The 43943-nt window shown below is 67.7% G+C and carries 41 protein-coding genes (1 of these 41 only partly in view); 16 read left to right on the top strand and 25 right to left on the bottom strand.

Annotated elements, in window-relative coordinates:
* Positions 1–739: the 3' end of a DNA topoisomerase IV subunit A gene (gene parC / locus DIE16_RS22560; RefSeq protein ID WP_044846423.1), read on the top strand. 1583 nt of this gene lie to the left of the window's left edge; the window shows 739 of its 2322 coding nt (coding positions 1584–2322); the start codon falls outside the window, past its left edge; its stop codon occupies positions 737–739.
* Between the two features lie 246 nt (positions 740–985).
* Positions 986–1444, top strand: coding sequence for a CopD family protein (locus DIE16_RS22565; RefSeq protein WP_044846424.1), 459 nt, complete (start codon positions 986–988; stop codon positions 1442–1444).
* A 67-nt stretch (positions 1445–1511) separates the two neighbouring features.
* Here DIE16_RS22565 and DIE16_RS22570 read toward each other — a convergent pair whose 3' ends face one another.
* Positions 1512–2396: a LysR family transcriptional regulator gene (locus DIE16_RS22570; protein WP_124893451.1), complete on the bottom strand. Its 885-nt coding sequence runs from the start codon at positions 2394–2396 to the stop codon at positions 1512–1514.
* A 113-nt stretch (positions 2397–2509) separates the two neighbouring features.
* On the opposite strand from DIE16_RS22570, the gene DIE16_RS22575 reads away from it, so the two are divergent.
* A complete protein-coding gene (locus DIE16_RS22575; RefSeq protein ID WP_124521589.1) occupies positions 2510–2956 on the top strand; it encodes a multidrug/biocide efflux PACE transporter in 447 nt (148 codons plus the stop codon).
* A 43-nt stretch (positions 2957–2999) separates the two neighbouring features.
* Here DIE16_RS22575 and DIE16_RS22580 read toward each other — a convergent pair whose 3' ends face one another.
* The 7 genes from DIE16_RS22580 to DIE16_RS22610 form a co-directional block, all read right to left on the bottom strand.
* Positions 3000–4208 carry a chromate transporter gene (locus tag DIE16_RS22580; protein WP_124487173.1) on the bottom strand — a complete coding sequence of 403 codons (1209 nt, stop codon included), beginning with the start codon at positions 4206–4208 and terminating at the stop codon, positions 3000–3002.
* Positions 4209–4415: 207 nt separating this feature from the next.
* Positions 4416–6755, bottom strand: a complete 2340-nt coding sequence (locus DIE16_RS22585) for an EAL domain-containing protein (protein ID WP_124487174.1) — start codon at positions 6753–6755, stop codon at positions 4416–4418.
* 220 nt (positions 6756–6975) lie between these two features.
* Complete coding sequence (locus tag DIE16_RS22590) at positions 6976–7857, bottom strand: PhzF family phenazine biosynthesis protein (protein ID WP_124893452.1); 882 nt, start codon at positions 7855–7857, stop codon at positions 6976–6978.
* A 13-nt stretch (positions 7858–7870) separates the two neighbouring features.
* Positions 7871–8329 carry a RidA family protein gene (locus DIE16_RS22595; protein ID WP_039319604.1) on the bottom strand — a complete coding sequence of 153 codons (459 nt, stop codon included), beginning with the start codon at positions 8327–8329 and terminating at the stop codon, positions 7871–7873.
* A 50-nt stretch (positions 8330–8379) separates the two neighbouring features.
* Positions 8380–9561 carry a PLP-dependent aminotransferase family protein gene (locus DIE16_RS22600; protein ID WP_124487176.1) on the bottom strand — a complete coding sequence of 394 codons (1182 nt, stop codon included), beginning with the start codon at positions 9559–9561 and terminating at the stop codon, positions 8380–8382.
* Positions 9562–9713: 152 nt separating this feature from the next.
* Positions 9714–10622, bottom strand: coding sequence for a DMT family transporter (locus DIE16_RS22605; protein ID WP_006752871.1), 909 nt, complete (start codon positions 10620–10622; stop codon positions 9714–9716).
* A 55-nt stretch (positions 10623–10677) separates the two neighbouring features.
* Complete coding sequence (locus DIE16_RS22610; RefSeq protein ID WP_124487177.1) at positions 10678–11370, bottom strand: VOC family protein; 693 nt, start codon at positions 11368–11370, stop codon at positions 10678–10680.
* Between the two features lie 230 nt (positions 11371–11600).
* On the opposite strand from DIE16_RS22610, the gene DIE16_RS22615 reads away from it, so the two are divergent.
* The 4 genes from DIE16_RS22615 to DIE16_RS22630 all read left to right on the top strand — a co-directional run bounded on the left by DIE16_RS22615 (position 11601) and on the right by DIE16_RS22630 (position 16202).
* The gene (locus DIE16_RS22615) at positions 11601–13061 is read left to right on the top strand and encodes a PLP-dependent aminotransferase family protein (protein WP_124487178.1); all 1461 of its coding nucleotides are present in this window, start codon (positions 11601–11603) and stop codon (positions 13059–13061) included.
* A 158-nt stretch (positions 13062–13219) separates the two neighbouring features.
* Entirely contained in the window at positions 13220–15118 is a 1899-nt protein-coding gene (gene htpG / locus DIE16_RS22620; RefSeq protein ID WP_124893453.1) for a molecular chaperone HtpG, read from the top strand.
* Between the two features lie 8 nt (positions 15119–15126).
* On the top strand, positions 15127–15726 hold the full coding sequence (locus DIE16_RS22625) for a chorismate lyase (RefSeq protein ID WP_044846453.1): 600 nt from the start codon (positions 15127–15129) through the stop codon (positions 15724–15726).
* On the top strand, positions 15726–16202 hold the full coding sequence (locus DIE16_RS22630; RefSeq protein WP_044846432.1) for a DNA-deoxyinosine glycosylase: 477 nt from the start codon (positions 15726–15728) through the stop codon (positions 16200–16202). The genes DIE16_RS22625 and DIE16_RS22630 overlap by 1 nt, the downstream gene beginning before the upstream one ends.
* A 35-nt stretch (positions 16203–16237) precedes the next feature.
* Here DIE16_RS22630 and DIE16_RS22635 read toward each other — a convergent pair whose 3' ends face one another.
* Positions 16238–17041, bottom strand: coding sequence for a hypothetical protein (locus DIE16_RS22635; protein ID WP_124487181.1), 804 nt, complete (start codon positions 17039–17041; stop codon positions 16238–16240).
* Between the two features lie 75 nt (positions 17042–17116).
* Positions 17117–17812 (bottom strand): mobilization protein, encoded by a 696-nt coding sequence (locus DIE16_RS22640; protein ID WP_039319584.1) that lies wholly within the window; start codon positions 17810–17812, stop codon positions 17117–17119.
* Between DIE16_RS22640 and DIE16_RS22645 the strand changes: the two genes are divergently transcribed.
* The gene (locus tag DIE16_RS22645; RefSeq protein WP_124521597.1) at positions 17811–17999 is read left to right on the top strand and encodes a hypothetical protein; all 189 of its coding nucleotides are present in this window, start codon (positions 17811–17813) and stop codon (positions 17997–17999) included. The genes DIE16_RS22640 and DIE16_RS22645 overlap by 2 nt on opposite strands.
* Positions 18000–18001: 2 nt before the next feature.
* Here DIE16_RS22645 and DIE16_RS22650 read toward each other — a convergent pair whose 3' ends face one another.
* The 4 genes from DIE16_RS22650 to DIE16_RS22665 all read right to left on the bottom strand — a co-directional run bounded on the left by DIE16_RS22650 (position 18002) and on the right by DIE16_RS22665 (position 21177).
* On the bottom strand, positions 18002–19804 hold the full coding sequence (locus tag DIE16_RS22650; RefSeq protein ID WP_124893454.1) for an alkaline phosphatase: 1803 nt from the start codon (positions 19802–19804) through the stop codon (positions 18002–18004).
* Between the two features lie 110 nt (positions 19805–19914).
* On the bottom strand, positions 19915–20238 hold the full coding sequence (locus DIE16_RS22655) for a helix-turn-helix domain-containing protein (protein WP_039319579.1): 324 nt from the start codon (positions 20236–20238) through the stop codon (positions 19915–19917).
* Complete coding sequence (locus DIE16_RS22660) at positions 20235–20597, bottom strand: type II toxin-antitoxin system RelE/ParE family toxin (RefSeq protein WP_044846435.1); 363 nt, start codon at positions 20595–20597, stop codon at positions 20235–20237. The genes DIE16_RS22655 and DIE16_RS22660 overlap by 4 nt, the downstream gene beginning before the upstream one ends.
* Before the next feature lie 325 nt (positions 20598–20922).
* Positions 20923–21177, bottom strand: coding sequence for a hypothetical protein (locus tag DIE16_RS22665; protein WP_044846436.1), 255 nt, complete (start codon positions 21175–21177; stop codon positions 20923–20925).
* A 148-nt stretch (positions 21178–21325) separates the two neighbouring features.
* Here DIE16_RS22665 and DIE16_RS22670 point away from each other — a divergent pair, with 148 nt between their 5' ends.
* From DIE16_RS22670 to mctP, 3 genes are all read left to right on the top strand, one after another.
* A complete protein-coding gene (locus DIE16_RS22670) occupies positions 21326–22243 on the top strand; it encodes a spermidine synthase (protein WP_124487185.1) in 918 nt (305 codons plus the stop codon).
* 198 nt (positions 22244–22441) lie between these two features.
* Complete coding sequence (locus DIE16_RS22675; RefSeq protein ID WP_011657556.1) at positions 22442–22684, top strand: DUF3311 domain-containing protein; 243 nt, start codon at positions 22442–22444, stop codon at positions 22682–22684.
* Positions 22681–24231, top strand: a complete 1551-nt coding sequence (gene mctP / locus DIE16_RS22680) for a monocarboxylate uptake permease MctP (protein WP_044846438.1) — start codon at positions 22681–22683, stop codon at positions 24229–24231. The genes DIE16_RS22675 and mctP overlap by 4 nt, the downstream gene beginning before the upstream one ends.
* Positions 24232–24321: 90 nt before the next feature.
* On the opposite strand, the gene DIE16_RS22685 is transcribed toward mctP, so the two are convergent.
* The 5 genes from DIE16_RS22685 to DIE16_RS22705 all read right to left on the bottom strand — a co-directional run bounded on the left by DIE16_RS22685 (position 24322) and on the right by DIE16_RS22705 (position 29457).
* The gene (locus tag DIE16_RS22685; protein ID WP_124487186.1) at positions 24322–24777 is read right to left on the bottom strand and encodes a VOC family protein; all 456 of its coding nucleotides are present in this window, start codon (positions 24775–24777) and stop codon (positions 24322–24324) included.
* Positions 24778–25027: 250 nt separating this feature from the next.
* Positions 25028–25981 (bottom strand): transaldolase, encoded by a 954-nt coding sequence (gene tal, locus DIE16_RS22690; RefSeq protein WP_044846440.1) that lies wholly within the window; start codon positions 25979–25981, stop codon positions 25028–25030.
* 168 nt (positions 25982–26149) lie between these two features.
* A complete protein-coding gene (locus tag DIE16_RS22695) occupies positions 26150–27361 on the bottom strand; it encodes a benzoate/H(+) symporter BenE family transporter (RefSeq protein ID WP_044846441.1) in 1212 nt (403 codons plus the stop codon).
* Positions 27362–27417: 56 nt separating this feature from the next.
* Positions 27418–28593 (bottom strand): VWA domain-containing protein, encoded by a 1176-nt coding sequence (locus DIE16_RS22700; protein ID WP_124893455.1) that lies wholly within the window; start codon positions 28591–28593, stop codon positions 27418–27420.
* 21 nt (positions 28594–28614) lie between these two features.
* The gene (locus tag DIE16_RS22705) at positions 28615–29457 is read right to left on the bottom strand and encodes a MoxR family ATPase (protein ID WP_124893456.1); all 843 of its coding nucleotides are present in this window, start codon (positions 29455–29457) and stop codon (positions 28615–28617) included.
* Between the two features lie 244 nt (positions 29458–29701).
* On the opposite strand from DIE16_RS22705, the gene DIE16_RS22710 reads away from it, so the two are divergent.
* Together DIE16_RS22710 and DIE16_RS22715 are read left to right on the top strand one after the other, a co-directional pair.
* On the top strand, positions 29702–30061 hold the full coding sequence (locus DIE16_RS22710; RefSeq protein ID WP_011352793.1) for a c-type cytochrome: 360 nt from the start codon (positions 29702–29704) through the stop codon (positions 30059–30061).
* Between the two features lie 40 nt (positions 30062–30101).
* Complete coding sequence (locus tag DIE16_RS22715) at positions 30102–30461, top strand: cytochrome c (RefSeq protein ID WP_044846444.1); 360 nt, start codon at positions 30102–30104, stop codon at positions 30459–30461.
* A gap of 72 nt (positions 30462–30533) precedes the next feature.
* Here DIE16_RS22715 and DIE16_RS22720 read toward each other — a convergent pair whose 3' ends face one another.
* On the bottom strand, positions 30534–31001 hold the full coding sequence (locus DIE16_RS22720; protein ID WP_374692714.1) for a DUF1841 family protein: 468 nt from the start codon (positions 30999–31001) through the stop codon (positions 30534–30536).
* 303 nt (positions 31002–31304) lie between these two features.
* On the opposite strand from DIE16_RS22720, the gene DIE16_RS22725 reads away from it, so the two are divergent.
* Entirely contained in the window at positions 31305–32234 is a 930-nt protein-coding gene (locus DIE16_RS22725) for a DMT family transporter (protein WP_124893457.1), read from the top strand.
* 131 nt (positions 32235–32365) lie between these two features.
* On the opposite strand, the gene nth is transcribed toward DIE16_RS22725, so the two are convergent.
* Both nth and rsxB read right to left on the bottom strand, forming a co-directional pair.
* Positions 32366–33010: an endonuclease III gene (gene nth / locus DIE16_RS22730; RefSeq protein ID WP_124487190.1), complete on the bottom strand. Its 645-nt coding sequence runs from the start codon at positions 33008–33010 to the stop codon at positions 32366–32368.
* A complete protein-coding gene (rsxB, locus tag DIE16_RS22735; protein WP_124893458.1) occupies positions 33007–34020 on the bottom strand; it encodes an electron transport complex subunit RsxB in 1014 nt (337 codons plus the stop codon). The genes nth and rsxB overlap by 4 nt, the downstream gene beginning before the upstream one ends.
* Before the next feature lie 162 nt (positions 34021–34182).
* Between rsxB and DIE16_RS22740 the strand changes: the two genes are divergently transcribed.
* The gene (locus DIE16_RS22740; protein ID WP_044849194.1) at positions 34183–34815 is read left to right on the top strand and encodes a TetR family transcriptional regulator; all 633 of its coding nucleotides are present in this window, start codon (positions 34183–34185) and stop codon (positions 34813–34815) included.
* Positions 34816–34953: 138 nt separating this feature from the next.
* On the opposite strand, the gene DIE16_RS22745 is transcribed toward DIE16_RS22740, so the two are convergent.
* Both DIE16_RS22745 and DIE16_RS22755 read right to left on the bottom strand, forming a co-directional pair.
* Positions 34954–36441 carry a polyhydroxyalkanoate depolymerase gene (locus tag DIE16_RS22745; RefSeq protein ID WP_124487192.1) on the bottom strand — a complete coding sequence of 496 codons (1488 nt, stop codon included), beginning with the start codon at positions 36439–36441 and terminating at the stop codon, positions 34954–34956.
* A gap of 208 nt (positions 36442–36649) precedes the next feature.
* A complete protein-coding gene (locus DIE16_RS22755; protein WP_044849192.1) occupies positions 36650–38479 on the bottom strand; it encodes a glycoside hydrolase family 15 protein in 1830 nt (609 codons plus the stop codon).
* 166 nt (positions 38480–38645) lie between these two features.
* Here DIE16_RS22755 and DIE16_RS22765 point away from each other — a divergent pair, with 166 nt between their 5' ends.
* Entirely contained in the window at positions 38646–39893 is a 1248-nt protein-coding gene (locus tag DIE16_RS22765) for a lactonase family protein (RefSeq protein WP_124487193.1), read from the top strand.
* A gap of 110 nt (positions 39894–40003) precedes the next feature.
* On the opposite strand, the gene DIE16_RS37210 is transcribed toward DIE16_RS22765, so the two are convergent.
* On the bottom strand, positions 40004–43943 hold a 3940-nt coding region (locus DIE16_RS37210; RefSeq protein ID WP_124893459.1), incomplete at its 5' end, for a DNA translocase FtsK.

The following is a 43943-nucleotide window of genomic DNA, read 5'->3' on the forward strand; positions in this document are numbered from 1 at the left end:
CGAGCCGGTGACGGTCGTCGTGTCGCAGAAGGGCTGGGTGCGTGCGCTGAAGGGCCACGGGCTCGACCCGGCCGGCTTCACGTTCAAGGCCGGCGATCACCTGTACGCGGCGTTCCAGTGCCGCACGCCCGATCGCCTGATCGCATGGGGCAGCAGCGGCCGCGTGTACTCGGTCGACGTGTCGGTGCTGCCGGGCGGGCGCGGCGACGGCGTGCCGGTCACGTCGCTGATCGAGCTCGAATCGGGCTCGCATCTGATGCACTACTACGCGGCGCCGGCCGATCAGCAACTGCTGCTCGCGTCGAGCAACGGCTTCGGCTTCCTCGCGAAGGTCGGCGACATGGTGAGTCGCGTGAAGGCCGGCAAGTCGTTCATGACGATCGATGCAGGCGCGGTGCCGCTCGCGCCGATGCCGGTACTGCCGAACGCGACGCAGGTCGCGTGTCTGTCGAGCGGCGGCCGTCTGCTGGTGTTCGGGATGGACGAGATGAAGACGCTGTCGGGCGGCGGCCGCGGCGTGATCCTGATGGCGCTCGACGACAAGGAAACGCTCGTGCAGGCGCTCGCGATCGACCCGGCTGGTGTCGTGCTGATCGGCACCGGGCGCGGCGGCAAGGCGCAGGACGAAACGCTGTCGTACGCGGGGCTGGCGCCGCACGTCGGCAAGCGCGCACGCAAGGGCCGCGCGCCGGAAACGAAGCTCAAGGTCGTCAACGAGCTGCGTCCGCTGCTCGGCTGACGTCGCATCCGGTCGCCGGCTCGACCGGCATCGAAGGCCGCACCTCCGCTTCGGCGGGCGTGCGGCCTGTTTGTTTTGGGGCGACGCATGCAGGAAAGCGAGCGTGGCGCCGTCACGCGGAACTTGCAAATATTGTGAAATACCGCCGGGGGTCTGAACCGACCGGCGGTCCGCCGGTCGAACGTCGCTCGAGACCGCGCGTGACGCGGCTGTTCGTTGCACTCAACTCATAACAGGATTGCCGCCATGTCCCACGCTGTTGCCGTCGCGCTGTTTCTTCATCTGCTGGCCGTCGCCGTGTGGGTGGGCGGGATGGTCTTCGCGCACTTCTGCCTGCGCCCGGCGCTGTCCGACCTGACGCCACAGCTGCGGCTGCCGCTGATCGAGGGCGTGTTCGGCCGCTTCTTCAACTGGGTGTCGGGCTCGGTGATCGTGATCCTGCTGTCCGGCGGTTTCCTGCTCACGGCCTTCGGCGGCGCGCACGCGACGTGGACGCTGCATGCGATGGCGGGGCTCGGCGTCGTGATGATGCTGATCTTCGGCCATATCCGCTTCGCGCTGTTCCCGCGCATCCGCCGCGCGGTGCAGGCGCAGAACTGGCCGGACGGTGCGCGCGCGGTGAACACGGTGCGCCTGCTGGTCGTCGTCAACCTCGTGCTCGGCGTCGTGACGATCGGCGCGGCCGTGCTGTCGCGCGGCTTCTGATCGCCTCGCCGGCGTCTGATTTAGCGGCGCCGTTCGGCACCCGCCGCCGGCGCGGTGCCGCGCGCCGCTACGCGGCCAGCATCGCGTCGAGCAGCCACGCGCCGGCCGGGCCGAGCGGCCGGTTGCGCGACCACACGGCATCGACCCGCACGCGGCGCGGCCAGCCGCGCGAGTGCAGTTCGCACAGCCGATCGCGCGCGAAGTGCTCGACCATCCAGCGCGGCAGCTCGGCCCAGCCGAACCCCAGCACCGCCATCTCCAGGAGCATCAGGTAGCTCGGCGCGAGCCAGCGCTGCGTGCCGACGACGATCCGGTCGGCAGCGCCGCGATCCTCCGGTTTCACATACGTATTGAGGCGCAGCTCGCGCGCGTCGCGCAGCGCCGCATGCGGCACGTCGGCGTCGCCATAGGCCGCCAGCGCGTGCGTGCGCCCGACGAACAGGCCGATCTCCGACTCTTCCGCCACCGTCGCCGCGCCGATATCCGGCGGATAGACCGCGCGCGCGGCCATCAGCCCGAGCTGTGCGCGACCCTGCTGGATCAGGTCGAGTACGTCCTCGTGCTCGGCAATCTGGCATTCGAGCTCGAGCGCCGGAAAGCGCCGCTCGAGCGCCATCAAGGTTTCCTCGTAACGCTTCGACTGGTACGTGTCGGACACGACGAGCGTCAGCCGCGCTTCCTCGCCCTGCGCGAGCCGCGCGGCGGTGCGGTCGATTGCCGCGCCGGCCTCCAGCGCGCGCTGCACCTGCGGGAGCAGCGCGCGGCCGGCATCGGTCAGCGTCGGCGCGCGCGTCGAGCGGTCGAACAGTTGCACGCCGAGATCGATCTCGAGGTTCGCGATCGCTTCGGACACGGTCGACTGGCGCTTGCCGAGCTTGCGGGCGGCGGCCGTGAACGAGCCGAGCAGCGCGGCTTCGGCGAAGGCGAGCAGGGCTTCGGGGGCGTGGCGCATGCGGCGAACCTCAGGGTTTTATATCGGTAAAACCGATGATATCAAACTGGATTCACGCGGTTTTGCCGATCAAAATGGCCGGCATGGATTGTACGAACGCATCGGAGGGAACCATGAAACAGATCAACAAAACGGTGACGGAACGTCTCGTTCATGCGCTGACGTTCGAGCTGGTGGCGATCGCGCTGTGCGCGCCGATCGGTGCGTGGCTGCTCGACATGCCGGTGTCGCACGTCGGCGTGCTGACGGTGATGGTGTCGCTGATCGCGATGGCCTGGAACATGACGTTCAACACGCTGTTCGACCGCTTCGAGCGGCGGGCGGGCCTCACGCGCACGCTCGGCATGCGGATCGCGCATGCGGTCCTGTTCGAGCTCGGCCTCGTCGCGATGGTGGTGCCGGTCGCCGCGTGGTGGCTGAACGTGAGCCTCGTCGAGGCGCTGCTGCTCGACCTCGGCATCGTGCTGTTCTTCCTGCCCTACACGTTCTGCTTCAACCTCGCGTACGACGCGCTGCGCGCACGCTGGGCCGCACGCCGCGTCGCGGTACCGGCGGGCTGAGCGGCAAGCGTCCGGCGGCGGGGGCGGCGACCGGGGCCGGCCGTCAGTGGGCGACGGCCCACAGCCACACGCCGCATGCGATCGCGACCGCACCGTAGACGGCATACACGGGCACCTTGAAGCGCGTGAAGCACAGCGTCGCGAAGGCGCCCGTGAGCCAATAGACGGGATCGGCCGGTTCGCGATGCAGGATCTTCACGACGGCGACGACGAGAAAGCCCGTCGTCGCCGCGCGCAGCAGGCGCATCCCGTGCTCGAAGCGCGAATGGCGCTTGAGCCGGAACAGATGGTTCTGCGCGAACACGACGAGACATCCCGACGGAATGAACAGCGCGGCGGTCGCGAGCAGCGCACCGCTCCAGCCGTCGGTCAGGTAGCCGAGAAACGGCACGACGTTCAGCAGCGGGCCGGGCGCCACCGGCGACAGCGCGAACGCGAGCGTGAAGTCGCGATCGGAGATGCCGGTGGCCGGCGACACGAACAGCGTCTTGAGCACGGGCAGCGCGGAGAAGCCGCCGCCGAACAGCGTCATGCCGGCGCCGGCGAGCCGCGGCCACAGCAGCGTCTCCTGGTAGTCGCCGGGCAGCGGCAGTGCGAATACCGCGACGAGTACGGCCAGCAGCACGAGCAGGTTGCGGTCGCGTTTCGACAGCGTGACGTCGACCGTGGCGTGTTGCGGCGGCCCGGTGAGCCAGCCAGCTGCAAACGCCGCGAAAAGAATCCCGACGAAAGCGGCCGGACTATGCGCGAAAGCGAGCAGAATCGTCGACAGCGCGGCGATCACCTGTTCGAGCCGCGTGCGCGCGAGCGCGCGCCACTGCTTGACCCACGTGACGCCGATCAGCGCGGCAAGCACCATCCCGAAGTGATTGATCAGCACCGGCGCGGCCAGCGAGCGCACGACCGGCGTGCGGTAGAAGATCGCAAACAGCGTCATCAGCACGGAGAACGGAAGGACGCTCGCGATGCCGGCGACCCAGGCGCCTGCGCGGCCGTGCAGCGTCTGGCCGACCTGCACGGCGACATTACAGCCGACGGGGCCTGGCACAAGCCATGCAAGGGCGACGAAATCGGCGAATACGTGCGGCTCGATGCGCTGCCACCGCTCGACGTAGTGGCGTTCGAGCTGCGCCATCATCGAAAGCCCGCCCCACGACAGCGCGGAAATGCCGGCGACGACCTTGAACAAGGCCCACAGGGATGCCTGTGCCTGTTCGACACGTTCGGCCGCTTCGACTTCGACGGTGGTCATGATGGTGTTGCGGTTGGCGCCGGGCCTGGTCTCGCGCATAGGGACGTGCCGGCGGCCCGCCGACACGATGGCCCTCCCGATTGTCCGCCGCGAGTCATGACACTGCCATGCGCGAAAACGCTAGTAAATGAACTAAACAACCGCATCGGAAGCCGAAATGATCGATGTGCCGCGCAACATGGGCCGTGCGGGTTGCAGGTTGCGGGTTCAGGCGCCGGTGCTGCCGGTCGCGCGGTGCGCGAGGACGTTCGGCCGGTTGCCGCGCACGCCGAAGCGCGCGATCAGCGCGGGGATCGCGTCGGCCGGCACGGGGCGCGAGAACAGGAAGCCCTGCGCCTCGATCTCGCCGAGCGCGGACAGCCATGCGATCTGCTCCTCGGTTTCGGTGCCTTCGACGACGACCGTCAGGCCGAGCGAGCGCGCGAGATGCACGATCGACGACACCATCACGCACACGCTGCGATCGTTCGGGATCGCCTGCACGAACGAGCGGTCGACCTTCAACGTATCGACGGAGAAGCGGTGCAGGTACGACAGCGACGAGTAGCCGGTGCCGAAGTCGTCGAGCGCGATCCGGATGCCGAGCTTCTTCAACGCGACGATCTTCTCGGACACGAGCTCCGGATATTCCATCATCGCGGTCTCGGTGATCTCGAGCTCGAGCCGGTTCGCGTCGATGCCGGTGTCCTGCAGCGCCTGCGAAATCGTCTCGATCAGGTCGCCGCGCCAGAACTGTACCGGCGAGATGTTGACCGCGAGCGTCAGCGTGTCGTGACCGTCGTCGCGCCAGCGCGCGATCTGTTCGCACGCGGTGCGGATCACGAAGTCGCCGATCGGCACGATCAGGCCCGTCGATTCGGCGATCGAAATGAATTCGTTCGCGGAGATGACCCCGTGCTCGGGGTGATCCCAACGCGCGAGCGCCTCGAAGCCGGTGATCGTGCGGTGCGTCAGGTCGATCTTCGGCTGGTACGCGAGGAACAGCTGCCCGTCGGCGAGCGCGACGCGCAGTTGCTGTTCCCAGCGCATCAGGTGATCCGCGCGATGCGACAGGTGCGGCGCGTAGAACTGGTAGCAGTTCTTGCCCGCATCCTTCGCGCTGTACATCGCGAGGTCGGCCTTCTTCAGCAGGTCGATTTCGCTTTCGTTCGCGACGGTGTGCAGCGCGATGCCGATGCTCGCATGCAGCACGAACGAACTGCCGCGCACGTCGAACGGCTCGCCGAACATCCGGATGATCGCTTCCGCGAGCCGCACCGCGCGCCGTTCGACGTCGTCGCCCTTCATCACGACGACGAACTCGTCGCCGCCGATCCGTGCGAGCGAGCCTTCGTCGCCGACGGCATCCGACAGGCGCGACGCGGTCATCTGCAGCACGATGTCGCCGGCGTTGTGGCCGAGCGTGTCGTTGACGGTCTTGAAGTTGTCGAGGTCGATGAACAGCAGGCCGAGCCGCGACAGGCTGGCCGGCATCGACACGTCGTTGCGCAGCCCGCGCAGGGTCGCGTAGCGGTTCGCGAGGCCGGTGAGCAGGTCGTATTCGGCGAGCTGGGTCATCTCGCGCTCGCGGCCGAGCAGCTTGCCGATCAGCCCCGTCGCGACGCCGAAGAACGCGAGCATCGCGAGCGTGATGAAGCTCGTCATCAGCAGGTAGACGTTGCGCGTATGGTAGTAGTCCGCGTATTCCTCGGTCTGCGACAGCCCGACCATCACGGCGAGCGGGTAGCCGTCGAGGTGGCGGTACGACACGATGCGCGTGACGCCGTCGATCGGGTCGATGATCGTGCCCGTGACGCGCTCGGCGATCGGGTAGACGCCCGATGCGGAGAACGCCCCCGGTGCGTTGTTGAGCGAGCCGGTGCGCCGCGCGAGCACGGCACCCGTATCCGACACGACGGAGATCACGCCTTCCTTGCCGATCGCCGCGTTGTTGTAGAAGTCGTTCGTGAAGTAGCTCGGGTCTTCCGACACCACGACGATGCCGGCGAAGCTGCCGTCCGGGTTGTTCAGGCGCCGCGTCATCTGCAGCGTCCAGTGGCTCGACACGCGGCCGAGCACGGGCTTGCTGATGTACAGGCGATCGTCGTTGTGCGCGAGGTGGACCTTGAAGTGCTCGCGGTCGGACAGGTTGATCGGTTTCGGGTGGAGTTCGGCCGTGTTCGCGAACAGGATGCCCTTCGCGTTGACGAGCGAAACCTGGATCAGCGTGTCGCTCGGCACGACGCCTTTTTCGACCGTGCTCGCGAGGTTGAAGCGCGCGGGCGATTTCTCGAATTCGAACTTGACGAAGCGGGTGATCTGGTCGACCTGGTGGATCGCCTTGACCGTGTGCTGTTCGAGCGCGGACGACAGGATCGCCGCGGAAGCCGCCGCTTCCTTGTACGCGCTGTCCTTTTCGACCGACAGCCGCGCGATGATCACGGCCCACAGCAGCGCGAGCGCGAGCATCCCGAGCAGCGGGATCGCGAACAGCGCGCGCCGGCGCGACTTGCGTGGCGCGCGTAGCGGCCGGTTCGGCGGCGGGTGGTTTGACCGGGCGGAGCTCATCGAAGAGGGCGGCGTCCTGCTCGCGTGCGCCATCCCGCGTCGGGATGGCCGGCTATGGTTGGGGTCGCACCGGCGTCTGTTCGTACGCGGGATGCGCAACCATGGACAGACCCGCCGAAGCGACGGATTAGGCCCGATATTACTGGCTGGAACGTTTTTGCGATAGCCGGGGGAATCGTAGGGCGCCGGCCGGGCCGGCGCCATCGCACATCGCGAAATGTTACACGGGGGACCGGAAGGTGCCGTCGACGACCGTGACGACGTGGCCGCCGATCCACGTGGTGCCGTCTTCGGCATAGCTGACGAAGATGCGGCCGTCGCGGCCGATCGCCGTGCCCTGGCGGGCCGTATACGACTGGCTGGGGCGGCGTTCCTGCCGCGTCAGCAGCCCGGCCAGCGCGGCGTTTGCGCTGCCGGTGACCGGGTCCTCGCCGAAGCCGAAGTCGCCGCCCGTCATCAGGCAGCGGATTTCGAAGGTCGCGGGACCGCCTTCGGCATGCGGCGCGTAGACCGCGAGGCCGTCCGTGCCGTAGCGGCGCGTGAGCGCCTCCAGCGCGGCCGGATCGGGCGCCAGGCCGATGCACGCGTCGGCCGACTTCAGCCGCACGACCAGCCACGGCGCGCCGTTGTCGATCGCGCACGGCTCGGCTTCCAGGTCGATCGCGTCGCTGCGCAACGCGGCCACCAGTGCCGGGTAGTCCGAACGGTCGAGCGGCGTGAACCGTGCCGGCGGCGCGGCAAATGCCCAGCCATCGGCCTGTTCGCGCAGTTCGACCAGGCCGACCCCGCATTGCTGGACCAGCCGGCCCGGCGTGCGCGGCCGCGCGCCGCTTTCCAGGAACGCATGCGCGGTGCCGAGCGTCGGGTGGCCGGCGAACGGCAGCTCGCCCGCCGTCGTGAAGATCCGCACGCGGTAGTCGGCGTCCGGATCGGTCGGCGTGCAGACGAACGTGGTTTCCGACAGGTTCGTCCAGCGGGCGATCGCGAGCATGGCGTCGTCGCCGAGCGAGTCGGCGTCGAACACCACGGCGAGCGGGTTGCCCTTGAACAGCACCGACGTGAACACGTCGACCTGCTTGAAGCGGACGAGACGACCGGTCACCTCGATGCCCCCGTTACGCGACTTCGGCGATCAGTTCGATCTCGACGCACGCGCCGAGCGGAATTTGCGCGACGCCGAACGCCGAACGCGCGTGCTTGCCGGCGTCGCCGAACACCTCGGCGATCAGTTCCGACGCACCGTTCGTCACGATGTGCTGTTCGGTGAAGTCGAGCGTCGAGTTGACGAGGCTCATCAGCTTCACGATGCGCGTGACCTTGTTCAGGTCGCCCGTGTGCGCGTGCAGGGTCGCGAGCAGGTCGATCGCGATCGCGCGCGCAGCCGCCTTGCCGTCTTCCGTCTGCAGGTCGGCGCCGAGCTTGCCGGCCCAGACCTTGCCGTCCTTCTTTGCGATGTGGCCCGACAGGTAGACGGTGTTGCCGCTTTGCGCGCTCATCACGTAGGCGGCGGCCGGTGCGCCGGCGGTCGGGAGCTCGATGCCGAGCGACTTCAGCTTGTCGTAGACGTTAGCCATGGATTCGATTCCTCGTGGATCGTAGAGAGTCGTGACAGGGAAAAAGCGGATCAGAGACGCTCGCGCAGCAGCTTGCCGAGGCGCGCGACGCCTTCCTCGATCTTCTCCGGCGGCACCGTCACGAACGACAGGCGCAGCGTGTTCTGCTGCGGGTCGTTCGCGAAGAACGGCGCGCCCGGCACGAAGGCGACGTGGTTGGCGACCGCGGCCTCGAGCAGCTTCATGCTGTCGATCTGCGCGGGCAGGTTCACCCAGATGAACATGCCGCCGTCCGGGCGGTTCCACGTGACGCCTTCCGGCATGTGGCGCGCGAGCGACGCGAGCATCGCCTCGCATTGCGCGCCGTACAGCTGGCGGATCGTCGGGATGTGCTCGTCGAGGAAGCCGTCCTTGATCACTTCGTGCGCGATGCGCTGCGTGAGCGTCGGCGTGTGCAGGTCGGTGGCCTGCTTGGCCTGCACGAGCTTGAAGTGGAGTTCCTCGGGGGCAATGATGTAGCCGATCCGCAGGCCCGGCGCGAGCACCTTCGAGAACGTGCCGAGGTGCACGATATGGTCGGGCGCCATCGACAGCATCGTCGGCAGCGGCTCGCCCTGGTAGTTCAGTGCGCCGTACGGGTCGTCTTCCAGCACCGGGAACGGGCTCGACTGCGCGAACGCGGCGAGCGCGCGGCGGCGCTCGACGGGCAGGCGGCGGCCGGTCGGGTTCTGGAAGTTCGGCTGCGCGTACAGGAGGCGCGCGCCTTGCGTGAGCGCGGGCGTGAGGCCTTCGGGCAGCAGGCCCTGCTCGTCGGTCGGCACCTGCACGTAGCGCGGCTCGTACAGCGAGAACGACTGCAGCGCGCCGAGGTAGGTCGGAGTTTCGACGAGGATCGGGCTGTCCGGATCGATCAGCGCCTTGCCGAGCAGGTCGAGCGCCTGCTGCGAGCCGGTCGTGATCAGCACCTGCGACACGCGCACGCTGTAGCGCTCGGCGATCCATTCGCGCAGTGGGAGGTAGCCTTCGGTCGCGCTGTACTGGAGTGCGGCCGCGGGCGCATCGCGCAGCACGCGGTCGGCCGCGGCGCGCATGCGCTCGGCCGGGAACGTCGCGGGAGCGGGCAGGCCGCCTGCGAACGAGATGACCTCGGGGCGTTCCGTGACCTTCAGGATCTCGCGGATCGCAGAGCTCGTCAGCTTGCGGGCGCGTTCGGAAAGCTGCCAGTGCGGCGGATGCAGGTCGCTCGGATTCATAGTCTCCTCGTTCGGATATCGTGGTCAGTCAAGAAAGGTCGGTCAGGCAGATTGCGTCGACGCAGCCGGGTGGGCGTGCGGGAGCGCGATCGGGCCGTCGCGGCCGGGTGGGCAAAACCGTTCAGGCAAAACGGACATTATGGCGCACCTCATCAACCGGCGCGAGCGGGACGCGGGGCCGTGGCCACCGCCGAGCGCCGGCCGAGCATCACGGTCGCGATCACGGCGGCCGCGAACAGCCAGGTCGACGGCGTCACCGTTTCGCCGAACAGCAGCGCGGAAAAGGCGATCGTGAAGAAGATCTGCAGTAGTTGCACCTGGCCGACGCGCGCGATGCCGCCCATGGCGAGCCCCGCGTACCACGCGAAAAAGCCGATGAATTGCGAAAAGAGGGTCACGTAGCCGAACGCGAGCCACGTGCGCAGCGCGAGCGGGGCGGGGTGCGCGACGTGCTGCGTCCATGCGAGCCAGCCGACCGGCAGCACGAGGAACGGCGCGGACACGACGAGCGCCCAGCAGATCACCTGCCAGCCACCGATCTGGCGCGCGAGGCGCGCGCCTTCCGCATAGCCGAGCGCGCCGATGCCGACCGCGACGAGCATCAGCGCGTCGCCGGCCTGCACCGTCCCGCCGCCGTCGCGCAGCGCGAACGCGATCACCAGCGCGCTGCCGGCCAGCGCACTGGCCCAGAACGCCTTCGACGGCCGTTCATGCGACAGCCACGCCGCGTACAGCGCGACGAACAGCGGCTGCAGGCCGTTGACGACCGCGCCGTGCGACGCCGGCACGGTCTTCATCGCCCACGCGGAGAACACCGGATACGCGATGATCACGCCGGCCGACACGACCGCGAGGCTTTTCAGTTGCGCGCGGGTCGGCAGCCGTTCGCGGCGCCACCACAGCAGCAGGCCGGCCGGCACCGACGCGGCGAGCGCGCGGCCGAGCCCGTTCAGCAGCGGGTTGAGTTCGGAGACGACGATACGCGTCATCGGCAGCGTGAGGCTGAAGATCATCACGCCGATGAGGCCGAGCAGCATGCCCCGGGTTTCGCGCGAATTCATGGACTGGGTGTCTCCGTATTGCAGGGTTCGGGTAATCGAAAGGGCGCCGGGGCGGTCAGCGCAGCGTGCGTGCGCCCTGCGGCGTGTCGAATTCGGCGACGAGCGCCGGCGGGCCGTCGCCGGTGTCGAGGTCGAGCATATGGCCGGCGCCGAGCCAGTCGAGCTGCTCGCGGACGGCATCCGCACGCGGGTGGACGCCCTTGAGCGCCTGCAGCGCGACGCCGTTGTCCGGCAGCGATTCGGCCGGATGGCGCGGGCTGTCCCACTGGATCAGCGACGGCACGAGGCCGTCGCCGGCGCCGTGCCATGCGGGGAACGCGCCGTCGTCGGGCACCGTGAGGCCCCAGCTCAGGTCGCCGCGCCGCATCGCGACGACCGGCGCGATGCGCGTCGGGTACTGGCTTTGCCACAGCGCGAGCCGGCGCGGGCGGTCGACGCGCGCGACCCAGTGCGCGAGGAACGGGCCCTGCGCGAGCCGCGCGTGCATCGCCGGATCGTCGAGGCCGAACAGCCGCGCGCGCGGCGGCGTGGCGTCGTCGCCTGTCGCGGGCGCGTCGGGATCGATCGCGATCACTTCGAGGTACAGCCCGCCCCACGCGCCGAACAGCGCGTTGTGGGTGCGCATCAGCGGATGGCGGCCGCCGCCGGCCGGTTCGATGCCGAGCGCGTCGGCGACGTGGCGCACGCCTTCGTCGAGCGTACGCGCGGCGATCACGAGATGGTCGAGGGTCAGGGAGCGGGCTGGCATGAACGTCGGTCGGGAAGCGAAAGTGTCATGGTGGGCGGGCGACGCGCGGGACGGTTGGGCGGCCGGCCGGTGCCCGGCCGCGAATGCAGGCCGGACGGGGCTGCGCCGCATACGGCAGGGCCGGAACGGCGGCCGCACGATCGCCATTCCGGTCAACTGTAATCGTCGGCACCGGCACAGTAACGGTACAATCGGCGCGATAGCCTTCGGTACAGTTGGAGCCGCCGCCCATGTCCACCGTCCCACTCGCCCAGATTCCCGCGCCGCACGATACGGCCACGCTCACGCTCGTCGACCAGCTCGTCCAGTGGGCGCGGCGCCGCATTGACGAACGCGTGTTCCGGCCCGGCATGCGGATGCCGTCGATCCGCAAGCTCGCGCTCGACAAGAGCGTGTCGCGCTTCACCGTGGTGGAAGCGTACGAACGGCTCGTCGCGCAGGGCTACCTCGACTCGCGGCGCGGCTCGGGCTTTTACGTGCGCGAGCGCACGGCCACCGGCCCGCTGCCGGCCGACAACGTGGTGCGCGTGGCCGAGGCCGCGCCGGTGCACAACACGATCGACGTGGTCTGGCTGCTGCGCAACATGCTGCATACCGCCAGCCCGGAAAAAGGGCCGGGTCTCGGCTACCTGCCGGGCCGCTGGCTCGACGGCGAGCTGATCACCGGTGCGCTGCGCGCGCTCGGGCGCCAGTCCGGCGCGCAGATGCTCGGTTTCGGCACCGCGCAGGGTTTCCTGCCGCTGCGCCAGCAGCTGCAGACGCGGCTCGCGGAAGTCGAGATCGGCGCGAAGCCCGAGCAGCTCGTGCTGGTGTCGGGCATCACGCAGGCGATCGACCTGATCTCGCGGATCTACGTGCGTCCCGGCGATGCGGTGATCGTCGGCGATCCCGCGTGGTTCCAGATGTTCGGCCGCTTCGCGTCGCAGGGCGCGCAACTGGTCGGGATGCCCTATACGCCCGACGGCCCCGATCTCGACGCGCTGGAAACGCTCGTGCAGATGTGGCGGCCGAAGATGCTCGTGATCAATTCGGTGCTGCAGAACCCGACCGGCACGTCGCTGTCGGCCGCGCAGGCGTTCCGGATCCTGAAGCTCGCGGAGGCGTACGATTTCCTCGTCGTCGAGGACGACGTGTACGGCGACCTGTGCCCCCCGAGCTATTCGGCCACGCGGCTCGCGAGCCTCGACCAGTTGAAGCGCGTGATCTACCTGGGCAGCTATTCGAAGACACTCGCGGCGAATTTGCGGGTCGGCTATGTCGCCTGCGCGCCGGAGATCGCGAAGGCGGTCACCGACCAGAAGATGCTGGTCGGGATGACGACGCCGGAGCTCAACGAGCGCGTGTTGTACAAGATCCTGACCGAAGGGCACTACCGGCGCCACGTCGAGCGGCTGCGCGCGCGGCTCGACGGCGTGCGCGACAAGACCGCGCGGATGCTCGAGCGTACCGGGCTGCGGCTCTTCACGATGCCGGCGGCCGGGATGTTCCTGTGGGCCGACACGGGCGTCGATTCGGATGCGCTCGCGGCCGCCGCGCACGAGGAAGGCTTCCTGCTGACGCCGGGGAGCCTGTTCTCGCCGCAGCAGTCGTCGTCGACATGGACGCGCTTCAATGTCGCGAACTGCGGCGATCCGGCGCTGCCGGGGTTTCTCGCGCGCTATATCGAATCGGCGGCGCGGCGCGCGTCGTGACGCCGGGCGGCACGCCGCCCTTGAAATCCGCTCGCCCGTCCCCAGATACCCGCGCAAACCGCCTGCGCCAGGCGGTCGTCCTTGACGGGCCCGCCGGCATCGCGCGCCGGCGCACCCGCGCTACACCATTCAAGTTCAAGTAAGAGGAAACAGCATCCATGGCACACGAAACGATGAGCTTTCAGGCAGAGGTCAAGCAACTCCTCCACCTGATGATTCATTCGCTCTACAGCAACAAGGAAATCTTCCTGCGCGAACTGGTGTCGAACGCGTCCGACGCGGCCGACAAGCTGCGTTTCGAAGGGCTCGCGGACAACGCGCTGTACGAGAACGATCCGAACCTGCGCATCCGCATCGGCTTCGACAAGGCGGCACGCACGATCACGATCGAGGACAACGGCATCGGCATGAGCCGCGACGAGGCGATCGCGAACCTCGGCACGATCGCGCGTTCGGGCACCAAGGAATTCTTCACGAAGCTGTCCGGCGACCAGCAGAAGGATGCGGCGCTGATCGGCCAGTTCGGCGTCGGCTTCTACTCGGGCTTCATCGTCGCGGACAGGATCACCGTCGAGACGCGCCGCGCCGGCCTGCCGGCGAACGAAGCCGTGCGCTGGGAAAGCGCGGGCGAGGGCGATTTCACGATCGACGCGATCGAGCGCGCGCAGCGCGGCACGAAGATCACGCTGCACCTGCGCGAAGGCGAGGACGAGCTGCTGTCGTCGCACCGCCTGAAGTCGATCATCCAGAAGTATTCCGATCACATCGCGCTGCCGATCCTGATGCAGAAGGAAGAGTGGGATCAGGAAAAGGGCGAGATGGTCCTGAAGGACGAGGACGAGACGGTCAACCAGGCGAGCGCGCTGTGGACGCGTTCGAAGAGCGACGTCACCGACGAGCAGTACACGCAGTTCTACCAGCACATCGCGCACGACCACCAGGATCCGCTCACGTGGACCCACAACCGCGTCGAGGGCCGCAGCGAATACACGCAGCTGCTGTTCGTGCCGGCGCACGCGCCGTTCGACCTGTGGAACCGCGACTACCGCGGCGGCCTGAAGCTGTACGTGAAGCGCGTGTTCATAATGGACGACGCCGAGCAGCTGTTGCCGCAATACCTGCGCTTCGTGAAGGGCGTCGTCGATTCGGCCGACCTGCCGCTCAACGTATCGCGTGAAATCCTGCAGGAAAGCCGTGACGTGAAGGCGATCCGCGAAGGCGTGACCAAGCGCGCGCTGTCGATGCTCGAGGAGCTCGCGAACGCGGAAGAGGATGCCGGCAAGGAGAAGTACAAGACGTTCTGGAGCGCGTTCGGCCAGGTGCTGAAGGAAGGCCTTGGCGAGGATCACGCGAACCGCGAGCGCATCGCGAAGCTGCTGCGCTTCGCGTCGACGCACGGCGACACCGACGCGCAGGACGTGTCGCTCGCCGACTACGTGTCGCGCATGAAGCCCGAGCAGAGCAAGATCTACTACGTGACCGCCGATACGTGGCAGGCCGCGAAGAACAGCCCGCACCTGGAGGTGTTCCGCAAGAAGGGTGTCGAGGTGCTGCTGCTGACCGATCGCGTCGACGAATGGATGCTGTCGTTCCTGCACGAGTTCGACGGCAAGCCGCTCGCGAGCGTGGCGCGCGGCGATCTCGACCTCGGCGAGCTGAACGACGAGGAAAAGAAGGCGCAGGAGCAGGCGGGCGAGGCAATCAAGCCGGTCGTCGAGAAGATGAAGGAAGCGCTCGGCGACAAGGTGAAGGAAGTGCGCGTCACGTTCCGCCTGACCGATTCGCCGTCGTGCCTCGTCGCCGACGACAACGACATGAGCGGCTATCTGCAGCGGATGCTGAAGGCGGCCGGCCAGAACGCGCCGGCGATGCAGCCGATCCTCGAAATCAATCCGGAGCATGCGCTGGTGAAGCAGCTGAACGCCGATAGCGCCAACTTCGGCGACTGGTGCCATCTGCTGTTCGACCAGGCGTTGCTGGCCGAAGGCGGGATGCTCGACGATCCGGCGAGCTTCGTGAAGCGGACCAACGCGCTGCTGCTGTCGCGCACCGCGTGAACACGCGAATGCGATTCGACGGCGCACGGGCGGGCTGGCGCGACACGCCCCGGCCCGGCTGCACGCTCGACCAGCGCGACTGGCTCACGCGCGGCGGTTCGCTGACCGCGCATCTCGCGCGGCTTGGCAGCGTGAGCGTGCGCGTGACGCGCGAGGCCGTCGACTGTCCGTGGTTCGACGAGCCGGACGCGCTCGACAGTGCGCCGCGCGCGCCGATGTGGGTTCGCGAGGTGATCCTGTCGGTCGACGGCACGCCGTACGTCGCCGCGCACAGCATCGCGCCGCTCGCGGCCAGCAAGGGCGTGTGGCAGGCGATGCGGCGGCTGCGCACGCGGCCGCTCGCGGAGCTGCTGTACAGCGATCCGCAGGTCGAGCGCTCCGCGCTCGTCAGCCGGCGCGTGATCGCAGGTCATCCGCTGTATGCGCTCGCGAGCCATGCGCTCGGCGCGGGCGTGCGCGCGCCGCATGCGTTCGCCGCGCGGCGCTCGGTGTTCCAGCGGCGCGGCAAGCCGCTGATGGTCACCGAATGCATGCTGCCCGCGCTGTGGCGCCATCTCGATGCGCACGGCGACGGGCCGCGCTCCGTCGGACCGCGCGGAGCAGCGTGATGCTGCAAGGCTTTCCGCCGGTCGTCGGGCCGCATACGCATACGATGATTCTCGGCAGCTTTCCGGGCGAGGCGTCGCTCGATGCCGCGCAGTACTACGCGCATCCGCGCAACCAGTTCTGGCGGTTGCTCGGTGCGGTGCTCGGCGAACCCGGGCTGCACGAACTCGTGTATGACGCGCGGCTCGAACGCGTGCTTGCGCACGGCATCGGCATCTGGGACGTGCTCGATGCATGCCATCGCAAAGGCAGTCTCGATTCGGCGATCCGGAATGCGAAGCCGAACGACTTTGCTTCGTTGCGCGAGCACGCGCCGTTGCTGAAGAAAGTCTGCTTCAACGGCAAGACGGCAGGGCGGTTTGCCGATGTGATCGGCGCGGCGGGTTATGAAACGCTCGTGTTGCCTTCGTCGAGTCCGGCGAATGCGACGTTGTCGTTCGAACAGAAACTGGTGCTCTGGCGCGCCCTTCGCACCTGAGGCGCGCCGGATTCCGAGGATTCGGTGAAGCGGTATTAGGTGGGCGGCGGCAGGTGCCTGGCGCCCCTGGCCGCGGCAATGCGACCTTGTGCAGCGACGAGTTGGTCGTCGGTGGTCGCCACCAGCCACAGACGTGCGTGCTCCTCGATCCGGCGGTTGTGGTCCTTCAACGGACCCATCGCGGCAGCGGCCTTCCAGACCACCGGGCCGATTCGGCTACTCCTGCCCGACGGCGCGCCTACCAGCAGGCAGTAAGGTCCCAGCGGAAGCGATACGAACGGAAGTGCCGGACTGGCGCTCACGCGCCAGTCGATGAACGGTGTGTCGCTGATCAGCAGCGGCGTGGGCAAGCCGTAGAGCACACTGAAATCGTACAGCGCCAGCTGCTCTCGCATGGCGACGTAAATTCGACGGATGTCGTCGACAACCGCCGCGCGGATCTCGTCGTCGAACATGGCTTCCTGCGCGTAGCGGGCAAACGCCTGTCGAGCCTCCCGTTGATACGCGCTGAACAGGCCGATCTCCACGCAGTCCTGCACCGCGCGCTGAACCTCCGCTACAGAACCGGCTTCCCCTGGCGTGCCTAGTTGCGCAGCCCGCAAAAAGCGGGCAAGTCCTTCCTCGTGGATCGCAGGACCCTCCGCGGATGCGTCGTCGTCAGTGTTCATGCCCAGCGGCACGTAGATATATTTCTCGGCAGCGAAATGCGATTTCTTGCCTGCATCGAACTTGATTTCGCCATCGACGCAGTCGAGATAGCGCGTCCCGATTCGGCCGTGCTCCCAAACCCAATTCTTCAGGAACGGACGGAGTGGATGCAGTCTGTCGTGATCGGCCATCGCAACCTCCAGGTTTCCGTGTATGAGCCATTCCGGCAACGCGCCGCACCCTCCGCGCCGTCGCAGGGGCCCGCACTACAACGCGAGCGTACCCAGCTCCTCATAAGTACGATGCAGCCAGACCTTGACGCGCTGCCGCTCCAGCAAGCCGAGCCCCGTGGCGGCGCGGTCGGGATGATTGACCGCCGCCCAGAAGCTCGCGCTTTGACGATCGATCTTCTGCATCGTCGTGTCGGGCAGGCGGCGCAGCGTAATCACGCTGGCGCCGAGGGCCTCGGCCCGCTCGCGTTCGCCGGACGCCTCCAGAATCTCGAAGCGATCGCCGCGGACTTCATTCAGTACCAGCACCAGCCTGATGCGTCCACCGAATTCGTCGAGCCAATGCCGCAGCAGATCGACCGAATCGCGTCCGGTGTCCATCACGTGCCACCACGTCAACGTGAGGCCGTGTTCTTCGGCAAAATCCAGCACGTCCGAATCGTCGAGCCATCTTGCGAGCGACTGCCGCGTCTGGGCCGCGAGGTCGACCAGTATGCGCCGCTGCGGATCTTCGAGCGCCGATTCCATGACCGGATCGAGGCTGTCATGCTGGTCGAGCACGGCAGGCGCGGCAAAATCGGCATAGAACCGCAGTAGCGCGCCGTGCGATCGGTCGGTATCGAAGCCCATGAAGGGCACGCTCCGATCGATGAAATACTGGGCCAGCACACGGGCGGCGAGCGATTTGCCGACGCCGCCTTTTTCCCCGCCGATGAAGTGGATGTGACTCATGATTACGAAATCCCGTGTGATGGAGCCGGTATGGCCGGAACGGATGTTGGCAGGCTTCGATGACGTTACGGCGTATCAGGTCACGTCGAAAGAAAATGCAGGTGCGACAGCAGCATGCTGTCTGATCGACGCCGATGTCAAACTGAACAAAATGGCAGCGCCAGCATGCGCCATCTCTGAAGCGTGAACCTAGAAGCGCTCGACGCGCACCTCGACCGAATCCTTGGGCACGGTCACCCGCGTGCGGTCGAGCAGGGCCTCCGCGGGCGCGGTGCCGTCCGGGTTCAGCGGCCTCACTTTGTTGAACACCACGCAAAAAAGCTCCGGCGTGACGGTGGCTGACGCATAGCCCTGTGCGTCGTGGTCGGCGTGGCGCAGATCGGGGTTGTTCGTCGTCAGGAAGGTGTCGAGTTTGGCCGGGGTGGAGGCCAGCGATGCAAACGGCGTGCCGCTCCATGCGGCTTTCAGGTAGGAATAGAAGGACGCGCTGCTGATGCCTGCGCAGACGAAGTCGACGGCCACGGGCGTGCCTTTTGCAGGGTCGGGGTCGTCCCGCACGACGCCGCACTGAAACGCATGCAGGTCCCCGCTGATCGCGACGACGTTGCGGATTCCCTGCTCGTTCAGGTATGAGAGCAGTTCGTGCTTGTGCGCCGGATAGCCGTCCCATGCGTCGCAATCGACCACGAGGCGTGCTGCCGGTGTCTGCGGCGCGCCTGGCATCACGGCCCACAGACGGTTCAACATCACCTCGTTGCCCCACACCTTCCAGGTCACGGGCGAACCTTTCATCGTGGCCTTCCACCATTGCGTCTGCTCCGGGCCGAGCATCGACGGCGCGCGACCAAGCTGCGCGGCAGCCTGCGCCTCCAGGCGCTGCAGCACACCCTGGTTGACGAAGTAGCGCGAGCCGGCTGCGTCGTCGCCGTTGACCGGGTCGTGCCCGCGTGTACGCGCGACAGACGCCTCGCTGACGACATGGTCGTCGCGATACAGCCGCTCGTCCGTCATCACGAGATGCATCAGCGTGCCGAAGCGAAATTCGCGATAGATACGAATGTTGGTGTACGACGGATTGTCCGGTTCGAAGCGCACGTCGCTCCAGTCCACCGGCATGTACTCCGCCCACGCGCGACTGGCGTTGCGGCGGCGCTGCGTCTCCTGCCTTTCCTCGTTGGTGTAGACCTGGTGATCCTGCCAGCAGTCGTCGGAAAATTCGTGGTCGTCCCATATCGCGATCATCGGCAGGCGCTGGTGCAGCGTCTGCAAGCGCGCGTCGGTACGATAAGTGCGATAGAGCGTCCGATAGTCTTCGAGCGTATCGGCATACACGCGGCCATCGGCGAGCGGCTTTCCGTCAGGCAGGCGCAGCGGCGGGTGCGCCGCCTCGACCGTGCCGGGTCTCGAGGCCCCAGCCGTCTCATAGATGTAATCGCCCACATGCACGACGAAATCGAGATCGCTTTCGGCTGCCAGCAGGCTCATGGCTTGCCAGTGATTGATGCTCCAGTCCTGGCAGGTGAGCCATGCGAAGCGAACGCGGTGGTTGGCCTCGTCGGCATCCGGAGCCGTGCGCGCGACGCCGGTGGCACTCACGTCGCCGCCGGCGACGAACCGGTAGTGGTACGTGAGATTCGGTGCGAGCTGCGTTACCTTCGCGCGCACGGTGAAGTCATAGGTGGCGCGTGCTCCCAACGGGACGCTGGCGACGAGCGTCGAGAAATCCGGCCGCGTCGATACTTCGAGTCGTAACGGGATCGTGTGCGCGACGCCTTTCGCGCGGTGCCGCGCGTTCTCGGCGACGGGCACGCAGCGCGTCCAGAACACGACGGAGCGATCGCGCGGATCACCGCTGGCGACGCCTTGCGGGAACCGATACCTGCCCTTGCGCACGGTGCCGGCAGATCGGGCCGACAGCGGAACGACGAGCGTACCGGTGGCTGCCGCAACCGTGAAAAAGGTCGACGACTTGAGGAAATGGCGGCGATCCATCGATACTCCCGATCGACATACCAAGGATGCCAGGAGAGGAGCGTCGCGACGCAGCAGTACGCGATCGCGTCGCTCGCCCTGCAATCCGGAACATCGGCACGACGTTGCCGTCAGGCGGCGAATACGACTTCGATGTGCCCTTCGACTTCGGACTGACGGTCAGGCCCGACGACGATCTGCACGTCGCGTCCGAGCTTCGCCAGACATTCGAGCATCTTCGTTTCGCTCACGCCGCGAAACTGCCCGCGCAGCATGTTCGACAGCTTCGGCTGCGTCATGCCGAGCAACCGGGCCGCCTGCTGCTGCGTCCATTTGCGTGCCTTGATGATCTCCGCGATCTTGGCGGCGAGTTGAGCCTTCACGCGCATTTCGTCGGCATCGCGCATGCCCAGATCAGCGTAGACGTTCCCGCTGCCCGGTTCGATTTCGATCATCGTCTTGCTCCTTGTGCGTGTGCTTCGGCTGCTTTCAGGCGTGCGCGGACGAGATCGCCGTCCGGCTTCGGCGTCGCGATGCCGCACGATGATTTCTTCTGGAAGCAGTGCAGCACGTAGACGCTGCTCCCGAGCTTCACCGTGTAGACGGCGCGGTACGTGCCGTTGTCTTCCGATTCCACGATCTCGAGCACGCCGGCCGATCCGAACCCTCGCAACGGTTTCGCCTGCTCGTGCTTGCGTCCGGTCTGCGCCAGATAGAGCGCATAACCGAACGTGTCCTGCACGGCTTCGGGCATCGCTTTGAGGTCCTTGCGCGCCGAGCCGAGCCAATACAGCGGTTTGATGTACGGATCCATCGATGAATTTATCCCTATTTGGGTATATTTTCAAGGTGCGCGCAGGAACCCGGTGCGACCGTTCGCATGCGGTGTGAGGGCGGGGCAGGCTGGAGGTGAACGCCGACGGGCGATGCCGGCGGCACCGCGGTGCGTGTTGACGAAGGCGAGCGCGCGCGTGATCTTCCGGCCGATGGCCGTTCCTTCACATCTTTGCGTCGCGGGGAGGCCGGGGCAATTCAGCCGTTCGACAGAGGGCGATCGATTTGGGGCGATGACGGCGGGAAGCGGGTTGTTCGTTGCCGAAGAACGGCGATCGTACGTGCGTGCGTGTCGCGCCGGACGATCAATCGTCCTTGCCCCATCGCCACCCGGGCTTCTCGCCCTTGAGCCAGCAAACGGCAGTCAGCAGCGCGACCAGTACCACGATGCAGGCACCGTATGCGATCGGCGATTGGTGCGGCGGCACCAGCCACGCGCTCGCGATGATCCCGGTCGCGAACAGCAGCAGCACGACCCAACCTTGCCATGCGACAGGCAAACCCCATCCCCAGCCGTAGCGCTTCGCGGGAAACCAGATCTTCTTGCCGTTCGAGGTCATGCGTCCTCCTTCGATCAATGAACGCGGCGTAGCGCCAACGGCGCGGTGAAGTCGAAGTCGTGCATCACCAGGCGTTCGGTACGGTTCCCGCTGCCACCAATGCTATCCTCTCGTCCGCTCATCCAGCGTCACCCAGCGAGATTCAATCATGACCCGACTGATCAAGCGCGCGTCCGCCGAGGCGCGCGCGTTCAAAAAACGCAAGCCGTCCGCCTACAACGGCTCCGAACAGCTCCAGCCGCCGCGCGTGAAGCGCCGCCCGGAGATCGACGAACACGACGACGTGCCCGTCCTCGACGCACCGCGCAAGCCGCGCTTCGCGCCCGTCACGTTCTCGGAAGAGCGCGGCGTGCGCTTCCTGCACTTCGGTACCGAATGGGTGCAGGGCGCGATGCGGATTTCGAAGCCGCTCGCCATCGAGCTCGAATACGCGCAGCAGATGATGGCGTGGCTGCTGTTCCTCGAAACGCCCGAGCGGATCGTCCAGCTCGGGCTCGGCACCGGCGCGCTGACGAAGTTCTCGCACCGCTTCCTGCCGCACGCGAAGGTCGAGGCCGTCGAACTGAACCCGGCCGTGATCGTCGCCGCACGCACGATGTTCGCGCTGCCGCCCGACGACGCACGCCTCGTCGTGCACGAAGCCGACGCGTGGGACTTCGTCAACGATCCGGCCAACCGCGGCACGACGGGCGCACTGCAGATCGACCTGTACGACGCGACCGCACGCGGCCCGGTGCTCGACAGCGTCGCGTTCTACCGCGCGGTGCGCGGCTGCCTCGCCGACGCGGGCATCGCGACGATCAACCTGTTCGGCGACCATCCGAGCTTCGTGCGCAACATGAAGCACCTGAACGCGGCGTTCGACCATCGCGTGATCGCGCTGCCCGAAGTGCACGACGGCAACCGGATCGCGATCGCGTTCTCGGGCCCCGCGCTCGACGTGTCGTTCGCGCAGCTGGAAGCCCGCGCGAAACTGATCGAGGACACGCTGAAGCTGCCCGCGCGCAAGTGGGTGAAAGCTTTGAAAGAAACGATCGGCGCACGCGAATCCTCGTTCGCGATCTGACGCTCATGCGCCGGCCGCATGCCGGTGCAACCGCATGACTGGGGGCGGATCACCTCGGGTTCGCCCCCGCTTGACCGCGCGTTCGCGGCTCCTATACTGGCGCGAAGCCAGGGGAGCCGCAGCTTACCCGTTTTGCCGCTCCTCTCGCCGCCGCACCCGCTTGACAAGATCGATAACCGGGAAAGATGAGGAGACGTCATGGCTCACGATGCCGACGCCAATCGGGCCGCCAAGCGCTGGCTCTGGCTGCTGGTACTACCGCTGATCGCGATGGTGTGGGTACCGTCGTACAGCAAGATCGAACCGCAATGGTTCGGATTTCCGTTCTTCTACTGGTACCAGCTCCTTTGGGTCTTCATTAGCGCGGTGATTACCGCGTTCGTCTATTTCAAGACCAAGAACGCGTGGAAGGCGAGCGGCCCGCAGGGAGGTGCGCGATGAATCTCGGCGCGACCTTCGTTTTCGTGCTCCTGTTCATCGGTGTCACGATCATCGGTTTCCTGGCCGCCAACTGGCGGCGCGGCGATCTCGCCCATCTCGACGAATGGGGCCTCGGCGGCCGCCGCTTCGGCACGATCGTCACCTGGTTCCTGCTCGGCGGCGACCTCTACACGGCCTATACGTTCGTCGCGGTGCCCGCGCTCGTGTTCGGCGCCGGCGCGATGGGCTTCTTCGCGCTGCCGTACACGATCCTGATCTACCCGTTCGCGTTCGTCGTGTTCCCGAAGCTGTGGAGCATCGCGAAGCGTCACGGCTACGTGACGGCCGCCGACTTCGTGAACGCACGCTACGGCAGCCGGATGCTCGCGCTCGCGATCGCGGTGACGGGCATCCTCGCGACGATGCCCTACATCGCGCTGCAGCTCGTCGGCATCGAAGTCGTGATCGGCGCGCTCGGCTTCGACACGACGGGCTTCGTCGGCGACCTGCCGCTGATCATCGCGTTCGCGATCCTCGCCGCGTACACGTACACGTCGGGGCTGCGCGCGCCCGCGATGATCGCGATCGTGAAGGACATCCTGATCTACATCACGATCGCCGCGGCGGTCATCGTGATCCCGGCGAAGCTCGGCGGCTTCGGCCACATCTTCGCGAGCGTGCCGCCCGCGAAGCTGCTGCTGAAGGCGCCGGACGCGGCGAGCCTGAACGGCTACAGCGCGTACGTGACGCTCGCGATCGGCTCGGCGCTCGCGCTGTTCCTGTATCCGCACTCGGTCACGGCGATCCTGTCGTCGTCGTCCGGCAACTCGATCCGCCGCAACATGGCGATGCTGCCCGCGTACTCGTTCGTGCTCGGCCTGCTCGCGCTGCTCGGCTACATGGCGCTTGCAGCGGGCGTGAAGGACATGCCGCAGTACGCGCCGTACTTCAAGGCGTTCGGCCCGAACTTCGCGGTGCCCGCGCTGTTCCTCGAGTATTTCCCGTCGTGGTTCGTCGGCGTCGCGTTCGCGGCGATCGGCATCGGCGCGCTGGTGCCGGCGGCGATCATGTCGATCGCGGCCGCGAACCTCTATACGCGCAACATCCACCGCGAGTTCATCAACCGCGACATGACGCACGACCAGGAGACGCACGTCGCGAAGCTCACGTCGCTGATCGTGAAGGTCGGCGCGGTCGCGTTCATCCTCGGGCTGCCGCTCACCTATGCGATCCAGCTGCAGCTGCTCGGCGGGATCTGGATCATCCAGACGCTGCCCGCGATCGTGCTCGGCCTTTACACGCGGCTGCTCGACCATCGCGGCCTGCTGGCCGGCTGGGCGGCAGGCATCGTGTGCGGCACGTGGATGGCGGTGTCGCTGAAGCTCGCGAGCTCGATCTTCACGATCCACCTGTTCGGCCTCGCGATTCCCGGCTACGCGGCCGTGTGGTCGCTGGTCGTGAACCTGGTGGTGGCGGTGGCGGTGAGCGTGCTGGTGCGCGCGATGGGCATGGCGCATGCGGAGGATCGCACGCGGCCGGAGGACTATCTCGACGTCGTCGAGGGTTGATGCGGGCGGCGCGGCCGCGTGTCGCGGGCCGCGCATCGCGCAGCGGCAACGACGCCCGTCACTGCGAAGTGGCGGGCGTTTTCGCGGGTGTCAGCCCTGCGCGCGTTTCACGAGATCCTCGCGTTGCGACAGGTCTTCGACGTTGACCATCCAGTGCACGCCGAAACGGTCCTTCGCCATCCCGAAGCCGAGCGCCCAGAACGTCTTGCCGAACGGCATCGTCACTTCGCCGCCGTCGGCGAGCGCATTGAACAGCTTCTGGCCTTCCTCGACCGTCGCCGGGTTCAGCGACAGCGAATAGCCGGCGTGCGCGGCGCCGGCCGGCTGGCTGCAGTCGCCGTCCGAGCACATGATCATCGAGTCGCCGATCGTGAAGCTCGCATGCATCACCTTGTCGGCCATCTCGGGCGTGATCGCGTGTTCGGGATTCGGCGGCGCATCCTTGAAGCGCATCTTGAACATCGTCTTCGCGCCGAGCGCCTTTTCGTAGAACTGAAGGGCCTCTTCCGCGCGGCCGTAGAACGTCAGATACGGTTGGACTTGCATCGTTGTCTCCTGTTGACCGGGCCGGCGTGTCGGTGCCGGCGCGGGTACTTCCAAGATTGACCGGGAAGAGCACGCCGGGATGCGGCCGGCGCACTCGTGACGTGGATTGTAGTGCGCGCGTCTGACGATGGAATGAAAAATAAAAACGGCCGCGAACACGCGGTTCGCGGCCGTTCGTCACGCTGCTGACGGCTGTTGTCAGGGTTGCTGACAGTTCAACTGCCGGCCGTCACGTCAGGTGCGGCGTGGTTCAGCGCAGCCCGTCGATCAGCTTCTCGAGCTTCACCGCATCGGCGGCGAACACGCGGATGCCTTCGGACAGCTTTTCGGTCGCCATCGCTTCGTCGTTCAGCTGGAAGCGGAACGATGCCTCGTCGATCGCGACGCGCTCGGTCGGCTTGTCCTGCAGCGCGTCCGGCGACAGCTTGCGCGCCACCGTTTCGGTGCTGTCGTGCAGCTTCTGCAGCAAATCGGGGCTGATCGTCAGCAGGTCGCAGCCCGCGAGCTCGGTGATCTGGCTCGTCGTGCGGAAGCTCGCGCCCATCACTTCGGTGTTGTAGCCGAACGTCTTGTAGTAGGTGTAGATGCGGCGCACCGACTGCACGCCCGGATCGTTCGCACCGCCGTTCTTCGCTTCATCCCAGTCGGCGCCGGCCTGCTTCTTGTACCAGTCGTAGATGCGGCCGACGAACGGCGAGATCAGTTGCGCGCCGGCTTCCGCGCACGCGGCGGCCTGCACGAGCGAGAAAAGCAGGGTCATGTTGCACTTGATCCCTTCCTTCTGCAGCACCTCGGCCGCGCGAATGCCTTCCCACGTCGACGCGAGCTTGATCAGGATGCGCTCGCGGCCGACGCCGGCGGCCTCGTACAGTGCGATGAGTTCGCGACCCTTGTCGATCGAGCGCTGCGTGTCGAACGACAGGCGCGCATCGACCTCGGTCGACACGCGGCCCGGAATCAGCTTCAGGATCTCGGTGCCGAATGCGATCAGCAGGCGGTCGATGATGAAATCGGTGCTTTCGTTGCGATGATCGCGGACGGTTTTCTCGAGGATCGGCTTGTACGCGTCCTTCTGGACGGCCTTCAGGATCAGCGACGGGTTCGTGGTCGCATCCTGCGGCTTGTATTGCGCAAGCTGCTGGAAATCGCCCGTGTCGGCGACGACGGTCGTGTACTGCTTCAGCTGGTCGAGTGCGGTAGTCATGGCGATTCGGAAGAAGGGCGCGGCGCGCCGGGTTCTCACGGGCCGCGCGAGCGCGGCGGCGAAGCGAGGCGGCGCCGGGCGCCGCCTTCGATCCATCATTTTAGGCCCGATTCGTGTCGGGCACGTTTTGGCGGGTCCGGCGCCTGCCGTGGCGGGCGTCGCGCCGCATCACGCGGGGCGCCGCGCGTTCAGGATCACCTGCGTGACGATCCCCGCGACGAGGCCCCAGAACGCCGAGCCGATCGACAACAGCGTCAGACCCGACGCGGTGACCATGAACGTGACGAGCGCGGCTTCGCGCTGCTTCACGTCCTGCATCGCGTTCGCGAGCCCGCTCATGATCGAGCCGAACAGCGCGAGCGCGGCGACCGACACGACGAGCGCCTTCGGCAGTGCCGCGAACAGCGCGGCGATCGTCGCGCCGAAGATCCCGGCGATCAGGTAGAACGTGCCGCACCACACGGCGGCCGTGTAGCGCTTCGCGTGATCCTCATGCGCTTCGGGGCCCGTGCAGATCGCCGCGGTGATCGCCGCGAGGTTCACGCCGTGCGAGCCGAACGGCGCGAGCAGCAGCGACGCGAGGCCGGTGGACGCGATCAGCGGCGACGACGGGGTCGAATAGCCGTCCGCGCGCAGCACCGCGATGCCCGGCACGTTCTGCGACGCCATCGCGACGACGAACAGCGGAATGCCGATGCTGACGATCGACGCGATCGAGAACGCGGGCATCGTGAACACGGGTTGCGCGAGCGCGATGTGGAAGCGGCTGAAGTCGAGCAGACCGAGGCCGCCGGCCGCCACGGTGCCGACGAGCAGCGTCGTGACGATCGCGTAGCGCGGCGCGAGCCGCTTGACGATCAGGTAGGTGAAGAACATCGCGAGCACGAGCGCGGTCTGGAACTGCGCGGCGCGGAAGATCTCGATGCCGATCTCGAACAGGATGCCCGCGAGCAGGGCGGCAGCGATGCCGGCCGGAATGCGCCGCATCAGCGTGTCGAACAGCCCGCTCAGGCCGACCGCGGTCAGCAGCAGTGCGCACACGACGAACGCGCCGATGGCTTCGGGATACGGTACGCCGGGCAGCGACGCGATCAGCAGCGCGGCGCCGGGCGTCGACCACGCGACCACGACGGGCGCGCGAAAGCGCAGCGACAGGCCGATCGTCGTCAGCGCCATGCCGATCGACAGCGCCCAGATCCACGACGAGATCTGCGCGTCGGTCAGGTGCGCGGCGCGGCCGGCCTGGAACATCAGCACGAGCGAGCTCGTGTAGCCCGTCATCATCGCGACGAAGCCGGCGACGAGCGCCGAGACGGACGTATCGGTGAAAAAGCGGCGGCCGCCGGCGCGGCCAGCGCTCGCGGTGGGCGAAGGGTTCATGCTATCTCCGGGGGAGGCCGCCTGGACGCGGCCTTCGTGTCTGCAGGGTGGGTTCGTTACTTGCTGAGTGCGCGCATCGCGGTTTCGAGGCCCGCGAGCGTGAGCGGGTACATGCGCTGACCGAGCACGTCGCGAATGATCGAGACCGATTGCCGGTATTCCCATAGCCGCTCGGGCTCCGGGTTCAGCCAGGCATGGTGGGGGAACTGGTCGGCGAGGCGGCGCAGCCAGACGGCGCCGGCTTCCGGATTGTTGTATTCGACCGAGCCGCCGGGCTGCAGCACCTCGTACGGGCTCATCGTCGCGTCGCCGACGAAGATCAGCTTGTAGTCGGGCGTGAACTTGTGCAGCACGTCCCACGTCGCGGTGCGCTCCGCGTGGCGGCGGCGGTTGTTCTTCCACAGGTGGTCGTACACGCAGTTGTGGAAGTAGTAGAACTCCAGGTGCTTGAACTCGGCCTTCGCGGCCGAGAACAGCTCCTCGGTGCGCTTGATGTGGTCGTCCATCGAGCCGCCGACGTCGAGCAGCATCAGCACCTTAACGTTGTTGTGGCGCTCGGGCACCATCCGCAGGTCGAGCCAGCCGGCGTTCGCGGCCGTGCTGCGGATCGTGCCGGGCAGGTCGAGCTCCTCGGCCGCGCCTTCGCGCGCGAAGCGGCGCAGGCGCCGCAGCGCGACCTTGATGTTGCGCGTGCCGATCTCGACGGAATCGTCGTAGTCGCGATAGGCGCGCGCTTCCCACACCTTGACCGCGGTGCGGTTGCCGTTCGACGGGCCGCCGATGCGCATGCCTTCGGGGTTGTAGCCGCCGTGCCCGAACGGCGACGTGCCGCCGGTGCCGATCCACTTGTTGCCGCCTTCGTGGCGTTCCTTCTGCTCGTCGAGCAGTTCCTTCAGGCGCTCCATCAGCTTGTCGAGGCCGCCCATCGCTTCGATCTGCGCCTTGTCCTCCGGCGACAGCTCGCGCTCGAGGCGTTTCTCGAGCCAGTCGAGCGGAACGTCGAACGCCTCGGAAGGCAGGGCGGACACGCCGTGGAAATACGCGCCGAACGCCTGGTCGAACTTGTCGAAGTACTGCTCGTCCTTGACGAGCGTCATCCGCGCGAGGAAGTAGAACGCGTCGATCGACGGCGAGATCAGCCCGGCCTTCAGCGATTCGAGCAGCGTCAGGTATTCCTTCACCGAGACGGGCAGCTTGGCTGCGCGCAGCGCGTAGAAGAAATTGAGCAGCATGGCCGGGCCTTCGCGGGTGGGTTACCGGTTGTGCCGGTTCATGTAGACGAGCCGCTCGAGCAGGCTCAGATCCTGCTCGTTCTTCAGCAGCGCGCCCGCGAGCGGCGGCACGATCTGCTTCGCGTCGACGCCGCGCAGCGCGTCGGCCGGGATGTTCTCGGCGAGCAGCAGCTTCAGCCAGTCGAGCAGCTCGGACGTCGACGGCTTCTTCTTCAGCCCCGACACGGCGCGCAGCTCGAAGAAGCTCTCGAGCGCCGCGCGCAGCAGTTCCTCGCGGATGTCCGGGAAGTGGACCGCGACGATCTGCTGCATCGTCGACGGATCGGGAAACTGGATGTAGTGGAAGAAGCAGCGGCGCAGGAATGCGTCGGGCAGCTCCTTCTCGTTGTTCGACGTGATGATCACGAGCGGGCGGTGCTTCGCGCGCACGGTCTCGCGCGTCTCGTACACGTGGAATTCCATCCGGTCGAGCTCGCGCAGCAGGTCGTTCGGGAATTCGATGTCGGCCTTGTCGATCTCGTCGATCAGCAGCACGCTCGGGTGCTCGGCGTCGAACGCCTGCCACAGCACGCCCTTCACGATGTAGTTCGCGATGTCCTTCACGCGCGCGTCGCCGAGCTGCGAGTCGCGCAGCCGCGACACGGCGTCGTATTCGTACAGGCCCTGCTGCGCCTTCGTCGTCGACTTGATGTGCCACTGCAGCAGCGGCATGTCGAGCGCGGCCGCCACTTCCTCGGCGAGCATGGTCTTGCCGGTGCCGGGCTCGCCCTTGATCAGCAGCGGGCGCTGCAGCGTCAGCGAGGCATTGACCGCGAGCTTCAGGTCGTCGGTGGCGACGTAGTGCGAGGATCCTTCGAAACGCATGGCGGCGCTCTTTCCTGGTCGCAAAAAAACCCAGTATAAGTCAGAAGGGCTGTCCGGTTGGGCCGGGGCCGCGTATCGTTGCGGGGCTGCGGCGGGGCGGACCGGGGCGCCGTATGGACGCATTCCCCGCCGACGCGGTACAATCTGGCCGTTTTTTTTGGCCTGCGTGGCGACCGACAAGCAAAACGGCGCGGGCCGTTGCCGCTTCGGCGCCAGTTTCCCCTCAAGCTAGGTTACAAGAGCTATGAACAAATTCGTCGGCAAACACGTCGTTGTCGCAGCGCTCGTGGCGCTCGCGGGCAGCGCGCAGGCGGCCGGTGTGGTCGGCAACCCGAAGGACGGGGCAAGCAAGGCCGCCATGTGTATCGGTTGCCACGGCATCCAGGATTACCGCGCGGCGTATCCGGAGGTCTACCGGGTGCCCGTCCTCGGCGGCCAGAACCAGCAATACCTCGAGAACGCGCTGAAGGCCTACCGCAAGAAAGATCGTCACTTCCCGTCGATGAACGCGATCGCCGGTTCGCTGACGGACCAGGACATCGCGGATCTGGCGGCTTACTACGCCGTCCAGAAGGCCGACACGAAGGACAATCCCTACAAGTAAAGCGCGCGCCGCCGATCTGACCGGCGGGACAGGAGCATTCATGAACAACGCATTCAAGACGGCGGCGGTTGCACTGGCGGCCGGCCTCGCGATCGGTACCGCGCATGCGGCGGACATCACGAAGGGCAAGGAGCTGGTCGAGTCGCACAACTGCGCGGCCTGCCACGGCGCGCAGCTGAACAAGCCGATCAACGCAGAATATCCGCGCCTCGCGGGCCAGCACGCCGACTACCTCGTGTGGGCGATGCGCCAGTACCAGATGGGGCTGACGAACCCGCTGCTCGGTCGCAACAACGCGATCATGCAGGCGCAGGTGCAGAACCTGTCGGTCAGCGACATGAAGGACATCGCGGCCTACATCGAGTCGCTGAAAGAGACGGATCTCGTCTTCAAGAAGTAAGCGCGCCGGACCTTGCCGGTCCGTGCAGCCGGAATACCCCGCCGCGGCGGGGTATTTTTTTGTCCGCGGCGCTCAGTCGCGCGACGCGCGGCGCAGGATGCGCTGCAGGTACGCGTCCGTATCGGGCGGCGTGCCGGTGCGCTGCGCTTCCCAGATCGTCTCGCCGAGGCACTCCATGATCATGTGCTGCGCCTCGTGGGTCGAGTCGAGCTTCGCGGCCAGCTTGTCGTGCGCGGCGCGAATGCCGGGCGGCTGGTCGATCGACAGCTGCTCGCTGATCGCGAGGTGCATCGACAGATGCAGGAACGGGTTCGTGCGGCCTTCCTCGGGCGTGTAGTTGCGCGCGGCGGCGCCGTCGGCGTCCGCGAGGTCGTCGTGGTATTCCGGATGCTCGACGATCCAGTCGGCTGCCATCGCTTCCAGCGGCGTCAGGATCTCGCCGGCGCGCTGCTTGCGCCAGGTCTCGGTGAAAAAGCGACGGACTTCGTCGCGACTCGGATTGAACATGGTGGGGAAACGTCGTGATTCGGGCGGCGTCATGCCGCGTCGCGCATTGTACGCCGGGTCGGCGCGCGGCGCTGGCGGCGGGTGGGGCCGGCGGGGCGCTTGCGGCGCGCAGCGGATGCATCGGGCACATCAGGCATATCAGGCATATCAGGCATATCGGGAGATCGGGAGATCGGGAGATCGGGAGATCGGGAGATCGGGCATCGGGCATCGGGCCGATAGGTGCGGGCCGGCGCGGCGCCGGCCGCCGCGCAACGGGTAAGCGCGAGCTAGGCTGCCGGCCGCCGCGCCGCTACACTCCGACGATTCCCGTCGTCGCGCTCGCACCGCTCCATCATGTCCGCCACCGTCCGCTCATCGTCCGCCGCGCTACAGGGCGCGCTCTATGTCGCGTTGTCCGCCGCCGCCTTCGGCGCGATGGCGATCTTCGGCCGCTATGCGTATGCGGCCGGCGTCGACGTGCTCGGGCTGCTGATCGTGCGCTTCGCGATCGGCGGCGCGATCCTTGCCGCGATCGCGCGGCACCGCCGCGTCGCATGGCCGCGCGGCCGCACGCTCGCGCCGCTCGTGGCGATGGGGGCGCTCGGCTACGTCGGGCAGTCGTTCTGCTATTTCAGTGCGCTCCAGCATGCGCAGGCGAGCCTCGTCGCATTGCTGCTGTACCTGTATCCGGCCTTCGTCACGCTGCTGGCCGCATGGTGGCTCGGCGAGCGCCTCACGCGCGCGAAGGCGGTCGCGCTCGTGCTCTGCGTCGCGGGCTCCGCGCTGATGGTCGGCGGCGGCCACGGCGAGCCGCTCGGCATCGCGCTCGCGCTGGCCGCCGCGGTGATCTATTCGCTGTACATCGTCGGCGGCACGAAGGCGACGCGCGGCGTCGATCCGCTCGCGACGACCGCCGTCATCTGCCTGTCGGCGACCGCGACGCTCGTCGCGATCGCGATCGTGCGGACCGCGGTGTTCGGTGCGCCGCCGCGCTGGCCGGCGACGGCTGCCGGCTGGGCGTCGATGCTTGCGATCGCCTTGGTGTCGACGGTCGCCGCGATGCTCGCGTTCTTCGCCGGGCTCGAGCGGCTGGGGGCCGCGCGCACGTCGATGCTGTCGACGCTCGAGCCGGTCGTGACGGTCGCGCTCGCGGCGCTGCTGTTCGGCGAGGCGCTGTCGCCGTTGCAGTGGATCGGCGGCGTCGCGATCCTCGCGGCCGTGCTCGCGCTCGTGCGCGCGGGCGGCGCGGCGGCCGACGACGCGACGGCGACGTCCAACGCATAGCAGGGCAGGGACAAGCCGCGGGCGCCGCAATGGCGTCCGCTGGTCGTGCCGCGCGCTGCCCGCGCGCACGAGCGCACGAGCGCACGAGCGGCACGAGCGGCCGCGTGCAGTGCGTCAGCCGCGGCTGACGCTCACTCGTTCGGCGGCGGCGTCTTCGGCCGGAATTCGCACAGCGGCTCGATCACGCAGTGCCAGCATTCGGGCTTGCGCGCCTTGCACACATAGCGTCCGTGCAGGATCAGCCAGTGATGCGCGTCCTGCAGGAATTCCTTCGGCGTGAACTTCTCGAGCGCGGCCTCCACGGCCCGCACGTCCTTGCCCGGCGCGAGCCCCGTGCGGTTCGCGACGCGGAAGATGTGCGTGTCGACCGCGATCGTCGGCTGGCCGAACGCAGTGTTCAGCACGACGTTCGCGGTCTTGCGGCCGACGCCCGGCAGGCTCTCGAGCGCTTCGCGATCGGCCGGCACCTCGCCGTCGTAGCGCTCGAGCAGGATGTTGCACGTCGCGATCACGTTCTTCGCCTTGGTGCGGTACAGGCCGATCGTCTTGATGTAGTCGGCGACGCCTTCTTCACCGAGCGCGACGATTTGTCGCGGGGTGTTCGCGACCGGGAACATCTTGCGCATCGCCTTGTTGACCGACACGTCGGTCGCCTGCGCGGACAGCATCACCGCGATCAGCAACTCGAACGGCGTCGTGTATTCGAGCTCGGTGGTCGGATGCGGATTGAGGCTTTGCAGCGTTTCGTAGATCGCGCGTCGTTTCGTGGCGTTCATGGACGGTTCTTGTCGGGCGGCGCGGACGGGCCGTTCCGGTCGTCGTGATTCGGATCGTCGCGGGTGTCGCCGGCGGCCTCGGCGTCGCGCTGCGCCTGCTGTTCGGCGAGCCGCTTGCGGCGGGCTTCGGCCGCATCGATCTGCGCCTGCACGGCCGCGCTCACGCCTTCGGTGTTCTTCGGCCCGGCGCCTTGCCCGGACAGTTCTTCCTTCTTCTTGCGTGCGCGTTCGAGCGCGGCGGCGATGATCGCGCGCTTCTTCGCGTCGGCGTCGTCGGCCGGGGCAGCGCCCGGTGCGCCCGGTGCGCCCGGTGCGCCCGGCTGTTCCGCGGCCGGCGCAGCCTTGGCCGCGCCGGCGCCGGCGCTGGCCGCGCGGCGGGCGGCGGCGCGCGCCTCGGCGGCCTCGCGTTCGCGACGCTGGCGCGCGAGCCGGCGGTCGTGGCGCTCGCGCGCGGCGTCCGCCTGTTCCTGCGACCACGCGTCCCAGCCGGTGCGCTCGTCGGTCACGGGGACCATCGCGATGCAGTCGACCGGGCAGGGCGGTACGCACAGGTCGCAGCCCGTGCACAGCGATTCGACGATCGTGTGCATCTGTTTCGGTGCGCCGATGATCGCGTCGACCGGGCACGCCTGCATGCACAGTGTGCAGCCGATGCACAGGCTTTCGTCGATGAACGCGACGGCGCGCGGATGCTCGGCGCCGTTGACGGGATTCAGCGGGATCACGGGCTTGCCGAGCAGGCGCGCGAGGCGCGCGATGCCTTCGGCGCCGCCGGGCGGGCACTGGTTGTAGTTCGCGTCGCCGGCGGCGATCGCTTCGGCGTACGGACGGCAGCCGTTATAGCCGCACTTCGTGCATTGCGTCTGGGGAAGCAGATCTTCGATGCGATCCGCGAGGGTCTTGGAATCGGTCACGGTGACAACGGGCGCAGCAGCGCCGAATGGCTCTCGGCCGCGTCTGGCGCGGCCGGAAAGGTTTGCCAAACCTTGATTATCGCCGATTTCCCGCATTGCGCTGGACGCTGTCTGTGCGCATAATCGAACCGCTTTTTTGCAGGGGCTCAGCAGGAGGGCGGCCGCATGCGGCGCGCTCGTTCCAGGGCAGCCGGCGCCGAGGCGGTGGGGGTGCCGGTCCGGATCAGGATCACGCGGCTCACATAGCAAAACGCCACCATGAATCAGCCAAAAATCAAAAGAGATCCTGAAGGTACACGCCGCCGCATCCTGATGGCGGCAGCCGAAGAGTTCGCGGGTGGAGGGCTGTTCGGCGCACGCGTCGACCAGATCGCGCGCCGGGCCGAGACCAACGAGCGCATGCTCTATTACTACTTCGGCAGCAAGGAGCAGCTGTTTACGGCCGTGCTTGAACACGCGTTCTCCGCGCTGACCGAGGCCGAGCGCGTGCTCGATCTGGATGGCGTGGCGCCCGTCGAGGCCGTCACGCGGCTTGCGCATTTCGTGTGGGACTACTACCGCGATCATCCCGAGCTGCTGCGGCTCATCAACAACGAGAACCTGCACGAAGCGCGCTACCTGCACAAGTCGACGCGGATCCGCGAGATGATGTCGCCGATCGTCGCGAAGCTCGGCAACGTGCTGATGCGCGGCCAGAAAGCCGGGCTGTTCCGCAGCGACGTCGATCCGCTGCGCTTCTACGTGACGCTGTCGGGGCTCGGCTATTACATCGTGTCGAACCGCTTCACGCTCGCCGCGACGCTCGGCCGCGACTTCAGCGAAGCCGACGAGCGCGCGGAGATGGTCAGGATGAACACCGAGTTGCTGCTCGCGTATCTGCTGCGGCGCTGAGTCGACGAACCGTCGAACCGACGCGCCGATGAACCGACGCGTCGATGAATCGATGAGTCGCCGCGAGCGCGACCGCCGGATAAAAAAACGCCGCCGTGCGCAAGCAACGGCGGCGTTTTTGCGTCGGGACGCGGTGCGTCAGGCGGCCTTGCGCGCCCGCGCGGGCTTGGCGCGCGTGCTGCCTGCGCGTTTCGCGGCCGGTGCGGCCTTCGCGACGGCCGTCCTGGCGGGGGCGACCGTCACGGCCGGCGCTTTCGGGCGCGTGCGTTTCGCGGCGGTGGCGCGCGCCGTCGTTTCAGGCTGCGGCGTGGCGGCCGGCACGGCGCCGATCGTGGTCGCGTCCTGTGCATCGGGAGGCAACTTCGTCGTGCCGTTCTTCGGTTCCGGCGCATGCTCGCGGATGAAGTCGCGCAACTGCGGATAGATGATCGTGCGCCAGCGGCGGCCCGAGAAGATCCCGTAGTGACCGCACTTCTCGGCGGTCAGGCTGCGGCGGTCGTCCTGCGGGATGCCCGTGCACAGCTCGTGCGCGACGTGCGTCTGGCCGCTGCCCGAGATGTCGTCGAGTTCACCCTCGATCGTCATCAGCGCGGTGTGCTTGATGTCCTGCGGACGCACGCGCTCGCCTGCGACATCCCACGTGCCTTCCGCGAGCCGGAATTCCTGGAACACGACGCGGATCGTCTCGAGGTAGTACTCGGCCGCCATGTCGAGCACCGCGTTGTACTCGTCGTAGAAGCGGCGGTGCGCCTCGGCGTCGTCCTCGTCGCCGCGCAGCAGGCTCTGGTAGAAGTCCCAGTGCGATTGCGCGTGACGTTCCGGGTTCATCGCGACGAAGCCCGTGTGCTGCAGGAAGCCCGGATACACGTGGCGGCCTTCGCCCGGATAGTTCGCGGGCACCGTGTGGATCACGTTGTTCTCGAACCACGCGGTCGAGTGTTGCGTAGCCAGCGAATTCACCGACGTCGGGCTGCGGCGCGCGTCGATCGGGCCGCCCATCATCGTCATCGTGAGCGGCGTGTCCTCGCCGCGGCTCGCCATCAGCGAGATTGCCGCGAGCACCGGCACGGTCGGCTGGCACACGGAGATCACGTGCAGGTTGCGCGCGCCGATGTGGCGGATGAATTCCTGGATGTACGCGATGTAGTCGTGCAGGTGGAACGGGCCGACCTCGACCGGCACCATCCGCGCATCGATCCAGTCGGTGATGTACACCTTGTGATCCTGCAGCAGCGTGCGCACGGTGTCGCGCAGCAGCGTCGAGTGGTGGCCCGACAGCGGCGCGCAGACCAGCACGACCGGCTCGTCCTTCAGCTGCGTGACGGCATCGGCGTCGTCCGAATAGCGCTTGAAACGCAGCAGCCGGCAGAACGGCTTCTCGATGATCGTCTGCTCGACGATCGGGATGTTGTGGCCGTCCTTGACGATCTGGTGAATGTTGAATTCGGGCTTCTCGTAATCCTTGCCGAGCCGGTACATCAGTTCGTACGCGGCGGCCATCCGCGGCGCGCCGGGCATCAGCGAGAACGGGCTGGACGGATTGGCGAACGACTTGGAGGCGGCCTGGGCCCAGGCCGTGAGCGGGCTCAGCATCGCCCGCTGGAATTCGTGCAGTTGGTAAAGCATGCAGACTACTCCCGCTTGGGGGACGGTGCGCAGGGGCGTGTGGCGTCGCGGCGTGCCGTGTGGGTCAGCGACCGGCCATGTTGCAGTGCGGCCGGACAATCGAGTCGATCATATCGGACAACGATCAATGTTGCAATGCAACATTTTTCCGATTTTTCATCAAACGTTTGCGAATTGACGATCTCTGAAGAAGCCGCTCCACCCCCGGTCAGCGCCCCGTCGCCACGGCCGGCGCCGGCTGGCCGGCCGCGCGCGCCATCGCTTCTTCGTGGTGCATCAGGTTCATCGCGGTATGCACGAGCGCCACGTGCGAGAACGCCTGCGGGAAATTGCCGACGAGCCGGCCATCGACCGGATCGTATTCCTCGGCGAGCAGCCCGAGGTCGTTCGACAGCGCGAGCAGCCGGCTGAACAGCCGGTGCGCGTCGTCGATCCGGCCGAGCAGCGCGTAGTTGTCGACCAGCCAGAAGCTGCACGCGAGGAACGTGCCTTCGCCCGGCGGCAGGCCGTCGTCGTACTCGGTCGTGCGGTAGCGCATCACGAGGCCGTCGTGCAGCAATTCCCGCTCGATCGCGTCGACCGTGCCGACGATGCGCGGGTCTTCCGGCGGCAGGAAGCCGAGCAGCGGCAGCAGCAGCACGCTCGCGTCGAGCTCGTCGCTGCCGTAGCTCTGGGCAAACGCCTGTTTGCCTTCATGCCATGCGTTGTCGCACACGTCCGCGTGGATCCGGTCGCGCAGCGCGCGCCAGCGGTCGAGCGACGCGGGCAGCCGGAACATCTCCGCCGACTTGATCGCGCGGTCGAACGCGACCCACGCCATTACCTTCGAGAACGTGAAGTGGCGGCGGCCGCCGCGCGTCTCCCAGATGCCCTCGTCGGGTTCCCGCCAGATCTTCTCGAGATGGTCGAGCAGCGAGCACTGGACGGACCACACCGTGTCGTCGGCCTGCAGGCCGCCCACGCGCGCGAGGTGCAGCGCGGCCATCACTTCGCCGAACACGTCGAGCTGGAGCTGGTTCGCGGCGCCGTTGCCGACGCGCACCGGTTTCGAATCCTGGTAGCCGGGCAGCCAGTCGAGCTCCATTTCCGGCAGCCGGCGCTCGCCCGCGATCCCGTACATGATCTGGATCTGCTCGGGCGAGCCGGCCATCACGCGGCCGAGCCACGTGCGCCACGCGCGCGCCTCGTCGTAATAGCCGCCGCGCATCAGCGCGAGCAGCGTGATCGTCGCGTCGCGCAGCCAGCAGTAGCGGTAGTCCCAGTTGCGGTTGCCGCCGATCTTCTCGGGCAGCGACGTGGTCGGCGCCGCGACGATGCCGCCGGTCGGCTCGTACGCGAGCGCCTTCAGCGTGATCAGCGAACGGCGCACGGCGGCCGCGTAGCGGCCCTGCACCTGGCAGCGGCCCGACCATTCGAGCCAGTAGTTCTCGGTGCGCGCGAGCATCGACAGCGGATCGCGCGCGGGCGGCAGCCGCAGGTGCGACGCCGCATAGCTGAGCGAAAACGGCACACGTTCGTCGGCGCTCACCGTGAATTCCGCGAGCGTATGGAGGTTCTTGCCGGTGAGCGGCACCGGCGTGCGCAGCACGACGGTATCGGGGCCGGCGATCGCCTTCATGCCGTCCTCGCGCGTCAGCTGCGTGACCCACGGGATCGAGAAACCGTAGTCGAAGCGCAACACCAGTTCCATGCGCATCTTCATCGTGCCGTGGCGGCCGACGACGATCCTCACCAGTTCGGACCAGCCGTTGCCGGGCGGCATGAAGTCGATCACGGTGACCGCACCGTCGGCGCTTTCGTAGTCGGTTTCGAGGATCAGCGTGTCGCCGCGATAGCGGCGCGTCGTGTGCGTGATCGCGGCGTCGGCGGCCGGCGCGAGCAGCCAGCGGCCGTGCTCGGGCGTGCCGACCAGCGCCGCGAAACAGGCGCCCGAATCGAAGCGGGGCCAGCACAGCCAGTCGACGGAGCCGTCTTTCGAGATCAGCGCGGCGGTGTGGCCGTCACCGACGAGGGCGTAGTCTTCGATCAGGGCGGGCATGGGCAAGCGGTCCTTGGATATTCGAGTTCACGATGCAGGGCTGCGGCGCCCGGGCTTCACGCGCCGGCGTCGCGCCCCGTATACTCGCCCGGGCGGCGGAGCGCATGAACGGCCGGCGTTTCGTCCTATCTCAACACTTGAAGCGACTCGATGCAAGGAGGATTCAATGCCCAACCGTTTACGCGAGCGTGACGCGCGCGCTTCGACACGAGGGTTCCCGCTTAGGTTCGCTCACTGGATGAAAGGTTTCGCGCTCGTGCTTTCCTTGTCCGCGACCCACGCCTTCGCACAACAATCGCCGGCACCGGCCGACGGCGTCTACAACCTGCTCGTCGGCACCTATACGGGGCACGGCAGCGACGGGATCTACGTGTACCGCTTCGATACGAAAACGGGCAGCATCGCGCCCGTGTCGTCGGCGAAGACCGTGAACCCGTCCTACCTGTTGCCGAGCCGCGACGGTCGCACCGTCTACGCGGTCAACGAACTGCCCGGCGACAACGGGCCGGCCGCGCAGCGCGGCGGCATCAGCGCGTTCGGCTTCGATCCGAAGACGGGGGCGCTCACGTTCATCGACCGCGTGTCGTCGGAAGGGAACGATCCTTGCTATCTCGCGCTCTCGCCGGACGGCAAGTACCTCGTCACGGCCAACTACTCGGTCGCGGCCGATCCGGGCGGCAGCTTCGCCGTGTTCCCGATCCGCGACGGCGGCGCGGCCGGCCCGGCCGTGCTGACGGTGCATCACGAGGGCACGGGGCCCGTGAAGGGGCGCCAGGATGGCGCGCACGTGCACTCGACGGTGTTCTCGCCCGACGGCCGCTACCTGTTCGTGCAGGACCTCGGCGCGGACAAGCTCTACGGCTACCGCTACACGGTGGACGGCAGCCGCGGGCTGATCAGCCCGACCGACACGCGCTACACGCCGGTGAAGGCCGGCTCCGGCCCGCGTCACATGGTATTCAGCGCCGACGGCCGGTTCGCGTACGTGACGAGCGAACTCAACGCGTCGGTCGAGGTGTTCGGCTACCGCGACGGCAAGCTGACGCCGGTCGAGACGCTGCCGATGACGGTGCCGGGCTTCAAGGGCAAGGTCGGCGGCGGCGCGCTCCACCTGTCGCCGGACGGCCGCTTCCTGTACGCGAGCAATCGCGGCGACGTGAACGAAATCGTGATCTACGCGGTGAACCAGGCCGACGGCCGGCTGAAGACCGTCGGGCGCCAGTCGAGCCTCGGCAGGACGCCGCGTGAATTCCTGATCGATCCGACCGGCAAGTGGCTGATCGTCGGCAACCAGGACAGCGACACGTTCTACGTGTTCAGCCGCGATGTCGAAACGGGGCAGCTCGGCGCGAATCCGCAGAAGGTCGTGGTCGGCAGCCCGGTCGACTTCAAGCTGGTGCCGGCGGCGCTGTAAATCGCCGTCCATCAAAAAAGGGCGCTGCCGAGGCAGCGCCCTTGTTCGTCCGGGCGGCCGCTTGCGCGGGGCGCCCGGATCGATCGTCGGCGGCCGTGCGGCCGCCATGCTCAGTCGGCCGCCGCCGGCACGAGCACCTCGCGGCTGCCGTTGATGCCCATCGGCGACACCAGTCCGGCCGCCTCCATCTGCTCGACGAGGCGCGCGGCGCGGTTGTAGCCGATGCGCAACTGGCGCTGCACCGACGAGATCGACGCGCGCCGCGTGCGCACGACGAACGCGACCGCTTCGTCGTACAGCGGATCGGCTTCCGCATCCGGCGCTTCGCCGAACAGGTCCTGCGTCGCGCCGTCGGCGGCCGGGCCGTCGAGAATTCCTTCCTCGTACTGCGGCTCGCCGAACTGCTTCAGGTATTCGACGATCCGGTGCACTTCCTCGTCCGCGACGAACGCGCCGTGCACGCGCTGCGGGTAGCCCGTGCCCGGCGGCAGGAACAGCATGTCGCCCTGGCCGAGCAGCGATTCGGCGCCCATCTGGTCGAGGATCGTGCGCGAGTCGATCTTCGACGACACCTGGAACGCGACGCGCGTCGGAATGTTCGCCTTGATGAGGCCGGTGATCACGTCGACGGACGGGCGCTGGGTCGCGAGGATCAGGTGGATACCGGCCGCGCGCGCCTTTTGCGCGAGACGGGCGATCAGCTCCTCGATCTTCTTGCCGGCGACCATCATCAGGTCGGCCAGCTCGTCGATCACGACGACGATCAGCGGCAGCTTCGACAGCGGCTCGGGATCGTCGGGCGTCAGCGAGAACGGGTTGCCGATCTTCTTTTCCTTCGCCTCCGCGTCGCGGATCTTCTGGTTGAAGCCCGCGAGATTGCGCACGCCGACGGCCGACATCAGCCGGTAGCGCTTCTCCATTTCGCCGACGCACCAGTTCAGTGCGTTCGCCGCGAGCTTCATGTCGGTGACGACCGGCGCGAGCAGGTGCGGGATGCCTTCGTAGACCGACAGCTCGAGCATCTTCGGGTCGATCATGATCAGCCGCACGTCCTCGGGCGTCGCCTTGTACAGCAGCGACAGGATCATCGCGTTGATCGCGACCGACTTGCCCGAACCCGTCGTGCCGGCGACCAGCATGTGCGGCGCTTTCGCGAGATCGGTGACGACCGGGTGGCCGGTGATGTCCTTGCCCATCGCGATCGTCAGCTGCGACGCCGAATGCTGGTACTGGCGCGACTCGAGGATTTCCGACAGGCGGATCATCTGGCGTTTCGCGTTCGGCAGCTCGAGGCCCATGCAGGTCTTGCCGGGAATCGTCTCGACGACGCGGATCGACGTGAGGCCGAGGCCGCGCGACAGGTCCTTCATCAGGCCGACGATCTGGCTGCCGCGCACGCCGAGCGCGGGTTCGATCTCGAAGCGCGTGATCACCGGGCCGGCCGATGCGCCGACCACCGTCACCGGCACCTTGAACTCCTGCAGGCGCTGCTCGATGACCTGGGCCGTCTGCGCGAGGTGTTCCTCGGTGATCGTTTCGACGTCGTCGGACGCGGGCTCGAGCAGGTCGAGCGTCGGCAGCTCCACGTTGAACGACGCGGGTGCGTGGAATTCGAACGCGTTCGGGCGCGGCTGGCGCGCGGGCGCCGCCGATGCGTCGGCGGCCGGGGCGCCCGATTCCGCCGGTGCCGGCGGCACGGTGGCCGCGGGAGGCGTTGCGGTCGGAAGCGGCACGGTCGTGGCGGCCGGGATCGTGATGCCGGTTGTCGTGGGCGTCGTGCCGATGTCGGACATGGACCAACTCGCCGGCGCAGCGGCGGGAGCCGGCGGGGTCGTGAACGACGGGGCCTGCGGCAGCGGTGCGGACGCGATGGATTGCGCCGGTGTCGCCGTGTCGACGGATCCGCCCGGCACGGAGTAGGTCGGCAATGCCGAGACCGACGGGGGCGCGGAAGTCGGCGACGCGGCCGGTGCCGTCGCGGCCGGGGCAGCGGCGAAGGAGGCTGGCGCGCCATTTGTCGCGGCAGGCGTGGCGCCGAACGCGGCGGGCGCGGCAACGGCGACCGTGTTCATCGGGGCGAGTGCGCCGGAAGACGGTGTCGGGGCGATGGCAGTGGCAGCGACAGGCGCGGCGCCGGTTGTCGTCTGCGTCGCTCCAGTCGTCGCGGCCGGCACACCGAATGCCGAACCGTCAGGCATGCGGGTGGTCGATGCTGCCGAAGGCGTCGCCGATGCGGTCGACGTTGCGGCCAATGCGCTGCCCGACGAGGCGAAAGACGCGGCGGCAGGCGACACCGGCGTGCGTTGCGCAGGTTGCGATCCGGTTGCGCTGAAGGACGTGCCGGTCGATGCAGGCGCCGTGGCGGCTGCCACGGTCGGCGCGGATGCGAAAGGCTGCGCGGCGGCCGGGCCGGAAGCGCCCGCCGCAGACGTCAGGGCGGAAGCCGCAGCCGCTGCGTTTTGCGCGGCCGCAAAAGGTTGTGCCGTTGTCATGCCGGCAAACGCAGGCGCTGCGGCGACAGGCGTGCTGTTCGGCGTGTTCGCGGGTACCGGCGCGGCAGAACCGGATGCGCTGCCGACGGGCGACGACGCGTCAGCTGCCGAGGTCGTCTGCGCACCAGCGAAGGGCTCAGCGGACAACGGCTTCGACCATGATGCGGAGGAGGCAGCGGCGTCGACGGACGCAGGTTGCATGGCCGCGGCGGCCGGTGTCACCGTTGCCGCCGCCGCCGCCGCCGCCGCCGCCGCCGCCGCCGCCGCCGGTGCCGGTGCCGCCGGTGCCGGTGGCGTGGCGCGTTGCATGCCTGCAGGCAACGGAGCGGTTTCGCTACCGTGCTTTGCTGCCGCGTGCCAGACCGTTCCCGTCACGGCGCCGGCCGGTGCCGTGTTCGACGCGGCCGAGGCTGCCGTCGTCGCTGCTGCGACGGGCACTGCATCGGCACGCGGCTGCGTCGGCGTTGCCGCGATCGACGAAGCGGAGAGGGGAGGCGGCGTGACCGGCTGGACCGGCTTCACGATATCCTGCGTCGCGTGCGCGTGTTCTTTCGCGACGACCGATACGGCGGTATCGGCAAGCGCCGTAGCTTGCGATTGGACCTGGGCGGCAATTCCGGCGGCCGTTGCCGCATCCTTCGCATCGACGGTGCGGCCCGTGGCGCTCACGGTCGACGTGACAGCGGCCGAAGGCGTACCGACCGCTGCGCTCGCGGCCACCGACTCATCCGCGTCCGACGGTGGTGCGGCAATCGGGCTTTCATGCGGCGCGCCGAGCCTGGAAACCGGCGGGCTGACGATGTCTTCCCAAGGCGCAAAGTCGATCGGGGCATCGAATGCCGGCGCGGCTGGTGCATCGGCGCCATGCCGATGCTCGCGGTCCGCGTGACGCGTCGGCGCATCGGTTTCGACGCCAGGATCCGGCATGGCATGCCGCACGGCCTCGTCGAACACCGGAGTACCCGTATCGACAGCAGGCACGCGCACGCCCGGCTCGGCCGGCATGAACGCATCCAGCACGATCGGTGAGTCGTCGGATGGCGTCACGGCCTCGTCGAATGCCACGCCATCCGTATCGACAGCAGGCACGCGCATGCTCGGCTCCGCCGGCATGAATGCATCCAGCACGATCGGTGCGTCGTCGGACGCCGGCGCCGCTTCGTGCGCATCCGGACGCCCTGCGTCCTGGGGCGCGGCCTGGCGCGCGTCCGGAACGACCGCGGCCGGTACGGCCGTCGACGCCGACGCCGACGCGGCGACGCTGCCCGCCGCTGCAACCGCGCCGGCCACGGTCGCCGCGGCGGCCGGCGCTGACGACGCGTCGGCCTGCCGCACACCGTCCAGCGTCGCCCACTGCGCGGTACTGGCTTCGATCGAGCGCAGCGTGTCGTGAACGCTCGGTGCCGGCGTGATCGGCTCCGCGGGCTGTTGCACCCACGCGTAGAGCGGCGCGCGTGCGGGGGCCGGCGGCGCGGGGCGGCGTCGTGCGGCGTCCGGCGACTGGCCGGCGGCGCCGACGCCCGTCACCGGGCGGGCGTGCGTGCGCGGCGGCGTCGCG

This window comes from Burkholderia sp. Bp9090 (genome assembly GCF_003857985.1).
Taxonomy (GTDB): Bacteria; Pseudomonadota; Gammaproteobacteria; order Burkholderiales; family Burkholderiaceae; genus Burkholderia.

Bases quoted from the DNA above. Each gene is read 5' to 3' on its own strand.
- DIE16_RS22660 (WP_044846435.1), bottom strand. From the start codon at position 20,597: ATGGATCCGTACATCAAACCGCTGTATTGGCTCGGCTCGGCGCGCAAG.
- DIE16_RS22605 (WP_006752871.1), bottom strand. From the start codon at position 10,622: ATGAATTCGCGCGAAACCCGGGGCATGCTGCTCGGCCTCATCGGCGTG.
- DIE16_RS22615 (WP_124487178.1), top strand. From the start codon at position 11,601: ATGTCCACCGTCCCACTCGCCCAGATTCCCGCGCCGCACGATACGGCC.
- DIE16_RS22710 (WP_011352793.1), top strand. From the start codon at position 29,702: ATGAACAAATTCGTCGGCAAACACGTCGTTGTCGCAGCGCTCGTGGCG.
- DIE16_RS22640 (WP_039319584.1), bottom strand. From the start codon at position 17,812: ATGAGTCACATCCACTTCATCGGCGGGGAAAAAGGCGGCGTCGGCAAA.
- mctP (WP_044846438.1), top strand. From the start codon at position 22,681: ATGAATCTCGGCGCGACCTTCGTTTTCGTGCTCCTGTTCATCGGTGTC.
- DIE16_RS22570 (WP_124893451.1), bottom strand. From the start codon at position 2,396: ATGCGCCACGCCCCCGAAGCCCTGCTCGCCTTCGCCGAAGCCGCGCTG.
- DIE16_RS22675 (WP_011657556.1), top strand. From the start codon at position 22,442: ATGGCTCACGATGCCGACGCCAATCGGGCCGCCAAGCGCTGGCTCTGG.
- DIE16_RS22595 (WP_039319604.1), bottom strand. From the start codon at position 8,329: ATGGCTAACGTCTACGACAAGCTGAAGTCGCTCGGCATCGAGCTCCCG.
- DIE16_RS22765 (WP_124487193.1), top strand. From the start codon at position 38,646: ATGCCCAACCGTTTACGCGAGCGTGACGCGCGCGCTTCGACACGAGGG.
- DIE16_RS22585 (WP_124487174.1), bottom strand. From the start codon at position 6,755: ATGAGCTCCGCCCGGTCAAACCACCCGCCGCCGAACCGGCCGCTACGC.
- tal (WP_044846440.1), bottom strand. From the start codon at position 25,981: ATGACTACCGCACTCGACCAGCTGAAGCAGTACACGACCGTCGTCGCC.
- DIE16_RS22565 (WP_044846424.1), top strand. From the start codon at position 986: ATGTCCCACGCTGTTGCCGTCGCGCTGTTTCTTCATCTGCTGGCCGTC.
- DIE16_RS22580 (WP_124487173.1), bottom strand. From the start codon at position 4,208: ATGACCACCGTCGAAGTCGAAGCGGCCGAACGTGTCGAACAGGCACAG.
- DIE16_RS22685 (WP_124487186.1), bottom strand. From the start codon at position 24,777: ATGCAAGTCCAACCGTATCTGACGTTCTACGGCCGCGCGGAAGAGGCC.
- DIE16_RS22665 (WP_044846436.1), bottom strand. From the start codon at position 21,177: ATGACCTCGAACGGCAAGAAGATCTGGTTTCCCGCGAAGCGCTACGGC.
- DIE16_RS22705 (WP_124893456.1), bottom strand. From the start codon at position 29,457: ATGCGTTTCGAAGGATCCTCGCACTACGTCGCCACCGACGACCTGAAG.
- DIE16_RS22650 (WP_124893454.1), bottom strand. From the start codon at position 19,804: ATGGATCGCCGCCATTTCCTCAAGTCGTCGACCTTTTTCACGGTTGCG.
- DIE16_RS22695 (WP_044846441.1), bottom strand. From the start codon at position 27,361: ATGAACCCTTCGCCCACCGCGAGCGCTGGCCGCGCCGGCGGCCGCCGC.
- DIE16_RS22630 (WP_044846432.1), top strand. From the start codon at position 15,726: ATGCTGCAAGGCTTTCCGCCGGTCGTCGGGCCGCATACGCATACGATG.
- DIE16_RS22740 (WP_044849194.1), top strand. From the start codon at position 34,183: ATGAATCAGCCAAAAATCAAAAGAGATCCTGAAGGTACACGCCGCCGC.
- DIE16_RS22670 (WP_124487185.1), top strand. From the start codon at position 21,326: ATGACCCGACTGATCAAGCGCGCGTCCGCCGAGGCGCGCGCGTTCAAA.
- htpG (WP_124893453.1), top strand. From the start codon at position 13,220: ATGGCACACGAAACGATGAGCTTTCAGGCAGAGGTCAAGCAACTCCTC.
- DIE16_RS22610 (WP_124487177.1), bottom strand. From the start codon at position 11,370: ATGCCAGCCCGCTCCCTGACCCTCGACCATCTCGTGATCGCCGCGCGT.
- nth (WP_124487190.1), bottom strand. From the start codon at position 33,010: ATGAACGCCACGAAACGACGCGCGATCTACGAAACGCTGCAAAGCCTC.
- rsxB (WP_124893458.1), bottom strand. From the start codon at position 34,020: ATGCGGGAAATCGGCGATAATCAAGGTTTGGCAAACCTTTCCGGCCGC.
- DIE16_RS22700 (WP_124893455.1), bottom strand. From the start codon at position 28,593: ATGCTGCTCAATTTCTTCTACGCGCTGCGCGCAGCCAAGCTGCCCGTC.
- DIE16_RS22600 (WP_124487176.1), bottom strand. From the start codon at position 9,561: ATGAATCCGAGCGACCTGCATCCGCCGCACTGGCAGCTTTCCGAACGC.
- DIE16_RS22625 (WP_044846453.1), top strand. From the start codon at position 15,127: ATGCGATTCGACGGCGCACGGGCGGGCTGGCGCGACACGCCCCGGCCC.
- DIE16_RS22635 (WP_124487181.1), bottom strand. From the start codon at position 17,041: ATGGCCGATCACGACAGACTGCATCCACTCCGTCCGTTCCTGAAGAAT.
- DIE16_RS22575 (WP_124521589.1), top strand. From the start codon at position 2,510: ATGAAACAGATCAACAAAACGGTGACGGAACGTCTCGTTCATGCGCTG.
- DIE16_RS22655 (WP_039319579.1), bottom strand. From the start codon at position 20,238: ATGATCGAAATCGAACCGGGCAGCGGGAACGTCTACGCTGATCTGGGC.
- DIE16_RS22725 (WP_124893457.1), top strand. From the start codon at position 31,305: ATGTCCGCCACCGTCCGCTCATCGTCCGCCGCGCTACAGGGCGCGCTC.
- DIE16_RS22720 (WP_374692714.1), bottom strand. From the start codon at position 31,001: ATGACGCCGCCCGAATCACGACGTTTCCCCACCATGTTCAATCCGAGT.
- DIE16_RS22745 (WP_124487192.1), bottom strand. From the start codon at position 36,441: ATGCTTTACCAACTGCACGAATTCCAGCGGGCGATGCTGAGCCCGCTC.
- DIE16_RS22645 (WP_124521597.1), top strand. From the start codon at position 17,811: ATGATTACGAAATCCCGTGTGATGGAGCCGGTATGGCCGGAACGGATG.
- DIE16_RS22755 (WP_044849192.1), bottom strand. From the start codon at position 38,479: ATGCCCGCCCTGATCGAAGACTACGCCCTCGTCGGTGACGGCCACACC.
- DIE16_RS22715 (WP_044846444.1), top strand. From the start codon at position 30,102: ATGAACAACGCATTCAAGACGGCGGCGGTTGCACTGGCGGCCGGCCTC.